Annotated in this window: 51 protein-coding genes and 1 pseudogene; 43 read left to right on the forward strand and 9 right to left on the reverse strand. The window is 71.5% G+C overall.

What is annotated here, in order from left to right:
• The 7 genes and pseudogenes from Q8A52_RS39465 to nusB form a co-directional block, all read left to right on the forward strand.
• Positions 1 to 164: pseudogene (locus Q8A52_RS39465) on the forward strand (chorismate synthase); the annotation flags it as partial.
• A gap of 32 nt (positions 165 to 196) precedes the next feature.
• The gene (locus Q8A52_RS39470; RefSeq protein WP_316761245.1) at positions 197 to 679 is read left to right on the forward strand and encodes a shikimate kinase; all 483 of its coding nucleotides are present in this window, start codon (positions 197 to 199) and stop codon (positions 677 to 679) included.
• Entirely contained in the window at positions 676 to 1767 is a 1092-nt protein-coding gene (gene aroB, locus Q8A52_RS39475; protein ID WP_316760914.1) for a 3-dehydroquinate synthase, read from the forward strand. The genes Q8A52_RS39470 and aroB overlap by 4 nt, the downstream gene beginning before the upstream one ends.
• A 189-nt stretch (positions 1768 to 1956) precedes the next feature.
• Positions 1957 to 2847, forward strand: coding sequence for a Pro-rich N-terminal domain-containing protein (locus Q8A52_RS39480; protein WP_316760916.1), 891 nt, complete (start codon positions 1957 to 1959; stop codon positions 2845 to 2847).
• 115 nt (positions 2848 to 2962) lie between these two features.
• A complete protein-coding gene (locus tag Q8A52_RS39485) occupies positions 2963 to 4069 on the forward strand; it encodes an aminopeptidase P family protein (RefSeq protein ID WP_316760918.1) in 1107 nt (368 codons plus the stop codon).
• A 50-nt stretch (positions 4070 to 4119) separates the two neighbouring features.
• Positions 4120 to 4686 carry an elongation factor P gene (efp, locus tag Q8A52_RS39490; RefSeq protein ID WP_263206605.1) on the forward strand — a complete coding sequence of 189 codons (567 nt, stop codon included), beginning with the start codon at positions 4120 to 4122 and terminating at the stop codon, positions 4684 to 4686.
• A 2-nt stretch (positions 4687 to 4688) separates the two neighbouring features.
• A complete protein-coding gene (gene nusB, locus Q8A52_RS39495; RefSeq protein ID WP_316760922.1) occupies positions 4689 to 5123 on the forward strand; it encodes a transcription antitermination factor NusB in 435 nt (144 codons plus the stop codon).
• A 179-nt stretch (positions 5124 to 5302) separates the two neighbouring features.
• Here nusB and bldD read toward each other — a convergent pair whose 3' ends face one another.
• On the reverse strand, positions 5303 to 5806 hold the full coding sequence (gene bldD / locus Q8A52_RS39500; RefSeq protein WP_086170636.1) for a transcriptional regulator BldD: 504 nt from the start codon (positions 5804 to 5806) through the stop codon (positions 5303 to 5305).
• 254 nt (positions 5807 to 6060) lie between these two features.
• On the opposite strand from bldD, the gene pyrR reads away from it, so the two are divergent.
• The 14 genes from pyrR to Q8A52_RS39570 all read left to right on the forward strand — a co-directional run bounded on the left by pyrR (position 6061) and on the right by Q8A52_RS39570 (position 22994).
• A complete protein-coding gene (gene pyrR / locus Q8A52_RS39505; RefSeq protein ID WP_316760931.1) occupies positions 6061 to 6645 on the forward strand; it encodes a bifunctional pyr operon transcriptional regulator/uracil phosphoribosyltransferase PyrR in 585 nt (194 codons plus the stop codon).
• Positions 6646 to 6739: 94 nt separating this feature from the next.
• Positions 6740 to 7720 (forward strand): aspartate carbamoyltransferase catalytic subunit, encoded by a 981-nt coding sequence (locus Q8A52_RS39510; protein ID WP_316760934.1) that lies wholly within the window; start codon positions 6740 to 6742, stop codon positions 7718 to 7720.
• A 5-nt stretch (positions 7721 to 7725) separates the two neighbouring features.
• Complete coding sequence (locus tag Q8A52_RS39515; protein WP_316760936.1) at positions 7726 to 9039, forward strand: dihydroorotase; 1314 nt, start codon at positions 7726 to 7728, stop codon at positions 9037 to 9039.
• Positions 9036 to 9617, forward strand: a complete 582-nt coding sequence (locus Q8A52_RS39520) for a PH-like domain-containing protein (protein WP_316760939.1) — start codon at positions 9036 to 9038, stop codon at positions 9615 to 9617. The genes Q8A52_RS39515 and Q8A52_RS39520 overlap by 4 nt, the downstream gene beginning before the upstream one ends.
• Positions 9614 to 10771 carry a glutamine-hydrolyzing carbamoyl-phosphate synthase small subunit gene (gene carA, locus Q8A52_RS39525; protein WP_316760941.1) on the forward strand — a complete coding sequence of 386 codons (1158 nt, stop codon included), beginning with the start codon at positions 9614 to 9616 and terminating at the stop codon, positions 10769 to 10771. The genes Q8A52_RS39520 and carA overlap by 4 nt, the downstream gene beginning before the upstream one ends.
• Positions 10764 to 14072 carry a carbamoyl-phosphate synthase large subunit gene (gene carB / locus Q8A52_RS39530; RefSeq protein WP_316760944.1) on the forward strand — a complete coding sequence of 1103 codons (3309 nt, stop codon included), beginning with the start codon at positions 10764 to 10766 and terminating at the stop codon, positions 14070 to 14072. The genes carA and carB overlap by 8 nt, the downstream gene beginning before the upstream one ends.
• Positions 14073 to 14129: 57 nt before the next feature.
• A complete protein-coding gene (locus tag Q8A52_RS39535; protein ID WP_316760946.1) occupies positions 14130 to 15245 on the forward strand; it encodes a quinone-dependent dihydroorotate dehydrogenase in 1116 nt (371 codons plus the stop codon).
• Positions 15242 to 16087 (forward strand): orotidine-5'-phosphate decarboxylase, encoded by an 846-nt coding sequence (pyrF, locus tag Q8A52_RS39540; RefSeq protein ID WP_316760948.1) that lies wholly within the window; start codon positions 15242 to 15244, stop codon positions 16085 to 16087. Before Q8A52_RS39535 ends, pyrF begins: the two co-directional genes overlap by 4 nt.
• A gap of 300 nt (positions 16088 to 16387) precedes the next feature.
• Entirely contained in the window at positions 16388 to 16711 is a 324-nt protein-coding gene (locus Q8A52_RS39545) for an integration host factor (protein WP_003977346.1), read from the forward strand.
• Positions 16712 to 16748: 37 nt separating this feature from the next.
• A complete protein-coding gene (gene gmk, locus Q8A52_RS39550) occupies positions 16749 to 17306 on the forward strand; it encodes a guanylate kinase (protein WP_316760949.1) in 558 nt (185 codons plus the stop codon).
• Between the two features lie 38 nt (positions 17307 to 17344).
• Positions 17345 to 17617, forward strand: coding sequence for a DNA-directed RNA polymerase subunit omega (rpoZ, locus tag Q8A52_RS39555; RefSeq protein WP_005319902.1), 273 nt, complete (start codon positions 17345 to 17347; stop codon positions 17615 to 17617).
• 137 nt (positions 17618 to 17754) lie between these two features.
• Positions 17755 to 18957, forward strand: coding sequence for a bifunctional phosphopantothenoylcysteine decarboxylase/phosphopantothenate--cysteine ligase CoaBC (coaBC, locus tag Q8A52_RS39560; protein ID WP_316761010.1), 1203 nt, complete (start codon positions 17755 to 17757; stop codon positions 18955 to 18957).
• Between the two features lie 239 nt (positions 18958 to 19196).
• Entirely contained in the window at positions 19197 to 20420 is a 1224-nt protein-coding gene (gene metK, locus Q8A52_RS39565) for a methionine adenosyltransferase (protein ID WP_316761013.1), read from the forward strand.
• Positions 20421 to 20846: 426 nt separating this feature from the next.
• Entirely contained in the window at positions 20847 to 22994 is a 2148-nt protein-coding gene (locus tag Q8A52_RS39570; protein ID WP_316761015.1) for a primosomal protein N', read from the forward strand.
• A 76-nt stretch (positions 22995 to 23070) separates the two neighbouring features.
• On the opposite strand, the gene Q8A52_RS39575 is transcribed toward Q8A52_RS39570, so the two are convergent.
• Positions 23071 to 23613 (reverse strand): hypothetical protein, encoded by a 543-nt coding sequence (locus Q8A52_RS39575; protein WP_316761017.1) that lies wholly within the window; start codon positions 23611 to 23613, stop codon positions 23071 to 23073.
• 298 nt (positions 23614 to 23911) lie between these two features.
• On the opposite strand from Q8A52_RS39575, the gene fmt reads away from it, so the two are divergent.
• Together fmt and Q8A52_RS39585 are read left to right on the forward strand one after the other, a co-directional pair.
• On the forward strand, positions 23912 to 24844 hold the full coding sequence (fmt, locus tag Q8A52_RS39580; protein WP_316761020.1) for a methionyl-tRNA formyltransferase: 933 nt from the start codon (positions 23912 to 23914) through the stop codon (positions 24842 to 24844).
• A gap of 117 nt (positions 24845 to 24961) precedes the next feature.
• Entirely contained in the window at positions 24962 to 26392 is a 1431-nt protein-coding gene (locus Q8A52_RS39585; protein ID WP_316761022.1) for an RsmB/NOP family class I SAM-dependent RNA methyltransferase, read from the forward strand.
• Here Q8A52_RS39585 and Q8A52_RS39590 read toward each other — a convergent pair.
• Positions 26373 to 28544, reverse strand: coding sequence for an MMPL family transporter (locus Q8A52_RS39590; RefSeq protein ID WP_316761025.1), 2172 nt, complete (start codon positions 28542 to 28544; stop codon positions 26373 to 26375). The genes Q8A52_RS39585 and Q8A52_RS39590 overlap by 20 nt on opposite strands.
• Positions 28545 to 28697: 153 nt before the next feature.
• Between Q8A52_RS39590 and rpe the strand changes: the two genes are divergently transcribed.
• The 6 genes from rpe to Q8A52_RS39620 all read left to right on the forward strand — a co-directional run bounded on the left by rpe (position 28698) and on the right by Q8A52_RS39620 (position 34796).
• Complete coding sequence (gene rpe, locus Q8A52_RS39595) at positions 28698 to 29384, forward strand: ribulose-phosphate 3-epimerase (RefSeq protein ID WP_316761028.1); 687 nt, start codon at positions 28698 to 28700, stop codon at positions 29382 to 29384.
• Positions 29385 to 29474: 90 nt separating this feature from the next.
• Positions 29475 to 30518 carry a sugar-binding transcriptional regulator gene (locus Q8A52_RS39600; RefSeq protein WP_316761030.1) on the forward strand — a complete coding sequence of 348 codons (1044 nt, stop codon included), beginning with the start codon at positions 29475 to 29477 and terminating at the stop codon, positions 30516 to 30518.
• A gap of 118 nt (positions 30519 to 30636) precedes the next feature.
• A complete protein-coding gene (locus tag Q8A52_RS39605; protein WP_316761033.1) occupies positions 30637 to 30945 on the forward strand; it encodes a barstar family protein in 309 nt (102 codons plus the stop codon).
• Positions 30946 to 31103: 158 nt separating this feature from the next.
• Positions 31104 to 32546 carry a GuaB1 family IMP dehydrogenase-related protein gene (locus Q8A52_RS39610; RefSeq protein WP_316761036.1) on the forward strand — a complete coding sequence of 481 codons (1443 nt, stop codon included), beginning with the start codon at positions 31104 to 31106 and terminating at the stop codon, positions 32544 to 32546.
• A gap of 317 nt (positions 32547 to 32863) precedes the next feature.
• On the forward strand, positions 32864 to 34333 hold the full coding sequence (locus tag Q8A52_RS39615) for an amino acid permease (protein ID WP_316761038.1): 1470 nt from the start codon (positions 32864 to 32866) through the stop codon (positions 34331 to 34333).
• Between the two features lie 10 nt (positions 34334 to 34343).
• A complete protein-coding gene (locus Q8A52_RS39620; protein WP_205385847.1) occupies positions 34344 to 34796 on the forward strand; it encodes an Lrp/AsnC family transcriptional regulator in 453 nt (150 codons plus the stop codon).
• A gap of 206 nt (positions 34797 to 35002) precedes the next feature.
• On the opposite strand, the gene Q8A52_RS39625 is transcribed toward Q8A52_RS39620, so the two are convergent.
• Both Q8A52_RS39625 and Q8A52_RS39630 read right to left on the reverse strand, forming a co-directional pair.
• Positions 35003 to 35464, reverse strand: coding sequence for a hypothetical protein (locus tag Q8A52_RS39625; RefSeq protein ID WP_316761045.1), 462 nt, complete (start codon positions 35462 to 35464; stop codon positions 35003 to 35005).
• Positions 35465 to 35475: 11 nt separating this feature from the next.
• Entirely contained in the window at positions 35476 to 36216 is a 741-nt protein-coding gene (locus tag Q8A52_RS39630) for a GntR family transcriptional regulator (protein WP_316761048.1), read from the reverse strand.
• A 215-nt stretch (positions 36217 to 36431) separates the two neighbouring features.
• On the opposite strand from Q8A52_RS39630, the gene Q8A52_RS39635 reads away from it, so the two are divergent.
• The 10 genes from Q8A52_RS39635 to Q8A52_RS39680 all read left to right on the forward strand — a co-directional run bounded on the left by Q8A52_RS39635 (position 36432) and on the right by Q8A52_RS39680 (position 48108).
• Complete coding sequence (locus Q8A52_RS39635; protein ID WP_316761051.1) at positions 36432 to 37589, forward strand: ABC transporter substrate-binding protein; 1158 nt, start codon at positions 36432 to 36434, stop codon at positions 37587 to 37589.
• Entirely contained in the window at positions 37586 to 38485 is a 900-nt protein-coding gene (locus Q8A52_RS39640; protein WP_316761053.1) for an ABC transporter permease, read from the forward strand. Before Q8A52_RS39635 ends, Q8A52_RS39640 begins: the two co-directional genes overlap by 4 nt.
• On the forward strand, positions 38470 to 39288 hold the full coding sequence (locus Q8A52_RS39645; RefSeq protein ID WP_316761054.1) for an ABC transporter permease: 819 nt from the start codon (positions 38470 to 38472) through the stop codon (positions 39286 to 39288). Before Q8A52_RS39640 ends, Q8A52_RS39645 begins: the two co-directional genes overlap by 16 nt.
• 4 nt (positions 39289 to 39292) lie before the next feature.
• Complete coding sequence (locus Q8A52_RS39650) at positions 39293 to 40372, forward strand: ABC transporter ATP-binding protein (protein WP_316761058.1); 1080 nt, start codon at positions 39293 to 39295, stop codon at positions 40370 to 40372.
• 58 nt (positions 40373 to 40430) lie between these two features.
• On the forward strand, positions 40431 to 41894 hold the full coding sequence (locus Q8A52_RS39655) for an HAD-IA family hydrolase (RefSeq protein WP_316761060.1): 1464 nt from the start codon (positions 40431 to 40433) through the stop codon (positions 41892 to 41894).
• Between the two features lie 94 nt (positions 41895 to 41988).
• The gene (locus Q8A52_RS39660) at positions 41989 to 44466 is read left to right on the forward strand and encodes a sensor histidine kinase (RefSeq protein WP_316761063.1); all 2478 of its coding nucleotides are present in this window, start codon (positions 41989 to 41991) and stop codon (positions 44464 to 44466) included.
• Positions 44456 to 44902 (forward strand): roadblock/LC7 domain-containing protein, encoded by a 447-nt coding sequence (locus tag Q8A52_RS39665; protein WP_316761065.1) that lies wholly within the window; start codon positions 44456 to 44458, stop codon positions 44900 to 44902. Before Q8A52_RS39660 ends, Q8A52_RS39665 begins: the two co-directional genes overlap by 11 nt.
• Positions 44903 to 44909: 7 nt before the next feature.
• Positions 44910 to 45290 (forward strand): DUF742 domain-containing protein, encoded by a 381-nt coding sequence (locus Q8A52_RS39670; protein ID WP_316761067.1) that lies wholly within the window; start codon positions 44910 to 44912, stop codon positions 45288 to 45290.
• Positions 45291 to 45535: 245 nt separating this feature from the next.
• The gene (locus tag Q8A52_RS39675; protein WP_316761069.1) at positions 45536 to 46324 is read left to right on the forward strand and encodes a carbon-nitrogen hydrolase family protein; all 789 of its coding nucleotides are present in this window, start codon (positions 45536 to 45538) and stop codon (positions 46322 to 46324) included.
• 71 nt (positions 46325 to 46395) lie between these two features.
• On the forward strand, positions 46396 to 48108 hold the full coding sequence (locus Q8A52_RS39680; RefSeq protein WP_316761072.1) for a flavin monoamine oxidase family protein: 1713 nt from the start codon (positions 46396 to 46398) through the stop codon (positions 48106 to 48108).
• A gap of 8 nt (positions 48109 to 48116) precedes the next feature.
• Here the strand turns inward: Q8A52_RS39680 and Q8A52_RS39685 are convergent, their stop codons facing one another.
• On the reverse strand, positions 48117 to 49046 hold the full coding sequence (locus Q8A52_RS39685; RefSeq protein WP_316761075.1) for an LLM class F420-dependent oxidoreductase: 930 nt from the start codon (positions 49044 to 49046) through the stop codon (positions 48117 to 48119).
• A 97-nt stretch (positions 49047 to 49143) separates the two neighbouring features.
• The gene (locus Q8A52_RS39690; RefSeq protein ID WP_316761078.1) at positions 49144 to 49830 is read right to left on the reverse strand and encodes a DUF5995 family protein; all 687 of its coding nucleotides are present in this window, start codon (positions 49828 to 49830) and stop codon (positions 49144 to 49146) included.
• A gap of 184 nt (positions 49831 to 50014) precedes the next feature.
• On the opposite strand from Q8A52_RS39690, the gene Q8A52_RS39695 reads away from it, so the two are divergent.
• Entirely contained in the window at positions 50015 to 51130 is a 1116-nt protein-coding gene (locus Q8A52_RS39695; protein WP_316761248.1) for a glycoside hydrolase family 6 protein, read from the forward strand.
• 287 nt (positions 51131 to 51417) lie between these two features.
• Here Q8A52_RS39695 and Q8A52_RS39700 read toward each other — a convergent pair whose 3' ends face one another.
• Positions 51418 to 52809, reverse strand: a complete 1392-nt coding sequence (locus Q8A52_RS39700; protein WP_316761081.1) for a uracil-xanthine permease family protein — start codon at positions 52807 to 52809, stop codon at positions 51418 to 51420.
• Positions 52810 to 52931: 122 nt separating this feature from the next.
• Between Q8A52_RS39700 and Q8A52_RS39705 the strand changes: the two genes are divergently transcribed.
• Together Q8A52_RS39705 and Q8A52_RS39710 are read left to right on the forward strand one after the other, a co-directional pair.
• Positions 52932 to 54197, forward strand: a complete 1266-nt coding sequence (locus tag Q8A52_RS39705) for an alginate lyase family protein (RefSeq protein ID WP_316761083.1) — start codon at positions 52932 to 52934, stop codon at positions 54195 to 54197.
• 88 nt (positions 54198 to 54285) lie between these two features.
• Positions 54286 to 54744 (forward strand): acyl-CoA thioesterase, encoded by a 459-nt coding sequence (locus Q8A52_RS39710; protein WP_316761085.1) that lies wholly within the window; start codon positions 54286 to 54288, stop codon positions 54742 to 54744.
• On the opposite strand, the gene Q8A52_RS39715 is transcribed toward Q8A52_RS39710, so the two are convergent.
• Positions 54704 to 55918: an MFS transporter gene (locus tag Q8A52_RS39715; protein ID WP_316761087.1), complete on the reverse strand. Its 1215-nt coding sequence runs from the start codon at positions 55916 to 55918 to the stop codon at positions 54704 to 54706. The two genes, Q8A52_RS39710 and Q8A52_RS39715, sit on opposite strands and share 41 nt — an antisense overlap.
• Positions 55919 to 56041: 123 nt before the next feature.
• Here Q8A52_RS39715 and Q8A52_RS39720 point away from each other — a divergent pair, with 123 nt between their 5' ends.
• Positions 56042 to 57661 carry an ROK family transcriptional regulator gene (locus Q8A52_RS39720; protein WP_316761088.1) on the forward strand — a complete coding sequence of 540 codons (1620 nt, stop codon included), beginning with the start codon at positions 56042 to 56044 and terminating at the stop codon, positions 57659 to 57661.
• Positions 57662 to 57671: the final 10 nt, after the last annotated feature.

The following is a 57671-nucleotide window of genomic DNA, read 5'->3' on the forward strand; positions in this document are numbered from 1 at the left end:
ACCAGCGCTCCGACGTCTCCGCGGTGCCGGCCGCGGGCATTGTCGCCGAGGCGATGGTCGCCCTGGTCCTCGCGGATGCGGTGGCGGAGAAGTTCGGCGGTGACTCGGTGACCGAGACCCGCCGCAATGTCCGCTCGTACCTCGACAACCTGGCGATCCGGTGAGCGCCGTGCCCGCGGTTGTGCTGGTCGGCCCGATGGGTGTGGGCAAGTCCACGGTCGGGCAACTGCTCGCCGATCGGCTGGGCGTCGGCTACCGGGACACCGACGACGACATCGTGGCCGCCGAGGGCCGGGCCATCGCCGACATCTTCGTGTCGGACGGCGAGCCCGTCTTCCGCGCGATCGAGAAGCGGGCGGTGCACACCGCGCTCGCCGAGCACGAGGGCGTCCTCGCGCTCGGTGGCGGCGCCGTCCTCGACGAGGACACCCGCGCGCTGCTCGCCGGGCACCGCGTGCTCTACCTCTCGATGGACGTCGAGGAGGCCGTAAGGCGCACCGGTCTGAACGCGGCCCGGCCGCTGCTCGCGGTCAACCCGCGCAAGCAGTGGCGCGAGCTGATGGAGGCGCGGCGGCATCTGTACGAAGGGGTCGCCACGGCGGTCGTGTCCACCGACGGCCGTACGCCCGAAGAGGTCACCCAAGCAGCGCTGGACGCACTGGAGTTGAAGCAAGCATGAGCGAGACGGTGACGCGGATCCAGGTCGGCGGTACGGCGGGCACCGAGCCGTACGAGGTCCTGGTGGGCCGTCAACTCCTCGGTGAACTGGCCGGGTTGATCGGCGACAGGGTCAAGCGGGTCGCGGTGATCCACCCCGAGGCCCTCGCGGAGACGGGCGACGCCCTGCGGGCCGACCTGGCCGGGCAGGGCTACGAGGCCGTCGCCATCCAGGTGCCCAACGCGGAGGAGGCCAAGACCGCCGAGGTCGCCGCCTACTGCTGGAAGGCGCTCGGCCAGTCCGGGTTCACGCGCAGCGACGTCATCGTCGGCGTCGGCGGCGGCGCGACCACCGACCTCGCCGGATTCGTGGCGGCGACCTGGCTGCGCGGGGTCCGCTGGATCGCGATCCCGACGACCGTGCTGGCCATGGTCGACGCGGCCGTCGGCGGCAAGACCGGCATCAACACGGCCGAGGGCAAGAACCTCGTCGGCGCCTTCCACCCGCCGACGGGCGTGCTGTGCGACCTGGCCGCGCTGGAGTCGCTGCCGGTCAACGACTACGTCTCCGGGCTCGCCGAGATCATCAAGGCCGGTTTCATCGCCGACCCGCTGATCCTGGAGCTCATCGAGTCCGACCCCGAGGCGGCGCGCACCCCGGCGGGCCCGCACACGGCCGAGCTGATCGAGCGCTCGATCCGGGTCAAGGCGGAGGTCGTCTCCTCCGACCTGAAGGAATCGGGCCTGCGCGAGATCCTCAACTACGGTCACACGCTCGCCCACGCGATCGAGAAGAACGAGCGCTACCAGTGGCGGCACGGCGCCGCGGTCGCGGTCGGTATGCACTTCGCCGCCGAACTCGGCCGCCTGGCAGGCCGGTTGGACGACGCGACGGCAGACCGTCACCGTACGGTCCTGGAGGCCGTCGGGCTGCCGCTGCACTACCGCTACGACCAGTGGCCCAAGCTGCTGGAGACGATGAAGGTCGACAAGAAGTCCCGCGGCGACCTGCTGCGCTTCATCGTTCTCGACGGCCTCGCCAAGCCGACCGTCCTCGAGGGTCCCGACCCGGCCGTTCTCCTCGCCGCATACGGAGAAGTGGGCCAGTAAGTCCATCGACGCTCCTTGTGCCCGAATCGCCTTCAGAGGCGGGCACTTTGCACCGCCCCCGGTCGTTTCACCAAACGACGGCCGGGGGCGGTACCGTTCGGTAGCGAGCGGGTCCACACCCGCTGCCAGCACCAATTGCCTGCGGCGAGTGGTGAACCGAGCAAGAAGAACGAGACGGAGTGGCACCGGATGCAGCATGCAGTGGGATCTCCGCTGCCGCCGCCCCCTCAGCCGGGGCAGGGCCCGGCGGCCGGCTGGTCGCCGGCCGCACACCACCCCGGTCCACACCACCCGGGAGCCCACCAGGGTCCCGCACCCGTACCGCCACCGCCACCGGCGCCGGGCTTCACCGGCGCCGGAATCCCGTCCGGACCGATGCCGCCCGCACCCCCGCGGCCCCCGGTCCCACAGCACGCTCCCGCCCCGTCGGCGCCCGACACCACCGGCCATGTGCCACTGCCGCCCGGCGGCCCCGTCGGCATGCCCAGCGCGCCGCCCGCCCCGGTCGTGCCGGACCCGACGGCCACCACGCTGGCCGTGCTGCTGATCGGTCCGGCGGGCGCGGGCAAGACGAGCGTGGCCAAGTACTGGGCGGACCACCGCCGGGTCCCCACCGCCCACATCAGCCTCGACGACGTGCGCGAATGGGTCCGCTCGGGCTTCGCCGACCCCCAGTCCGGGTGGAACGACAACTCCGAGGCGCAGTACCGCCTGGCCCGCCGGACCTGCGGCTTCGCCGCCCGGAACTTCCTCGCCAACGGCATCTCGTGCATCCTCGACGACGCGGTCTTCCCGGACCGCCCGGTCGTCGGCCTCGGTGGCTGGAAGCGCCATGTGGGCCCCGGCCTGCTCCCCGTCGTCCTGCTGCCCGGCCTGGACATCGTCCTGGAGCGCAACGCCGAGCGCACCGGCAACCGCCGCCTCACCGACGAGGAGGTCGCCCGCATCCACGGCCGCATGGCCGGCTGGTACGGCTCGGGCCTCCCGATCATCGACAACTCCCAGCTCGACGTCCCGGGCACGGCGCGGGTCCTGGACGACGTCCTGGCGAGGGCCATAGCAAGCCCCCCGAACTGGTAGCCGACGGTATCCGGTCCCACCGGCCGCACCCGGCGCTCGGCAGCCGAACCCGCCCCGTCCCCCGACCGCACCCTCCCAACCGGCACAATCCGCCCACCGCTCCTACGCTCGTGTCATGTCAGAGGTGTACGCGGCCCGCCGAGCCAGGCTCAAAGAACGCTGCAACGCCGGCGGCAGCCCCGCCGCGCTGGTGTCATGCCCCGCCAATGTGCGGTACCTCGCGGGCGCGGCCCCGCAGGGCGCCGTTCTGCTGCTCGGCAAACGCGAGGATTTGCTGGTGTGTGCCGAGCCGCCCGACGACCGCCCCTACGAAGGGCGGCCGGACGAGAACCTGAGGGTGCACATCCTGTCCGGCAGGGGAGGCGACCCGGCGGTCGCGGCCGCCGGGCTCGCCACGGCCCAGGACGCCGACTCCATGGCCGTAGAGGAACACCACCTCACGGTCAGCCGCCACAGAGCGCTCGCCTCGACCGCCCCCGAGCTTCGCCTCGCCGACCTCGGCGGAGCCGTCGAGCAGCTCAGGGTCGTCAAGGACGAGGAGGAGATCTCCTGCCTGCGGATCGGCGCGGAGATCGCCGACCAGGCGCTGGGCGAGCTCCTGGAGTCCATCCTGGTCGGCCGTACCGAGCGGCACCTCGCCCTGGAGCTGGAGCGGCGGCTCGTCGATCACGGCGCCGACGGCCCCGGCTTCCCCACCTCCGTGGCCACCGGGCCGAACTCCGGCCGCCGCGGCCACCGCCCCACCGACCGGCGCGTCGAGGAGGGCGACTTCCTCTCCGTCTGCCTGGGCGCCACCTATCGCGGCTATCGCTGCGAGATCGGCCGTACCTTCGTCATCGGTACGTCGCCGGCCGACTGGCAGATCGAGCTGTACGACCTGGTCTTCGCCGCTCAGCGCGCCGGACGGGAGGCCCTGGCACCGGGTGCGGCCTACCGCGACGTGGACCGGGCCGCACGTCAGATACTGGACTCGGCAGGGTACGGAGAACGCCTGCAGCCGCTCACGGGACATGGGGTAGGACTCGAAATCGACGAGGACCCGCAGTTGGCTCCCGCAGCCATGGGTAAACTGGACGCTTGCGTGCCGGTCACCGTCGAACCGGGGGTCCACCTCCCGGGCCGGGGCGGTGTCCGGATCGATGACACGCTCGTCGTGCGCCCCGAGGCGGACGGCGGACCCGAGCTACTCACCATCACGACCAAGGAGCTGCTCGCGCTGTAGGAAGTGCGTGCCCCGGGGTCGTCCACGTCAGTCCAGGAGATTCCGCAACCGTGGCTTCCACGAACGACCTCAAGAACGGCCTGGTGCTCAAGCTCGAAGGCGGCCAGCTCTGGTCCGTCGTCGAGTTCCAGCACGTCAAGCCCGGCAAGGGCCCCGCTTTCGTGCGCACCAAGCTCAAGAACGTGCTGTCCGGCAAGGTGGTCGACAAGACCTTCAACGCCGGCGTCAAGGTCGAGACGGCCACTGTCGACAAGCGCGACATGCAGTTCTCGTACATGGACGGCGAGTACTTCGTCTTCATGGACATGGACACGTACGACCAGCTGCACATCGACCGGAAGACCGTCGGCGACGCCGCGAACTTCCTGATCGAGGGCTTCACGGCCGTCGTCGCCCAGCACGAGGGCGAGGTGCTCTTCGTCGAGCTCCCGGCGGCCGTCGAGCTGACCATCCAGGAGACCGAGCCGGGCGTCCAGGGCGACCGCTCCACCGGTGGCACCAAGCCCGCCATCCTGGAGACCGGTCACCAGATCCAGGTCCCGCTCTTCATCACCACCGGTGAGAAGATCAAGGTCGACACCCGTACGAGCGACTACCTCGGCCGGGTGAACAGCTAACCGTGGCTGCCCGTAACACGGCCCGCAAGCGTGCCTTCCAGATCCTCTTCGAGGGCGATCAGCGCGGGGCCGATGTCCTGACGGTCCTCGCGGACTGGATCCGGCTCTCCCGGACCGACGACCGGCAGCCGCCGGTGAGCGAGTACACGATGCAGCTCGTCGAGGGCTACGCGGAGCACGTGCGGCGCATCGACGAGCTGATCGCCCAGTACGCGGTCGGCTGGACGCTCGACCGAATGCCGGTCGTCGACCGCAACATCCTGCGGCTGGGTGCGTACGAGCTGATCTGGGTCGACGAGACCCCGGACGCCGTCGTCCTCGACGAGATGGTGCAGCTGGCGAAGGAGTTCTCCACGGACGAGTCGCCCTCGTTCGTCAACGGCCTGCTCGGGCGGCTGAAGGAGCTCAAGCCCTCGCTGCGCCGGCACGAGGCATAAGAGGTACCGAAGGCCTCAGCGGTACAGACGCCACAGGGCCCGCAGCGCGACTGCTGCGGGCCCTCTGGCGTCCTTGTACGTGTGAGCCCTGTGAGGCCCGCAGAACGCCGCCGGGGTGGCCGGAACCGTGAAGTTACGGCCCCCCGGGCGGCACGTTTCTGCTCAAGTGCGGAGCGGACTCAGCTCTCCTCGTGGGTGGCCACGGCGCGGCGCGCGTCCGCGTCCAGGACACCCCAGCTGATCAGCTGCTCGGTCAGGACCGAGGGCGACTGGTCGTAGATGACGGCGAGTGTGCGCAGGTCGTCCTGGCGGATCGACAGCACCTTGCCGTTGTAGTCACCGCGCTGGGACTGGATCGTGGCCGCGTACCGCTGCAGGGGGCCGGCCTTCTCGGCCGGGACCGTGGCGAGCCGCTCCAGGTCCAGGACCAGCTTCGGCGGCGGCTCGGCCGCGCCACCCGGGGTGGTGCCCGGAAGCAGCTCCTGCACCGGAACACCATAGAAATCGGCCAGCTCCGCAAGGCGCTGCACGGTTACGGCGCGGTCGCCGCGCTCGTACGAACCGACCACGACCGCCTTCCAGCGTCCCTGGGACTTCTCCTCGACACCGTGGAGGGAAAGGCCCTGCTGGGTGCGGATGGCCCGGAGCTTGGCCCCGAGCTGTTTGGCGTATTCGCTGGACATATGGCTCCCCGGACACTGTGTCGACGCGGCCGGCTGTGGTTCCGAACCGCGCGGCTGGTAACTCACTGTGAGGTTACGCAGCGTGACTCCCACGCGTCAAGCCGAATGGTCCACACCGACTCTTCCGTGGTCGCGGTGGCCGATTGCGCCATAGGGGTGATCAGGGGCGTCGCCGCGACCTGATACGGTGGATGGCGCAAATCCGACGTCCTTTAAGGTCCGTCCCGTGAGGCGGAGAAGGAGGTCCGTTTCGTATGGACAAGCAGGACACACAAGCGTCGTCCGATGCGCGGCCCGTTCTCGAAGGGCCCGACATCGCACGGGTGTTGACCCGTATCGCCCACGAGATCGTCGAGCGCGCCAAGGGCGCCGACGACGTGGTGCTCCTCGGCATTCCGACCCGGGGCGTCTTCCTCGCCCAGCGGCTCGCCGCCAAGCTCGAGGACATCACCGACCGCAAGATCCCGGTCGGCTCCCTCGACATCACCATGTACCGCGACGACCTGCGCATGCACCCGCCGCGTGCGCTGGCCCGCACCGACATCCCCGGTGACGGCATCGACGGCCGACTGGTCGTCCTCGTCGACGACGTGCTCTTCTCCGGCCGCACGATCCGCGCCGCCCTCGACGCCCTGAACGACATCGGGCGCCCCCGGGCGGTCCAGCTCGCGGTCCTCGTCGACCGCGGCCACCGCGAACTGCCCATCCGCGCCGATTATGTCGGCAAGAACCTCCCCACGTCGCTGCGGGAGACGGTCAAGGTCCAGCTCGCCGAGGAGGACGGTCGCGACACCGTGCTGCTCGGTGCGAAGCCGGCCGCCCCGGGCGAGCAGCAGTAGCGCAGGCGTACGGCCCCGGCCGTACGGCCCCGTACCCGCGCCTCCGCCTGCCCGGAATCTCCCAAAACCTGAACTGCCTTACGGAGCCTGACAGATGCAGCGTCATCTCATCTCGGCCGCCGATCTCACCCGCGACGACGCCGTCCTGATCCTCGACACCGCCGAGGAGATGGCCCGGGTCGCCGACCGGCCGATCAAAAAGCTGCCGACCCTGCGCGGCCGCACGATCGTCAACCTCTTCTTCGAGGACTCCACGCGGACCCGGATCTCCTTCGAGGCCGCGGAGAAGCGCCTCTCCGCGGACGTCATCAACTTCTCCGCCAAGGGGTCGAGCGTCTCCAAGGGCGAGTCCCTGAAGGACACCGCCCAGACCCTGGAGGCGATGGGCGTCGACGCCGTCGTCATCCGGCACGGCGCCTCCGGAGCCCCCTACCGGCTGGCCAACTCCGGGTGGATCGACGCGGCGGTCATCAACGCAGGCGACGGCACCCACCAGCACCCCACCCAGGCCCTGCTCGACGCCTTCACCATGCGCCGCCGGCTGATCGGCCGGGACACCGGGCTCGGCCAGGACCTCGCCGGCAAGCGCATCACCATCGTCGGGGACGTGCTGCACAGCCGCGTCGCCCGCTCCAACGTCGACCTGCTGCACACCCTCGGCGCCGAGGTCACCCTGGTCGCCCCGCCCACCCTGGTGCCGGTCGGCATCGGGAACTGGCCCTGCGAGGTGTCGTACGACCTCGACAGCACCCTGCCGAAGTCCGACGCCGTGATGATGCTCCGCGTGCAGCGCGAGCGCATGAACGCCGCCTTCTTCCCGACCGAGCGCGAGTACTCACGGCGCTACGGCCTCGACGGCGACCGCATGGCCAAGATGCCCGAGCACGCCATCGTGATGCACCCCGGCCCCATGGTCCGCGGCATGGAGATCACCGCCGAGGTCGCCGACTCCGACCGCTGCACCGTCGTCGAGCAGGTGGCCAACGGAGTCTCCATCCGGATGGCCGTTCTGTATCTGCTGCTGGGCGGCAACGAACCCGCCGTCACCCACGCCCGCACCCTCGAGGAGAAGTAAGACCCATGAGCAAGATCCTGATCCGTGGTGCGAAGGTGCTCGGCGGCGAACCGCAGGACGTACTGATCGACGGCGAGACGATTGCCGAGGTCGGCGTCGGACTGAGCGCCGACGGCGCCGGTCGTGCCGGAGGCGCGCAGGATGTGACCGTTGTCGAGGCCGCCGGCAAGGTACTGCTGCCGGGCCTGGTCGACCTGCACACCCATCTGCGCGAGCCGGGCCGCGAGGACTCCGAGACCGTGCTGACCGGCACGCGCGCCGCCGCCGGCGGCGGTTACACGGCCGTGTTCGCCATGGCCAACACCTTCCCGGTCGCCGACACCGCCGGCGTCGTCGAGCAGGTCTACCGGCTCGGCCAGGAGCACGGCTACTGCGATGTGCAGCCCATCGGCGCCGTCACCGTCGGCCTGGAGGGCAAGAAGCTCGCCGAGCTGGGCGCGATGCACGAGTCGGCGGCGGGCGTGACCGTCTTCTCCGACGACGGCAAGTGCGTCGACGACGCCGTGATCATGCGCCGCGCACTGGAGTACGTGAAGGCCTTCGGCGGTGTCGTCGCCCAGCACGCGCAGGAGCCGCGGCTGACCGAGGGCGCCCAGATGAACGAGGGCATCGTCTCCGCCGAGCTCGGCCTCGGCGGCTGGCCGGCCGTCGCCGAGGAGTCGGTCATCGCCCGCGACGTCCTGCTCGCCGAGCACGTCGGCTCCCGCGTCCACATCTGCCACCTGTCGACCGCCGGGTCCGTGGAGATCGTCCGCTGGGCCAAGTCCCGCGGTATCGACGTCACCGCCGAGGTGACCCCGCACCACCTGCTTCTGACGGACGAGATGGTGCGCACCTACAACCCGGTCTACAAGGTCAACCCGCCGCTGCGCACCGAGCGCGACGTGCTGGCCCTGCGCGAGGCGCTGGCCGACGGCACGATCGACATCGTCGCCACCGACCACGCCCCGCACCCGCACGAGGACAAGGACTGCGAGTGGGCCGCGGCCGCCATGGGCATGGTGGGCCTGGAGACCGCGCTGTCGGTGGTCCAGGAGACCATGGTCGAGACAGGCCTGCTGGACTGGGCCGGCGTCGCCGACCGCATGTCCTTCAAGCCCGCGCGGATCGGACGGGCCGAGGGCCACGGCCGTCCCGTCTCGGCAGGCGAGCCCGCCAACCTCACGCTGGTCGACACCGCATACCGTGGCCGGGTGGACCCCGCGGGCTTCGCCTCGCGCAGCCGCAACACCCCGTACGAGGGACGTGAGCTGCCGGGCCGAGTCACCCACACGTGGCTGCGGGGCAAGGCGACGCTCGTCGACGGGAAGCTCACGTGACACCTGTAATCCTGCTGGCCGCCGACCTGGCCGCCGAGAAGAAATCGGCCGAGGTCACCGACTGGGCCGCCCGCGCCGGCTGGCTCGTCGGACTCGCCCTGTTCGTCGCGCTCGTCTACTGGCTGATGCGCGAGGGCTGGAAGTGGCGCGGCACTCTTCAGGGCGACATCCCGGAGCTGCCCAGCGCGCCGGACGACCTGGGCCCGGCCAGACTGAGCATGAGCGGCCGCTACCACGGCTCCACCACCGCCGGGCAGTGGCTGGACCGCATCGTGGCCCACGGCCTGGGCACCCGCAGCCGGGCCGAGCTCACGCTGACGGACGCGGGCCTCGACGTCGTACGCCCCGGAGCGGCCGACTTCTTCGTCCCCGTCGCCGCGCTGCGCGAGGCCCGGCTCGACAAGGGCATCGCGGGCAAGGTCCTCACCGAGGGCGGCCTGCTCGTGGTCACCTGGGCCCACGGGGACCGGCTGATCGACTCCGGCTTCCGCTCCGACCGCGCGGCCGAGCACAACGAGTGGGCCGACGCCATCAACTCCATGATCAAGACACCCAGCACGGAAGGCGCCGAACGATGACGACCTCCATCCAGGGAGCCGCCTCGCAGAGGCACAAGGCAGCTCCCGCCGTACTCGTCCTGGAGGACGGCCGGATCTTCCGCGGCCGCGCCTACGGGGCCGTGGGGGTGACCTTCGGCGAAGCCGTGTTCTCCACCGGCATGACCGGCTACCAGGAGACCCTCACCGACCCGTCGTACCACCGCCAGGTCGTCGTCATGACCGCCCCGCACGTCGGCAACACCGGCGTCAACGACGAGGACCCCGAGTCCAAGCGCATCTGGGTCGCGGGTTACGTCGTGCGCGACCCCGCGCGCGTGCCCTCCAACTGGCGCGCCAAGCGCTCCCTGGACGAGGAACTGCGCCACCAGGGCGTCGTCGGCATCAGCGGCATCGACACCCGCGCCCTGACCCGCCACCTGCGCGAGCGCGGCGCCATGCGCGTCGGCATCTTCTCCGGCAACGCGCTGCCCGACGAGGGCACCATGCTCGCCGAGGTGCGCCAGGCCCCGGAGATGGAGGGCGCCGACCTCTCCGCCGAGGTCGCCACCAAGGAGACGTACGTCGTCCCCGCGATCGGTGAGAAGAAGTACACCGTCGCCGCCGTCGACCTCGGCATCAAGGGCATGACCCCGCACCGGATGGCCGAGCGCGGCATCGAGGTGCACGTGCTGCCCGCCACGGCGACCGCCGAGGACGTGTACGCCGTCAACCCCGACGGTGTGTTCTTCTCCAACGGCCCCGGCGACCCGGCCACCGCCGACCACCCGGTCTCCGTCATGCAGGCGGTGCTGGAGCGCGGCACCCCGCTCTTCGGCATCTGCTTCGGCAACCAGATCCTGGGCCGCGCGCTCGGCTTCGGCACCTACAAGCTGAAGTACGGCCACCGGGGCATCAACCAGCCGGTGCAGGACCGTACGACCGGCAAGGTCGAGGTCACCGCGCACAACCACGGCTTCGCCGTGGACGCTCCGCTCGACCACATCTCCGACACTTCCTACGGCCGCGTCGAGGTCTCCCACGTCTGCCTCAACGACAACGTGGTGGAGGGCCTCCAGCTCCTCGACAAGCCGGCCTTCAGCGTCCAGTACCACCCCGAAGCAGCCGCGGGTCCGCACGACGCCGCCTACCTGTTCGACCGCTTCGTTTCCCTGATGGAGGGCCAGCGTGCCTAAGCGCACCGATATCCAGTCCGTCCTGGTCATCGGCTCCGGCCCGATCGTCATCGGCCAGGCCGCCGAGTTCGACTACTCCGGCACCCAGGCGTGCCGCGTCCTGCGCGCCGAGGGCCTGCGCGTCGTCCTCGTGAACTCCAACCCGGCGACGATCATGACCGACCCGGAGATCGCCGACGCCACCTACGTCGAGCCGATCACCCCCGACTTCGTCGAGAAGATCATCGCCAAGGAGCGGCCGGACGCGCTGCTGCCCACCCTGGGCGGTCAGACGGCCCTCAACACCGCCATCTCGCTGCACGAGAACGGCGTCCTGGACAAGTACGGCGTCGAACTGATCGGCGCCAACGTCGAGGCCATCCACAAGGGCGAGGACCGCGACCAGTTCAAGCTGGTCGTCGAGGCGGTGCGGGAGAAGATCGGCCACGGCGAGTCCGCCCGCTCGGTCATCTGCCACTCCATGGAGGACGTCCTCGCGGGCGTCGAGCAGCTCGGCGGCTACCCGGTCGTCGTCCGCCCGTCCTTCACGATGGGCGGAGCCGGCTCCGGCTTCGCCCACGACGAGGACGAGCTGCGCCGCATCGCCGGCCAGGGCCTGACCCTCTCGCCGACCACCGAGGTGCTCCTGGAGGAGTCCATCCTCGGCTGGAAGGAGTACGAGCTGGAGCTGATGCGCGACAAGCACGACAACGTCGTGGTCGTCTGCTCCATCGAGAACTTCGACCCGATGGGCGTGCACACCGGTGACTCGATCACCGTCGCCCCGGCGATGACCCTCACCGACCGCGAGTACCAGATCCTGCGCGACATCGGCATCGCGGTCATCCGCGAGGTCGGCGTCGACACCGGCGGCTGCAACATCCAGTTCGCGGTGAACCCCGAGGACGGCCGGGTCATCGTCATCGAGATGAACCCGCGCGTGTCGCGCTCCTCGGCCCTCGCGTCCAAGGCGACCGGCTTCCCGATCGCCAAGATCGCGGCCAAGCTCGCCGTCGGCTACACCCTCGACGAGATCCCGAACGACATCACGCAGGAGACCCCGGCCTCCTTCGAGCCGACCCTCGACTACGTCGTCGTGAAGGCCCCGAGGTTCGCCTTCGAGAAGTTCCCGCAGGCCGACTCCACCCTCACCACCACCATGAAGTCGGTCGGCGAGGCCATGGCCATCGGCCGCAACTTCACCGAGGCCTTCCAGAAGGCGCTGCGCTCGCTGGAGAAGAAGGGCAGCCAGTTCACCTTCGTCGGCGCGGCAGGTGACAAGGACGAGCTGCTGCGCGAGGCCGTACGGCCCACCGACGGCCGGATCAACACGGTCATGCAGGCCATCCGCGCGGGCGCCACGCAGGAGGAGGTCTTCGAGTACACGAAGATCGACCCCTGGTTCGTGGACCAGCTCTTCCTCATCAAGGAGATCGCGGACGAGCTGGCCGAGGCCGCCGAGCTCACCCCGGACCTGCTCGCCGAGGCCAAGCGGCACGGCTTCTCCGACCAGCAGATCGGCGAGATCCGCGGGCTGCGCGAGGACGTCGTGCGCGAGGTCCGCCACGCGCTCGGGATCCGGCCGGTCTACAAGACGGTCGACACCTGCGCCGCCGAGTTCGCGGCACGGACGCCGTACTTCTACTCCTCCTACGACGAGGAGACCGAGGTCGCGCCGCGCGAGAAGCCCGCGGTCATCATCCTCGGCTCCGGTCCGAACCGGATCGGGCAGGGCATCGAGTTCGACTACTCGTGCGTCCACGCCTCCTTCGCGCTCAGCGACGCGGGGTTCGAGACCGTGATGGTCAACTGCAACCCGGAGACCGTCTCCACGGACTACGACACCTCCGACCGCCTGTACTTCGAGCCGCTGACCCTCGAGGACGTGCTGGAGATCGTCCACGCGGAGCAGCAGGCCGGTCCGGTCGCCGGTGTGGTGGTCCAGCTGGGCGGCCAGACGCCGCTGGGCCTGTCGCAGGCGCTCAAGGACAACGGCGTGCCGATCGTGGGCACGTCCCCCGAGGCCATCCACGCGGCCGAGGACCGGGGAGCCTTCGGGCGGGTGCTGGCCGAGGCGGGCCTCCCGGCCCCCAAGCACGGCACCGCCACGACTTTCGCCGAGGCCAAGGCCATCGCCGACGAGATCGGCTACCCGGTGCTCGTCCGCCCCTCGTACGTCCTCGGCGGACGCGGCATGGAGATCGTGTACGACGAGACCCGGCTGTCCTCCTACATCGCGGAGTCGACGGAGATCAGCCCGTCGCGCCCGGTGCTGGTCGACCGGTTCCTCGACGACGCGATCGAGATCGACGTGGACGCCCTCTACGACGGCCACGAGCTCTACCTCGGCGGCGTCATGGAGCACATCGAGGAGGCCGGCATCCACTCCGGCGACTCGGCCTGTGCGCTGCCCCCGATCACGCTGGGCGGCTTCGACATCAAGCGCCTGCGCGCCTCGACCGAGGCCATCGCCAAGGGCGTGGGCGTGCGGGGCCTGATCAACATCCAGTTCGCGATGGCGGGCGACATCCTCTACGTCCTGGAGGCCAACCCGCGCGCGTCCCGCACCGTCCCCTTCACCTCGAAGGCGACCGCGGTCCCGCTGGCCAAGGCCGCCGCCCGGATCTCCCTGGGCGCGACCATCGCCGAGCTGCGCGCCGAGGGTCTGCTGCCGGCCGACGGCGACGGCGGCGAGCTGCCGTTCGACGCGCCGATCTCCGTCAAGGAGGCGGTCATGCCGTGGTCGCGGTTCCGTGACATCCACGGCCGTGGCGTGGACACCGTGCTCGGCCCGGAGATGCGCTCCACCGGCGAGGTCATGGGCATCGACTCCGTCTTCGGTACGGCCTACGCCAAGTCCCAGGCGGGTGCCTACGGCCCGCTGCCGACGAAGGGCCGGGCGTTCATCTCGGTCGCCAACCGGGACAAGCGCTCGATGATCTTCCCGGCGCGTGAACTGGTCGCGCACGGCTTCGAACTGCTGGCCACGTCCGGCACGGCCGAGGTCCTCAAGCGCAACGGCATTCACGCCACCATCGTGCGCAAGCAGTCGGAGGGCGTCGGGCCGAACGGCGAGCGGACGATCGTCCAGCTCATCCACGACGGCGAGGTCGACCTGATCGTCAACACCCCGTACGGCACCGGCGGCCGCCTCGACGGCTACGAGATCCGTACAGCGGCTGTGGCGCGGTCCGTGCCCTGCCTGACGACGGTGCAGGCGCTCGCCGCCGCGGTCCAGGGCATCGACGCCCTCAACCACGGAGACGTGGGTGTGCGTTCGCTCCAGGAACACGCGGAACACCTGACCGCGGCCCGCGACTAGCAGCCCTGAGGGGGACACCGGAAACGGTGTCCCCCTCATTCACGAGGACTCGGAGACATGTACAAGCTCTTCTTCCGTCTGGTTTTCAAACGGATGGACCCCGAGCAGGCCCACCACCTGGCCTTCCGCTGGATCTGCCTCGCCGTCCGCATCCCGGTCCTGCGCACCTTCCTCGCGGCCGCCCTCGCGCCCCGCTACAAGGATCTGCGCACGGAGGCGTTCGGGCTGCGGATGCACGGCCCCTTCGGCCTCGCCGCCGGCTTCGACAAGAACGCCGTCGCCATCGACGGGATGTCGATGCTGGGCTTCGACCACGTCGAGATCGGCACCGTGACGGGCGAGCGGCAGCCCGGAAACCCCGGGAAGCGGCTGTTCCGGCTCGTCCCGGACCGTGCGTTGATCAACCGCATGGGCTTCAACAACGACGGCTCCCTCGCCGTCGCCGCCCGTCTCGCGACCCGTGAGCCGGTCTTCCGGACCGTCGTGGGCGTGAACATCGGCAAGACCAAGGTCGTCCCGGAGGCGGAGGCCGTGGGCGACTACGTGAAGTCGACCGAGCGGCTCGCGCCGTACGCCGACTACCTGGTGGTCAACGTCTCCTCGCCGAACACGCCGGGACTGCGCAACCTGCAGGCGACCGAGGCGCTGCGCCCGCTCCTGAGCGCGGTGCGCGAGGCCGCCGACCGCACGGTGTCCCACCGCCGGGTCCCGCTGCTGGTGAAGATCGCTCCGGACCTTGCCGACGAGGACGTCGACGCCGTCGCCGACCTGGCCGTCGAGCTCGGCCTGGACGGGATCATCGCCACGAACACCACCATCGCGCGCGAGGGGCTCGGTCTGCAGTCGGGCCCCTCCCTCGTCAAGGAGACCGGCGGACTGTCCGGCGCCCCGCTGAAGGCGCGCTCCCTGGAGGTCCTGCGCCGGCTGTACGCGCGCGTGGGCGACCGGATCACCCTGGTGGGCGTGGGCGGCATCGAGAACGCCGAGGACGCCTGGCAGCGGATCCTGGCGGGCGCGACGCTGATCCAGGGCTACAGCGCCTTCATCTACGAGGGGCCCTTCTGGGGCCGGGCGATCCACAAGGGGCTCGCCGCCCGCCTCCGTACGAGCCCGTACGCGACCCTCGCCGACGCCGTCGGCGCCGATGTCAGGAAGGCAGGAAAGACGGTATGACCGCCCTGGAACCCTTCGGCGCGCGCCTTCGCCGCGCCATGGACGAGCGCGGCCCGCTGTGCGTCGGCATCGACCCGCACGCGTCGCTGCTCTCGGAGTGGGGACTGAACGACGACGTCGCCGGCCTGGAGCGGTTCAGCCGCACGGTCGTCGAGGCGATGGCCGACCGGGTGGCCGTGCTCAAGCCGCAGAGCGCGTTCTTCGAGCGCTTCGGCTCACGGGGCCTCGCCGTCCTGGAGAAGACCGTCGAGGAGGCACGCGCGGCCGGTGCCCTGATCGTCATGGACGCCAAGCGCGGCGACATCGGCTCGACCATGGCTGCCTACGCCGAGGCCTTCCTGCACAAGGACGCCCCGCTGTTCTCGGACGCCCTGACCGTCTCGCCGTACCTCGGCTACGGCTCGCTGAGCCCGGCGATCGCGCTGGCCCGGGAGAGCGGCGCGGGACTATTCGTCCTGGCGCTGACCTCCAACCCGGAGGGCGGCGAGGTGCAGCACGCGGTGCGGGCCGGCGGACGGAACATCGGGGCGACGATGCTGGCCCATCTGGCGGCCGAGAACGCGGGGGAGGAGCCCCTGGGCTCCTTCGGAGCGGTCGTGGGCGCCACGCTCGGCGACCTGTCGTCGTACGACCTCGACATCAACGGTCCGCTCCTCGCCCCCGGCATCGGCGCCCAGGGGGCGACTCCGGCCGACCTTCCCGGGGTCTTCGGGGCGGCGGTGCGCAATGTCGTGCCGAACGTCAGCCGAGGTGTTCTGCGTCACGGTCCCGAGGTCGGAGCGCTGCGCTCGGCCGCGGATCGCTTCGCGGAGGAGATCAGGGCGGCCGTGACGGCTGTTTGAGTCCTCCGATGAGTCTCCGTCGGGGCTCGGATATGTGTCCGAAGGGTGTTCCGGTGAGGGGCGCCTGGACGTCTTGAGTCTGAATACATCCTCAAATCCGGGGCAGTATGTCTGAAATGTCCGGCCTGACGGAGGCTGACCAGGACTTTTCCGCTGTTCTCGCTGACTCTGGCGGTCTCGACCGCTAGTCTCCGAGCAGAGTGAACGGGCAAGCGTGTTGCTCGTAGCTCCCCAGGTGTGGGGCGACTAGGTTCCTCACCGGTCCGTATCCGACAGTTCGACATCCGAGGTGACGTAGGCGTGGCTCTTCCGCCCCTTACCCCTGAACAGCGCGCAGCCGCGCTCGAAAAGGCCGCCGCGGCTCGCCGGGAGCGGGCCGAGGTCAAGAATCGACTCAAGCACTCCGGCGCCTCTCTTCACGAGGTCATCAAGCAGGGCCAGGAGAACGACGTCATCGGCAAGATGAAGGTCTCCGCCCTGCTCGAGTCCCTGCCGGGCGTGGGCAAGGTCCGCGCCAAGCAGATCATGGAGCGACTCGGTATCTCCGAGAGCCGCCGCGTGCGCGGCCTCGGTTCCAACCAGATCGCCTCCCTGGAGCGCGAGTTCGGCAGCACCGGCTCCTGAGTCCCGGACATCCCGGGATTGCTGGAATAATCGCTGCATGAGTGAACGTCCGCGGCTGACCGTGCTCTCCGGCCCCTCCGGGGTCGGCAAGAGCACGGTCGTCGCCCATATGCGCAAGGAACACCCCGAGGTCTGGCTCTCGGTGTCGGCGACCACGCGTCAGCCCCGCCCCGGCGAGAAGCACGGTGTCCACTACTTCTTCGTCACCGACGAGGAGATGGACAAGCTGATCGCCAACAGCGAGCTGCTGGAGTGGGCCGAATTCGCCGGCAACCGCTACGGCACGCCGCGTGCGGCCGTGCTGGAGCACCTGGAGGCCGGTGTGCCGGTCCTCCTGGAGATCGACCTCCAGGGCGCCCGGCAGATCCGTGAGTCCATGCCGGAGGCCCAGCTGGTGTTCCTGGCTCCTCCCTCCTGGGAGGAGCTCGTGCGCAGGCTCACGGGCCGGGGCACCGAGCCGCCCGAGGTGATCGAGCGCCGCCTGGAGGCGGCCAAGATCGAGCTGGCGGCCGAGCCGGAGTTCGACGTGACCTTGGTCAACACCTCCGTCGAGGACGTGGCGCGCGAGCTGCTAGCCTTGATGGACGTTGTGTGATCGTGTCTGATCTTTTCCCATCTTTCGGAAGGTAGAGCGTGTCCTCTTCCATCACTGCGCCCGAGGGCATCATCAACCCGCCGATCGACGAGCTCCTCGAAGCCACCGACTCGAAGTACAGCCTCGTGATCTATGCGGCCAAGCGGGCCCGTCAGATCAACGCGTACTACTCGCAGCTCGGCGAGGGCCTCCTCGAGTACGTCGGTCCGCTCGTCGACACCCACGTCCACGAGAAGCCGCTCTCCATCGCCCTGCGCGAGATCAACGCCGGTCTGCTGACCTCCGAGGCCATCGAGGGCCCGGCGCAGTAGTACCTTCAGATTGCGGTTGGCTTATCCACAGGCCCGGCAGCGCGACTGCCGGGCCTGTGGTGTGCTCGGGGGTGCGGGGGTCGCTCCCCGCCGTGATGCAGCATTGAGTCGTACGTTGTCGAGTTCGGGGAGACACGGTGGACAAGCCAAGGGTCGTTCTGGGTGTCAGCGGTGGCATCGCCGCGTACAAGGCCTGTGAGCTGCTGCGGAGGCTGACGGAGTCCGGTCACGACGTCCGCGTGGTCCCGACCGCCTCCGCGCTGCACTTCGTCGGCGCCGCCACCTGGTCCGCCCTGTCCGGCAACCCCGTCTCCACCGAGGTCTGGGACGGCGTCCACGAGGTCCCGCACGTCCGCATCGGCCAGCACGCCGACCTGGTGGTGGTGGCCCCGGCCACGGCCGACATGCTCGCCAAGGCCGCCCATGGCCTCGCCGACGACCTCCTCACCAACACGCTCCTCACCGCCCGCTGTCCGGTCGTCTTCGCCCCGGCCATGCACACCGAGATGTGGGAGCATCCGGCCACCCAGGAGAACGTGGCGACGCTGCGCCGCCGCGGCGCCGTCGTGATCGAGCCGGCGGTCGGCCGCCTCACCGGCGTCGACACCGGCAAGGGCCGCCTGCCCGACCCCGCCGAGATATTCGAGGTCTGCCGCCGGGTACTGGCCCGGGGCGTCCACGAGCCGGACCTGAAGGGCCGGCATGTCGTCGTCACCGCCGGCGGCACCCGTGAGCCCCTCGACCCGGTCCGCTTCCTCGGCAACCGCTCCTCCGGCAAGCAGGGCTATGCCCTCGCCCGTACGGCCGCCGCGCGGGGCGCCCGGGTGACGCTGATCGCGGCGAACACCGGCATGCCCGACCCGGCCGGCGTGGACGTCGTCCAGGTCGGCACGGCCGTGCAACTGCGCGAGGCGGTGCTGAAGGCGGCCGCGGACGCCGACGCGGTCGTGATGGCCGCCGCCGTCGCGGACTTCCGGCCCGCGAACTACGCCTCGGGGAAGATCAAGAAGAAGGACGGCCAGGACCCGGAGCCGGTCGTCCTGGTGCGGAATCCGGACATCCTCGCGGAGATCTCAGCCGACCGGGCGCGCCCCGGACAGGTGATTGTCGGTTTCGCCGCCGAGACCGAGGACGTCCTCGCCCATGGCCGGGCGAAGCTGGCGCGCAAGGGATGCGATCTCCTCGTGGTGAACGAGGTGGGGGAGCGCAAGACCTTCGGTGCCGAGGAGAACGAGGCCGTTGTGCTGGGCGCGGACGGCAGCGAGACGCCCGTACCGCACGGCCCGAAGGAGGCGCTGGCCGACATCGTCTGGGACCTGGTGGGGCCCCGTCTGACCTGAATTGTTTCGGCCACGCGATGGCGCTTTCGCTCGTGACATTGTCGCGTGGCGGCACTGGCCAATGCCGCTCGGTATTGGGCAGAATGCGCGTGCCGCAGGTCACAGCGCTCCCGAGAGGCGAGACGGGTGGGCCGGCGGCCGAGCACGACCGATAAACTGTTCTCGGACGACGCCGGGCGCAGCCCCCCGTGTGGTCCGCCAATGATCAGCCAGCAGCCGCTGCAACCCCAGGGAGCGTTGTGTCCCGTCGCCTGTTCACCTCGGAGTCCGTGACCGAGGGTCACCCCGACAAGATCGCTGACCAGATCAGCGACACCATTCTCGACGCGCTTCTGCGCGAGGACCCGACCTCCCGGGTCGCCGTGGAGACACTGATCACCACGGGCCTGGTGCACGTGGCCGGCGAGGTCACGACCAAGACGTACGCGGACATCGCGACGCTGGTCCGCAACACGATCCTGGAGATCGGCTACGACTCCTCCAAGAAGGGCTTCGACGGCGCTTCCTGCGGTGTGTCGGTGTCGATCGGCGCGCAGTCCCCGGACATCGCCCAGGGTGTGGACACCGCGTACGAGTCCCGGGTCGAGGGGGCCGCCCGAAGGGGAGAAGGGGACGAGCTCGACAAGCAGGGCGCGGGCGACCAGGGCCTGATGTTCGGCTATGCGTCGGACGAGACGCCGACGCTGATGCCGCTCCCGATCTTCCTGGCGCACCGTCTGTCCAAGCGCCTCTCGGACGTCCGCAAGAACGGCACGATCCCTTACCTGCGCCCGGACGGCAAGACGCAGGTCACCATCGAGTACGACGGCGACAAGGCCGTCCGCCTCGACACCGTGGTCGTCTCCTCGCAGCACGCGAGCGACATCGACCTGGAGTCGCTGCTCGCCCCCGACATCCGTGAGTTCGTCGTCGAGCCGGAGCTCAAGGCGCTGCTCGACGAGGGCATCAAGCTGGACACCGAGGGCTACCGCCTGCTGGTCAACCCGACCGGCCGCTTCGAGATCGGCGGCCCGATGGGTGACGCGGGTCTGACCGGCCGCAAGATCATCATCGACACCTACGGCGGCATGGCCCGCCACGGCGGCGGCGCCTTCTCCGGCAAGGACCCGTCCAAGGTGGACCGCTCGGCCGCGTACGCCATGCGGTGGGTCGCCAAGAACGTCGTCGCCGCGGGTCTGGCCTCCCGCTGCGAGGTCCAGGTCGCCTACGCGATCGGCAAGGCCGAGCCGGTCGGTCTCTTCATCGAGACCTTCGGCACCCACAAGGTCGAGCCCGAGAAGATCGAGAAGGCGATCGACGAGGTCTTCGACCTCCGTCCGGCCGCCATCATCCGCGACCTCGACCTGCTCCGCCCGATCTACGCCCAGACCGCGGCGTACGGCCACTTCGGCCGCGAGCTTCCCGACTTCACCTGGGAGCGCACGGACCGCGTGGACGCGCTGCGCAAGGCTGCGGGGCTGTAAGTCCCGAGTGCAGGTTTCCCGCCGCGGCCCGGCTTCCCCTCGGGGGCCGGGCCGCGGCGTTTCACAACCCGGGTGATTCACCGGCCGGGAAAATGGCTCGCGGGCCCTTCGGCCACGCCCTTACGGTGGTGATCTCCCGGTGCGATGACCGCGGTTACTTCGGTGGAGTGCGCTTCGTGCGTGCGGTGAAACTGGCTTTGCACAGACCGCTGTCGACTGGATCTCGGGAGAACGACGCCGCCCGGTGCGAGGGTCACGGGTACTTCAACTTCCGGAATGATTTCCACGCAGGTTCGAATCCTGCTGCCGGTCCTGGACCGGTATGGCCGAGTGGCCCAAGGCAGAAGTCAGCGCCTGACGGCGGCCGTGGCCGGGTTGATCTCGGGCGTGCGTCGCTTGTCAGTGGCTTTTGGTAAGAATGCAAGCGTGAGCAGCGAGAACGGGCAGGGGGACGGCGGGGCCGAAGGGGCGCCGCCGGAGCAGCTCGCGCTCATCCGGGAGAGCGTGCGGGATGCCAAGGTGCCGCGGGCCAAGCCCCGGACCTGGCGGGGGGCCGCGCTGGCCAAGGAGCTGCCCGTCGCACGGGTGCTGGTCGACAAGGGCGTGCTCCACCTCGACCGGTACTTCGACTACGCCGTGCCCGAGGAACTGGACGCCGAGGCCCAGCCCGGGGTGCGGGTGCGGGTGCGGTTCGGCGCCGGCCGGTCCCGCGTGCGGGAGGGGCGCCGTGAGGGCGGGGGGCTCATCGACGGCTTCCTCGTGGAGCGGCGGGCCGAGTCCGACTATTCCGGGCCGCTGGCCGCGCTGGCCCAGGTGGTGTCCCCGGAACCCGTGCTGAGCGCGGAGCTGCTCGGCCTGGCCAGGGCCGTCGCCGACCGGTACGCGGGAAGCCTCGCCGACGTGCTGCAACTGGCCGTGCCACCGCGCAGCGCGCGGGCCGAGCAGCGCCCCTCGCCCCCGCCGCTGCCACCCCCGGCGGCGCCCGACGCGGGGTCGTGGTCCCGGTACGAGCACGGGCCGGCCTTCATCGAGTCGCTCGGCTCCGGAGGTGCGCCCCGTGCCGTGTGGAGCGCGCTGCCCGGACCGGAGTGGAGCGAGGAGCTCGCGCGAGCCGTCACGGCGACGCTCGCCTCGGGACGCGGCGCGCTCGTCGTCGTACCGGACGGACGGGCCGCCGCCCGGGTCGACGCGGCGCTGACCGCGCTGCTCGGCGAGGGACGGCACGCGCTGCTCACCGCCGAGGCCGGGCCCGAGAAGCGATACGCACAGTGGCTCGCCCTGCGGCGGGGCTCCGTACGGGCGGTCGTCGGGACGCGGGCCGCCATGTTCGCGCCCGTGCAGGACCTCGGCCTGGTCGTCATCTGGGACGACGGGGACGACAGCCACAGCGAGCAGCACGCGCCGCAGCCGCACGCCCGGGATGTGCTCCTGCTGCGCGCGGCCCTGGACCGGTGCGGCTTCCTGCTGGGCGGCTGGAGCTGCACCGTGGAGGCCGCGCAGCTCGTGGAGAGCGGCTGGGCGCGCCCCCTGGCCGCGGGCCGGGAGCAGGTGCGACGGGCGGCGCCCCTCGTGCGGACGGTGGGGGACGCCGACCTCGCCCGGGACGAGGCCGCCCGTGCCGCGCGGCTGCCGACGCTCGCCTGGCAGACGGTCCGGGAGGGGCTCAAGCACGGGCCGGTCCTCGTGCAGGTGCCCCGGCGGGGGTACGTGCCGCGCATGGCCTGTGCCCAGTGCCGGGCGCCCGCGCGGTGCCGGCACTGCTCCGGGCCGTTGGAGGCGCAGGACGCGGGGGCGTTGCGGTGCGGGTGGTGCGGGCGCGAGGAGGGCGCCTGGCACTGTCCGGAGTGCGGCGGCTTCCGGCTGCGGGCCCAGGTCGTGGGGGCGCGACGGACCGCCGAGGAACTGGGGCGGGCCTTTCCCGCCGTACCGGTGCGCACCTCGGGGCGGGAGCACGTGCTGGACACGGTGCCGGGGACTCCGGCGCTGGTCGTGAGCACACCCGGGGCCGAACCCGTTGCCGAGGGCGGCTATGCGGCGGCTCTGCTGCTCGACGGCTGGGCCATGCTGGGCCGTCCCGACCTGCGGGCCGGCGAGGACGCGCTGCGCCGTTGGATCGGTGCCTCCGGGCTCGTACGGCCGCAGGGGGACCGGGGCACCGTGGTGGTCGTCGCCGAGCCGACCCTGCGGCCGGTGCAGGCACTGGTGCGCTGGGATCCTGTCGGACACGCGGTGCGGGAGCTGGCCGAGCGGGCCGAGCTGGGGTTTCCGCCGGTGTCGCGGATGGCCGCGGTGTCGGGCCCGGCGGAGGCCGTCGCGGAGTTCCTGCGCACGGTCGAACTGCCCTCGGATGCCGAGGTGTTGGGGCCCGTGCCGATGCCGGTCACCCTTCCGGGGCGGCCGCGGCGGACCGGGGCGCCGCCGCCCGGGGAGCAGTGGGAGCGGGCGCTTGTGCGGGTGCCGCCGGGGAGTGGGGCGGCGCTGGCGTCCGCGCTGAAGTCGGCGCAGGCCGCGCGGATGGCGCGGGGGAGCGGGGAGGCCGTACGGGTGCGGATCGATCCGCCGGACATCGGGTGAGGCCCTTGGCGGCCGGGGAGGCCCGGCATGCGGCTGCCCTCCCGGATGCCTGCCGGGAGGGCGGCGTGAGGGTGCGTCAGCCGTTGCGCGGGCCGGGGAAGGCCGTCGGCCGGGCCTCGTTGCGGAGCGTGGGGCTGCCCGCGGTGGGCTGGGTCGGCATGGAGCGGGCCGCGGGGACCGTGGGCACCGCGGGGAGGCCGGTGTTCACATTGAGCGTGCGGGTCCCCGACGGCTCCGTGGTGCGCTCGGCCTCGGCGGCCGCCTGGGCCGCGGCGCGCCGGGCGCCGTAACGGCGGTGCACCGCCTGCTTGGTGACGCCGAGCGCGGAGCCCACCGCGTCCCACGAGAAGCCGAGCGAGCGGTCGAAATCCACGGCGGCCGTGACCAGGGTCTCGACGCTGTCCCGGAGTTCCTGCGCGAGACGCACCGTCGGAGCGGGGGCGCGTCCGTAGACGACGAAGCCCGTGGAGGGGCCGGAGCGGCGCGGGCGGTAGACGTTGCCCAACTGGGCGGTGAGCGTGCGCAGTGCGTCCACCTGGCGGCGGACCCGCTCGATGTCCCGCACCAGCAAGTGCAGGCTGGCCCGGGCCTGGGCGTCGTGGGTTGCGTGGTCGGCCATGAACAAGCCTCTCGAACCGGCGTTGAAAGGAATTGGGCCGCCGAATGCGGCCCTTTGTGGTCAACTCTTTCTTGACCAACGCGTTTGCGCTCCGCTGGTCACGGTGTGGGGGCGTACGGGCATATGCGTACGCCGGTTTGCCCACCCGTGCACCACCTGTCTCCGCCACCTGTCTCCCGTTCGCCGAACAACCGGCGTATGCCGTGGAGGTTGCTCGCCGTCGGCGGATTTGCGTGCGTGGTCATAGACTTGGAGGCTGCCCGCCAGTCGCCACCGCCCGAGAGGCCCGAACCTTTCCATGAAGCTCGTCTTCGCCGGTACCCCCGAGGTCGCCGTTCCCGCTCTGGACGCTCTCATCGCCTCCGGGCGGCACGAGGTGGCCGCCGTCGTCACGCGGCCTGACGCGCCGGCCGGGCGCGGGCGCAGGCTGGTCGCGTCACCCGTGGCCGAGCGGGCGGAGGAGGCCGGGATCGAGGTGCTGAAGCCGCTCAAGCCGCGGGACCCGGAGTTCCTCGAGCGGCTCGCGCAGATCGCCCCGGACTGCTGCCCCGTGGTCGCCTACGGCGCCCTGCTGCCACGCGTCGCCCTCGACGTTCCCGCCCATGGCTGGGTCAATCTGCACTTCTCGTTGCTGCCCGCCTGGCGCGGGGCGGCGCCGGTGCAGCACTCCATCATGGCGGGGGACGAGATCACGGGGGCCTCCACCTTCCTCATCGAGGAAGGGCTGGACTCGGGGCCGGTGTACGGGACCGTCACCGAGGAGATCCGGCCCACCGACACCAGCGGCGACCTGCTCACCCGGCTCGCCTTCGCCGGCGCCGGGCTGCTCGCCGCAACCATGGACGGCATCGAGGACGGCTCGCTCAAGGCCGTGCCGCAGCCGGCCGACGGCATCACCCTGGCGCCGAAGATCACCGTCGATGACGCCCGGATCGACTGGGCCGTCCCGGCCCTGCGCGTCGACCGGGTGGTGCGCGGCTGCACCCCGGCGCCCGGCGCCTGGACCAGCTTCCGCGGCGAACGCCTCAAGCTCATCCAGGCCACGCCCGTACCGGAGCGGACCGATCTGCTGCCGGGGCAGCTGGCCGTCGGCAAGAACAGCGTGCACGTGGGCACCGGGTCCTACGCCGTCGAGCTGCTGTGGGTGCAGGCCCAGGGCAAGAAGCCGATGCGGGCGGCGGACTGGGCGCGAGGGGTGCGGATCGCCGTGGGCGAGACGCTGGGCGGCTGAGCCCGCCCGGTCCGGCCCCTCCCGTCGGCGGATTCCCGGCGTACACGGCGGCACCGCCCGGGCGCCCGGGACGTAGGCTGGGATCTGTATCCATCCCATATCCGGAGCACCTTTTTCGTGAGTGAGCAGTCCTCTCGGCGGCCCCGCAAGCCCGCCAAACCCTACCGCCGTCCCCAGAAGGACCCGGTCCGCATCCTCGCGTTCGAGGCCCTGCGCGCCGTGGACGAGCGGGACGCGTATGCCAACCTCGTCCTGCCCCCGCTGCTGCGCAAGGCGCGGGAGAAGGAGGGCCCCGACCAGTTCGACGGCCGGGACGCCGCCCTCGCCACCGAGCTGGTGTACGGGACGCTGCGGCGGCAGGGCACGTACGACGCGGTGATCGCCGCCTGTGTCGACCGGCCGCTGCGGGAGGTCGACCCGCCGGTGCTCGACGTGCTCAGCCTCGGGACGCACCAGCTGCTCGGCACCCGTATCCCGACGCACGCCGCCGTGTCCTCCTCCGTCGAGCTCGCGCGCGTCGTCCTCGGCGACGGGCGGGCCAAGTTCGTCAACGCCGTGCTGCGCAAGGTCGCGCAGCACGACCTCGACGGGTGGCTGGAGCGGGTCGCGCCGCCCTACGACGAGGATCCCGAGGACCATCTCGCCGTCGTGCATTCGCACCCCCGCTGGGTCGTCTCCGCGCTGTGGGACTCGCTCGGCGGCGGGCGGGCCGGCATCGAGGACCTGCTGGAGGCCGACAACGAGCGGCCCGAGGTGACCCTCGTAGCCAGGCCAGGGCGGGCCACGGCCGAGGAGCTGCTCCGCGAGGAGGCCGCCGTGCCGGGGCGCTGGTCGCCGTATGCCGTGCGGCTCGCCGAGGGCGGGGAGCCGGGCGCCGTCGAGGCCGTCCGGGAGGGCCGGGCCGGGGTGCAGGACGAGGGCAGCCAGCTGGTCGCCCTCGCGCTCGCCAACGCGCCGCTGGAGGGGCCGGACGAGAAGTGGCTGGACGGGTGCGCGGGGCCCGGCGGCAAGGCCGCGCTGCTGGCCGCGCTCGCCGCCGAACGCGGGGCCGCGCTGCTCGCCTCCGAGAAGCAGCCGCACCGCGCCGGTCTGGTGGCGAAGGCCCTGGCCGGCAACCCGGGGCCGTACCAGGTCATCGCCGCCGACGGGACCCGGCCGCCGTGGCGGCCCGGCACCTTCGACCGTGTGCTGATGGACGTGCCGTGCACCGGCCTCGGCGCGCTGCGCAGGCGGCCCGAGGCCAGATGGCGGCGGCGCCCCGAGGACCTGGACAACTTCGCGCCGCTGCAGCGCGCCCTGCTGCGCACCGCGCTCGACTCGGTACGGGTCGGCGGGGTCGTCGGCTACGCCACCTGCTCGCCCCACCTCGCCGAGACCCGTGCCGTGGTCCAGGACGTGCTCAAGCAGCACCCGGAGACCGAACTCGTCGACGCCCGCCCGCTGCTGCCCGGCGTACCGGCCCTCGGCGAGGGTCCCGACGTACAGCTGTGGCCGCATGTGCACGGCACCGACGCCATGTATCTGGCGCTCATCCGCCGGACCGGCTGACCTCGGACTCGCGCACGACCGGGACCGCACCGTCCTCGTGCGCGAGCCGGTGCGGCCACCACACCTTCCGGCCGGCGTCCAGGAACAGCGCAGTGACCAGCACCGACCGCACGACGAAGGTGTCCAGGAGGACGCCGAGGGCGACGGCGAAGCCGATCTCCGCGAAGGCCACCATGGGCAGGGTGCCGAGCGCGGCGAACGTTCCGGCCAGGACCAGGCCCGCGGACGTGATGACCGCACCGGTCGCCGCCAGGCCCGTCACCACGCCGGGGCGGGTGCCGTGGCGGGCGGTCTCCTCGCGGATGCGAGTGGTCAGGAAGATGTTGTAGTCGATGCCCAGGGCCACCAGGAACACGAAGACGAACAGCGGGAAGTCCGTCTGCTCGCCCGCGTAGTCGAAGACGTGCCGGAAGGCGAGGGCGCTGGCCCCGAGGGCCGCCGCGAAGGACAGCACGACCGTGCCGATCAGCAGCAGCGGGGCCACCAGGGACCGCAGCAGCGCGCCCAGGATCAGCAGTACGACCAGCAGGACCGCCGGGATGATCAGCACGTTGTCGTGCGTGGTCGCCCGCTCCATGTCCAGCAGGGCCGCGGTGCCGCCGCCCACCTGCGCGTCGGCGCCCGGCAGCGCGTGGACGGCGTCGCGCACGCGCTCGACGGTGTGCTTGGCCGCCTCGCTGTCGGCCGGGTCGGTCATGGTCGCCTCGAACAGGACCTTGCCGTCGTACGAGGGTTTTGTGCCGGGCGGGACGGTGACGCTGTCCGGCGCGACTCCGCGCGTACCGGCGACCGCCCGCCGCACTCGGTCGACCTGCGCCTGGCCGGCCACGACCACCAGCGGGTCGCCGCTGCCCGCCGGGAAGTACCGCTGCGACACCTTCTGCCCGGTGATCGAGTCGGGGGTGCCGGTGAAGGCGTCCGCGTTGCCGATGCCCTCGGCGCGGAGCTGGAGGAGACCCAGCGAGAGGACGGCCAGGGCCAGGGCGGTGGCGCCCCAGACGACCCGCGGCCGGCGGCTGATGCTGCGGCCCATCCGCGCCCAGACGCCCCGCTCGGTCGGGTCGGACGAGCCGAAGTGCGGGACCGCCGGCCAGAAGATCCAGCGGCCGAAGACCAGGAGCAGGGCCGGAAAGAGGGTGAGCATGGCCAGCAGCGCGACCGCCACGCCGATCGCGGCGACCGGGCCCAGACCGCGGGTGGAGTTCATCTCGGCGGCCAGCAGCACCAGCATGCTCAGCACCACGGTGGCGCCCGAGGCGAGCACGGCGGGGCCCGCGCGGTGCAGGGCCAGCGCCATGGCCTCGTGCCGGTCCTCGTGGCGGCGCAGCTCCTCCCGGTAGCGGGCGACGAGGAGCAGCGCGTAGTCGGTCCCGGCGCCGAAGACGAGCACCGTGAGGATGCCCGCGCTCTGGCCGTTGACGGTCAGGCCCCCGTGCCGGGCCAGGAGATAGATCAGCGCCTGCGCGGTGAACAGGGCGACGACCACCGCGAGGAGGGGGACGAAGAGGAGGACCGGGCTGCGGTAGGTCAGCAGCAGCATCACGATCACGACGCCCATCGCCGAGAGCAGCAGCGTGGAGTCGATGCCCTCGAAGGCCTTGGAGAAGTCGGCGGAGGTGCCACCCGGCCCGGTGATGTGGACGGCGAGCCCGCCGCCGCTCCGGCCCACCTGGTCGCGCAGCGTGTCCACGGCGGGGGCGAACTCGGCCCAGCCCTTGGCGTCCATCGTGATGGGCACGTAGATCTGGGCGGCCTTGGGCGCGGAAGGACTGTCGTAGAGGGGTCCGCGCGCCTCGGTGCCGCGGATGCCGTGCGCGGTCAGCCCCCTGATCTCCTGGACGTCCTGCGCGATCTGCTGCTTGTCCCGCGCCGTGAGTCCGCCGTCGCGGGCGTACACGACGACCGCCGGTATCTGCTCGGGCCGGAAGTGGTGGGAGGTGTCGAGCACCTGGGTGGACTCCGCCGATCCGGGCAGCCAGGAGGCGGCGTCGTTGTCCTGGGCGTCGGTGAGCTTCTGGACGAGCGGTCCCGCGAGCACGAGCGCCAGCAGCCAGAGGGCCACTATCAGCCACTTGCTGCGTCGTCCGGTCAGGAATCTGATGAGCCCCTGGCGCACATGGCGCCCATGGTCGTCCGATCGCGCGTCCTTCATGGCGCCCCCCATAGCCGCACGTGGAGCCGGTGGGCCGCCCAGCATGGCACGGTCCCGTCCGCAGGGCACCTGAATTCCCGGATGGTATATACCGTCGTGATCCAGCCGGGGACCGAGGCGAACATCCGTGCCCGGACATGGCAGGCTTGGGTCATGGCCGTGCAGATCAACCCCAGCATCCTGTCCGCCGATTTCGCCCGCCTCGCGGAGGAGGCGAAGGCGGTGGAGGGAGCCGACTGGCTCCACGTCGACGTGATGGACAACCACTTCGTCCCCAACCTCACGCTCGGCGTGCCGGTCGTAGAGTCCCTGGCGCGTGCGGCGGACACGCCGCTGGACTGCCATCTGATGATCGAGGACGCCGATCGGTGGGCCCCCCAGTACGTCGAAGCGGGTGCCTCGTCCGTCACCTTCCACGTCGAGGCGGCCGCCGCCCCGGTGCGGCTGGCCCGCGAGATCCGCGCCAAGGGCGCGCGTGCCTCCATGGCGCTCAAGCCCGCGACGCCCATCGAGCCGTACGAGGACCTGCTCCCCGAGCTCGACATGCTGCTGATCATGACGGTCGAGCCGGGCTTCGGCGGTCAGGCGTTCCTGGACATCATGCTTCCGAAGATCCGCCGCACGCGTCAGCTGATCGAGAAGCACGGTCTCGAGCTGTGGCTGCAGGTCGACGGAGGCGTTTCCGCGTCCACGATCGAGCGGTGTGCGGACGCGGGTGCCGATGTCTTTGTCGCCGGTTCGGCGGTGTACGGGGCGAAGGACCCGGCAGAAGCGGTACGTGCACTGCGCACCCAGGCGGAGACGGCCACCGCCAAGGCGTCCTGGGCATGCGACCACTGAGCCACAACGACGTGAACAGCTAAGGGAACGGCGCCCATCAGGGCGGATCAGTTGCGCCGGATCTGCAAGGATGAACGGCGAATCCAGAGTGTGAACAGCAGTGAGGAGATCGCCGTGTCGGGTATGTCGGCGGGCCGGTCAGCCATGCGGATGGGACCCGCTGAGCTGGTGCAGGCGGCGGCCATGGCCCGCCGCTTCTACCTCGAGGGCAAGTCCAAGATCCAGATCGCGGAGGAGTTCGGCGTCAGCCGCTTCAAAGTGGCCCGGGTTCTGGAAACTGCCCTCGAACGGGATCTCGTACGCATCGAGATCCGCGTGCCGGCCGAGCTGGACGCCGAGCGCTCCGACGCGCTCCGCGCCCGCTACGGCCTGAGGCACGCCGTCGTGGTCGAATCCCCGGCCGAGGCCGAGGAGACCCCCGACCCCGAGAACCTCGGCGAGGTGGCGGCCGACCTGCTCGGCGAGCTCGTCAACGAGGGGGACGTCCTCGGACTGGCCTGGGGTCGGTCCACCATCCACATGGCGGCGGCGCTCGACCGGCTGCCGCCCTGCACGGTGGTGCAGCTGACGGGCGTGTACGACGCCGGGACCGCCGAGCGCGGCTCCGTCGAGGCCGTCCGCCGCGCCGCCCAGGTGTCCGGCGGCGACGCGCACCCCATCTATGCGCCGATGCTGCTGCCGGACGCGGCCACCGCGGCCGCGCTGCGCAACCAGACCGGGATCGCCCGGGCCTTCGAGTACTTCGACAAGGTCACGGTCGCCTGTGTCTCCATCGGCTCCTGGGAGCCGGGCATCTCGACGGTGCACGACATGCTCAGCGACGAGGAGCGGGCCCACTACGCCTCGCTCGGTGTCGCCGCCGAGATGTCGGCGCATCTCTTCGACACCGAGGGCCGACGCGTCGGCCGGGACCTGGGGGAGCGTTGCATCACGGTCAAGGCCGACCAGCTCCGCCGTATCCCCGAGGTCGTGGCGATCGCGGGCGGGCAGCGCAAGGCGTCCGCGATCGACGCGGTGCTGCGGTCGGGTCTGGTCACCAGCCTGGTGACGGACACGTCGGCCGCGGACTATCTGATGACCGCGGGCCCCACGCCGAAGCCCGCCCTGAACCGGGCGGACCCGGACGGCCCCTGAGGGCGGCCTGCAGCAGCTCATGAGGGGACGGCCGTGACAGCACCGACAGCGTGCTGCTGCGGTTCGTCCCCCGCGTGCTTTTTGATGATCATTACGACATGTTCAGGACGGTACTGAGATGACGAGCCGGCGGGTGGTGACGCTGGACCTCGGCGGGGTCGCCGACAAGACCGCGTTCATGGACCGCTTCGCGCAGACCCTCGCCCTGCCCGACTGGTTCGGCCGCAACTGGGACGCTCTCGCCGACAGCCTCGGCGACCCCTCGTTCTGGCCGCCGGAAGCGGCCGAGAACGGGCTGCTGCTCGTCGTCGGCGGCTGGCTGGAGTACGCGGCGGCCCGTCCCGACGAGTGGGCGGTGGCGCTGGAGGTGTTCACCGAGGCGTCCGGCCGCGGACCCCTCCTCACGGTGGCGCTCGCGCTGGGCTGACCGGGGCCGGTTCGGCAGATCCTCCGAACGCCCTCCGACCTGCCTGGATGATTCGACCGGGCATCGCATTCCGGCCGTCATGGGACAATGAGGTACGTGCTTTTCCCCCGGGCTGACCTGTCCGGGGGTCACCTCTGATCGACTGGGATGTGCGGCACGTGCGTTTCCTCAATGACATCCAGCCCGCGTACGACCTGACGTACGACGACGTGTTCATGGTGCCGAGCCGCTCCGCGGTCGGCTCGCGTCAGGGCGTGGACCTCAGCTCCCCGGACGGCACGGGCACCACGATCCCGCTGGTCGTCGCCAACATGACCGCGATCGCGGGCCGCCGGATGGCGGAGACCGTGGCCCGGCGCGGCGGCCTGGTGGTGATCCCGCAGGACATCCCGATCGACGTCGTCACCGACGTCGTCTCCTGGGTGAAGAGCCGCCATCTGGTCCTCGACACGCCGATCGTGCTGGCCCCGCACCAGACCGTCGCCGACGCGCTGGGCCTGCTGTCCAAGCGGGCGCACAACGCCGGTGTGGTCGTCGACGAGGACGGCCGCCCGATCGGTGTCGTCACCGACCGGGACCTGACCGGCGTCGACCGCTTCACGCAGCTCACCGAGATCATGTCGACGGACCTGCTGCTGCTCGACGCCGACATCGCACCGCGCGAGGCCTTCAACACCCTCGACGGGCACAACCGCCGCTATGCCCCGGCCGTGGACAAGGACGGCAGGCTCGCCGGCATCCTCACCCGCAAGGGCGCCCTGCGCGCCACGCTCTACACCCCGGCCACCGACGCCAACGGCAAGCTGCGCATCGCCGCCGCCGTCGGCATCAACGGCGATGTGGCGGCCAAGGCCAAGCAGCTGCTCGACGCGGGCGTCGACACGCTCGTCATCGACACCGCGCACGGCCACCAGGAGTCGATGATCAGCGCCGTCAAGCTGGTGCGCGACCTCGACCCGCAGGTGCCGATCGTGGCGGGCAACATCGTCTCCGCCGAGGGCGTCAAGGACCTGATCGACGCCGGCGCGGACATCATCAAGGTCGGTGTCGGTCCCGGCGCCATGTGCACCACCCGGATGATGACGGGTGTGGGCCGGCCGCAGTTCTCCGCGGTTCTGGAGTGCGCCGCCGAGGCGAAGAAGTACGGCAAGCACGTCTGGGCCGACGGCGGTGTCCGGCACCCGCGCGACGTGGCGATGGCGCTCGCGGCCGGTGCGTCCAACGTGATGGTGGGCTCGTGGTTCGCGGGCACCTACGAGTCGCCGGGCGACCTGCAGCAGGACGCCGAAGGCCGGCTGTACAAGGAGTCGTTCGGCATGGCGTCCGCGCGCGCGGTGCGCAACCGCACGTCGGAGGAGTCGGCCTACGACCGCGCCCGCAAGGCGCTGTTCGAGGAGGGCATCTCCACCTCCCGCATGTTCCTCGACCCGGTCCGTCCGGGCGTCGAGGACCTGATCGACTCGATCATCGCGGGCGTCCGCTCCTCCTGCACCTACGCCGGCGCGGCCTCGCTGGAGGAGTTCGCCGAGAAGGCCATCGTCGGCATCCAGAGCGCGGCGGGCTACGCCGAGGGCAAGCCGCTGCACGCCAGCTGGAACTGAGCCGGCACCCTTTCCACGCGGCCCCCGTCCTCCCGGCACCCGGACAGGCGGGGGCCGTCGGCGTCCGCGTGAACGGGGCTTTTGAGGCCTCTGCGCAACGCTCGAAAGCCGTCGCGCAACAAATGGACACACTCCCGGGATGAACGCAATGATCTTGCGGGTATGCGCAAGGTTGCTGCATTACGCCCGTAAAGGCCTGGCTCATAGGGTGCTGCGCTGTACGTGGTGTGGCGGGGACCCCGCTCGGTGGGTTCCTGCCCTCGCAGGGAGGCATCGGGTCCCCGCCGCCCTCAGTGGCAGCGATAAGGAGCCAGCGCGTGCTCGACCAAGGCGCACCCTCGCACAACCGCACAGAGACCGGCCCGGCATCCCCGGGCGTTGCCGCGGGCCTCATGCGTCGCAAGCCCGTGGAAAGCCTGGTCGCGGAGGGCGGCCAGGGCGAGGGAGGCACGCTCCGGCGCTCCCTCGGCCTGTGGCAGCTGACGATGATCAGCATCGGTGCCACCCTCGGCACCGGCATCTTCGTCGTGCTCGGCGACGCCGTTCCGGAGGCCGGTCCCGCCGTCACCCTGGCCTTTGTGATCGCCGGTCTCACGGCCCTCTTCTCGGCGCTGTCGTACGCCGAGCTGGCGGGCAGCATCCCGGTCGCCGGCTCCTCCTACTCGTATGCGTACGCAACGATGGGCGAGCTGGTCGCCTGGGTCTGCGGCTGGTGCCTCGTGCTCGAGTACGGCGTGTCGGTGGCCGCCGTCGCCGTCGGCTGGGGCGAGTACCTGAACGAGTTGCTCGACGGCACCATCGGCGTCACCATCCCGGCCGCCCTGTCCTCGGCCCCGGGCGAGGGACACGGCATCATCAACCTGCCCGCCCTGATCGTCGTCCTCCTGGCGATGGTGTTCCTGCTCGGCGGCGCACGTGAGTCCGCCCGGGCCAACACGATCATGGTGTGCGTGAAGATCGCCGCCCTGGTGCTGTTCTGCGCGATCGGTTTCATGGGCTTCAAGTCCGGCAACTACGCCGACTTCATGCCGCTCGGGATGGCCGGGGTCAGTGCCGCCGGTGCCACGCTGTTCTTCTCGTACATCGGCTTCGACGCCGCCTCCACCGCCGGCGAGGAGGCGAAGAACCCCAAGCGGGACCTGCCACGGGCGATCATGCTGTCGCTGATCATCGTGACCGCGCTGTACGTGCTCGTCGCCGCCGTCGCCGTCGGCGCCTGGAACTGGAAGAAGTTCGACGGCTCGGAGGCCACCCTCGCCGCGATCATGAACGATGTCAGCGGCCAGACCTTCTGGGGCACGCTGCTCGCCCTGGGCGCGGTCATCTCCATCGCGAGCGTGGTGCTCACCGTGCTCTACGGCCAGACCCGCATCCTCTTCGCGATGGCCCGCGACGGCCTGGTGCCCAAGGCGCTCGGCAAGGTCCACCCGAAGACCGGCGCTCCCCGCCTCAACACGGTGATCGTGTCGCTGTTCTGCGGTGTGCTCGCCGCGCTCATCCCGCTGGGCAAGCTCGTCGACGCCACCAGCATCGGCACGCTGTTCGCCTTTGGCCTGGTCAACATCGCGGTCGTCATCCTGCGGTACCGGCGGCCGGAGCTGGAGCGCACGTTCAAGGTGCCGTTCGGGCCGGTTCTGCCGGTGCTGGGCTTCCTGTTCTGCGCGTACAACATGTTCAGCCTCGACACCGTCACGTGGGTCGTCTTCGGGTGCTGGATGGCCGCCGGACTCGTGTTCTACTTCCTCTACGGCTACCGCCGTTCCCGACTCGCAACACCTGAGAGCTGATCAACCCACTGTGCTGAACGATCTCGACGAACGCATCGTGCACGCCCTCGCCGAGGACGCCCGCCGCTCCTACGCGGACATCGGGCAGCTGGTCGGCCTGTCCGCGCCCGCGGTGAAGCGGCGCGTGGACCGGCTGCGGGCCACCGGAGCCATCACCGGTTTCACCGTACGGGTCGACCCGGCGGCGCTCGGCTGGGAGACCGAGGGATTCGTCGAGATCTACTGCCGGCGCAACACCTCGCCGGAGACCATCCAGCGGGGCCTGGAGCGGTACCAGGAGGTCGTGGCCGCCTCCACCGTCACCGGTGAGGCGGACGCGGTCGCCCAGGTCTTCGCCTCCGACATGCGCCACTTCGAGCGCGTGCTGGAGCGGATCGCGGGGGAGCCGTTCGTGGAACGGACCAAGTCCGTACTGGTGCTCTCGCCGCTGCTGCGACGGTTCTCCTCGGGTTCGCCCACCTGATCGGGCCACGCGTGGCGGCTGTCGGCCCGGGGGCGGCCGCGTCCGGTGGAAGACCAGGGCGTAGGTCGCGAAGCGGTGGCGTCCGGCGAGGACCAGCTCCCGTCCCGGTTGCGCGGAGACCATCCGGAACCCGGCAGGCACCGAGCCTTCGTCCGGTGCTTTCGCCGTTGCGGCGGTTCTCCTCGGGTTCGGCGACCTGACGCGTGCTACGTGTATCGGCGGCCGACCGAGGCGAGCAGGCGGCGTACGGCGAGGGCGTGGCCGCCGGTGTCGATGACGGCGAAGCGGTAGAGCGCGCCGAGGGGGCCGGGGAACCGGGCCCGGGTCTCGGCCCGCAGCAGGGTGTGCCCGGGGCCGGCCGCGTCCAGGTGGAAGACCAGGGCGTACGTCGAGAAGCGGTGGCGTCCGGCGAGGACCAGCTCCCGTCCCGGTTGCGCGGAGACCACCCGGAACCCGGCGAACACCGAGCCCTCGGCCGGCGGCCGGCGCGGGCCGGACACCGAGTGGTCGGCGGCGCCGACCAGGCGTGCGTAGCCGGTCGCGCGCGGGCGCGCGAACGAGCGGTCCAGGATGTCGCCGAGACCGCGCCAGACGGCGTCGGGCCGCGCCGCGACGAGGGTCGTGTGCTCGTCGACGAACGGCAGTGCGGCGATCGCGGCGGGCTTCATACGGGCTCCCCTCAGTCGGCCGTCTTGCGCGCCAGCGCGTTGCTCCCTATCGAATTGTGCACACTGAAGCTCACGGCGTCCGAGCGGTAGCGGTCGTCCGACCACTCCACCGGGCGCCCTTCACGGGTCGTCGTCACCCTGCGGACCCGCAGCAGCGGGCTGGTGCGGCGGATGCCGAGCAGTTCGGCGTCCTGGGCGCCCGCCGCCACCGCGTCTATGACGTGCTCGCCGTAGGCGAAGACCAGGCCAGTGTCCTCGAAGAGCCGCTGCGTGACGGACGGGCAGTCCGGCTCGATGGCCTCGACGGCCGGGGCGATCCAGTCGGCGTACACGGTCCGCTCCAGCAGGACCGGCTCGCCGTCCAGACCGCGCACCCTGAGGACGTGCAGCACGGGCGTCCCGGCGCGCAGTTGGAGGCGCACGGCGTCCTCCTTGGCCGCCGGGCGGTGCTCCTGCGCCACGACGTGACCCGTCGCCTCCCGGCCCATCGCCCGCGCCCACTGCGCGAAGCTGCGCAGTTCCTCGAAGCTCTGGCTGCGGCGGCTGGCCAGCACCACCCTGCGGGCGCCCTGGCGGGAACCGATGAGTCCCTCGGTGGTGAGGGTCGCGACGGCCTGGCGCAGCGTGCCGCGTGAGACGCCGTACTGCGCGGCGAGTTCGGTCTCCGAGGGCAGCCGACTGCCGACTGTGTACTCCTCTCGGTCGATCGCCCGCCGCAGTTCGTCAGCGATCTCCTCGTGTCGCGCAGTCATGCTTCCCCTCTGAGTAGGTCGCTGTGCACAGCGTGACCAGCCTAATCGAGACCTGAGCGTGATCTGAAACGGTCTGGATTGTGCACACAACAAGCGTTCAAAGTTTCTCCGTGGTTTACAGACAGGACACCCGGACCGGGCGTACTGTGACCCAACTTGTTCAGACAAGTTGTCGTCGTCTCATCTCCCTGCTCGTGTGCACCCCTGGAGTGACAGTGACAGTGTTCCTGCCGCGAACCGCCGTTCTCACCGGTGGCCTCGCCGTAGCCGCCGCACTCGCCCTCAGCGCCTGCGGCGCCGCCCCCGACAACGCGTCGACCACCGCCGACGGCAAGAACGCCGCAACCGCCACCTCCGCCGCCGACCTCGGCGGCATGGACGCGCTGGTCAAGGCCGCCAAGAAGGAAGGCACCCTCCACGCCATCGCCCTGCCCCGCGACTGGGCCAACTACGGCGCCCTGATCGACGGTTTCCAGAAGAAGTACGGCATCAAGATCGAGGTCGAGAGCCCCGACGGCTCCAGCCAGGACGAGATCAACGCCGTGACCTCCCGCAAGGGCCAGGACCGGGCCCCCGACGTGCTCGACCTCGGCAGCTCCTTCGCGCTCAGCGCCGCCACGCAGGGCCTGCTCGCGCCGTACAAGGTGGCCTCCTACGGTGACATCCCGGCCGCGCAGAAGGACGCGCAGGCCCGCTGGTACAACGACTACGGCGGTTACATCTCCATCGGCTGCGACGCCAAGCGCGTCAAGAACTGCCCGACCACCTTCAAGGACCTGCTCAAGCCGGAGTACAAGGGCAAGGTCGCCCTCAACGGCAACCCCACCAAGTCCGGTTCGGCCTTCGGCGGCGTCTACGCGGCCGCCCTCGCGAGCGGCGGCTCGTTCGACGACATCCAGCCCGGCCTCGACTTCTTCGCCAAGCTGAAGAAGAACGGCAACTACACGCCCGTCGAGTCGACCCCGGCCACCGTCGAAAAGGGCGAGACGCCGATCAGCATCGACTGGGACTACCTGAACGCCGGTTACGCCGACGAGTTCAAGTCCAAGGGCGTGGACTGGAAGGTCGCGGTGCCCACCGACGGCCAGTTCTCCCAGTACTACTCCCAGGCCATCAACAAGGACGCCCCGCACCCGGCGGCCGCCCGCCTGTGGCAGGAGTACCTCTACAGCGCCGAGGGCCAGAACCTGTGGCTCAAGGGCTACGCCCGCCCGGCCCTGATGACCTCCCTGGAGAAGGCCGGCACCCTCGACAAGACGGCCGCCGCCAAGCTCCCGAAGGTCTCCGGTACGCCGTCCTTCCCGACCGAGGCCCAGCAGAGCAAGGCCAAGACGGTCATCGCGCAGGGCTGGTCGAAGGCCGTCGCCGGATGACCACCGCTCTCACGAGGGTGGACACGGCGCCGCTCGCTTCGCAGAAGCGGCGGCGCCGTGCCCCTGGCTGGCTCGCCGTCGTCCCGCTGCTCGTGTTCACCGCGATCGCCTTCGGGATCCCCGCCCTCGCCATGCTGAACGGCGCCTTCACCGTCAAGGACCAGGCGACGGGCGCCACTTCGTACACCGCCGCGAACCTGACCACCTCGCTGCAGGGGCCGTACCTCACCGCCCTGGTCGGCAGCGTCAAGCTGTCCGCGGTCTCCGCCGCCCTCGGCACGCTGCTCGGGCTGCCGCTCGCGCAGGCCGTCGTGACCTCGCGGTCGCGCGCGCTGCGCGAGGCCGTGCTCACCGCCTCCGGCGTCCTCGCCAACTTCGGCGGTGTCCCGCTGGCCTTCGCCTTCGTCGCCACGCTCGGCAACGCCGGTGTGCTGACCGTGCACCTGGGCCTCGCGGACAAGGGCTGGGACCTCTACAGCTTCTGGGGTCTGGTGCTGGTCTACCTCTACTTCCTGATCCCGCTGATGGTCCTCACCATCACCCCGGCCCTGGACGGCCTGCGCTCCCAGTGGCGCGAGGCCGCCCGGAACAACGGCGCCACCGCCGTCCAGTACTGGCGGCACGTGGCCCTGCCGGTGCTCGCGCCCTCCCTGCTCGGCGGACTCGTCCTGCTCTTCGGCAGCGCCTTCGCCGCCTACGCCACCGCCGCCGCGATGGTGGGCAGCGCGGTCCCGCTGGTCACCCTGCAGATCGCCGACGCCATCTCCGGCAACGTGCTGGTCGGGCAGGAGAACGTGGCCCTCGCGCTCAGCCTCGACATGGTCCTGGTCGCGGGTGTGGTGATGGCCGTGTACCTGCCCCTGCAACGACGGAGCGCCCGATGGCTCGACGCCTGACCCCCTGGCGGTGGGCCGTCCTCGGCCTGGCCGCGCTCTACTTCCTGGTCCCGCTCGCCGCCTCCGTGATCTTCACGGTGGACGTGCCCGGGCAGGGTGTCACCTTCGACGCCTACACGCAGATCGTCTCCGCCGACGGGTTCGTCTCCAGCCTGCTGCTCTCGCTGGAGCTGGCCGCGGCCACCATCGCCGTCGTGCTGCTGCTGATGGTGCCCGCCGTGGTCGCGCTGCGGCTCGGCGCGCCCCGGCTGCGGCCGGTCGTCGAGGTGGTGTGCTCGCTGCCGCTGGTGGTGCCGCCGATCGCGTTCGTCGCCGGTATCGCGACCGTCCTGAAGTGGGGTCCCGACCACCTGTCCCGGACCCCGCTGTTCCAGACGTTCGTGGCGATCCAGAACCCGAGCTTCCCGGTCGTGCTGGTCCTCGCGTACGTCGTGATGGCGCTGCCCTTCGTGTACCGGGCGCTGGACTCCGGGCTGCGCGCGATCGATGTGCGCACCCTCGTCGAGGCCGCGCGCAGCTGCGGCGCCTCCTGGCCGCAGGCCCTGGTCCGGGCCGTGCTGCCCAATCTGCGCGGGGCGCTGCTGAACGCGGCCTTCCTCACGCTGGCGCTGGTGCTCGGCGAGTTCACCGTGGCCCGGCTGCTGGGTTTCCAGCCCTTCGCCGTGTGGATCTACAACGTCGGCGGCTCGCAGGCCCAGATGTCCGTCGCCGTGTCCGTGCTGAGCCTGCTCCTCACATGGGCCCTGCTCCTCGTGCTCGCCGGTGCCGGCGGGCGTACCCGAACCGCTTCGTCCCGGGGATGAACCAATGACCGCCACCACGCTCGACACGACCGTCACGGAGAAGGCCGCCACGGTCGAATTCCGCGGCCTTCGCCGGGAGTTCGGGGCCACCGTGGCCCTCGACGGACTCGACCTCGCCGTGCGGCCGGGCGAGTTCCTCGCGCTGCTCGGCCCCTCCGGCTGCGGCAAGACCACCGCGCTGCGCATGCTCGCCGGGTTCGAACACCCGGACTCCGGCGCCGTGCTGGTGGACGGCGAGGATGTCACCCACGTCCCGGCCCACCGCCGTGACGCCGGGATGGTCTTCCAGTCGTACAGCCTCTTCCCCCATCTCAACGCGGTCGACAACGTGGCCTTCGGGCTGCGCATGCGCAAGGTGCGTACGGCCGAACGGCGGGCGCGTGCCGCCGAGTTGCTGGAGCTGGTCGGCCTGGGCGACAAGGGGGAGCGGTTCCCGCACCAGCTCTCCGGCGGCCAGCAGCAGCGCATCGCGCTGGCCCGCGCGCTCGCCCTGCGCCCGCGCGTGCTGCTGCTCGACGAACCGCTGTCGGCGCTCGACGCCAAGGTCCGGCTGACCCTGCGCGAGGAGATCCGCAGGCTCCAGCAGGAACTCGGCATCACCACCCTCTTCGTGACGCACGACCAGGAGGAGGCGCTGTCCGTCGCCGACCGGGTCGCCGTCATGCGCGCCGGACGGCTCGAGCAGTGCGCCGCCCCCGCCGAGCTGTACGGGCGGCCGGCCACCGCCTTCGTCGCCGAGTTCGTCGGCACGATGAGCCGGATCCCGGGAGTCCTGAAGGACGGCTCGGTCGAGGTGCTCGGGCAGCGGCTGCCGGTCGACGGCGAGGCGCCCGCCACGACCGAGGTCGACGTGCTGGTGCGGCCCGAGGCCGTCCGGGTGGCCGCGGACGACGAGGGCACCGCACGCGTCGTCGCCACGTCCTTCCTGGGCGCGGTCGTCCGGTTGACCGTCAAGCTCGCCGACGGCACCGAGGCCAAGGCCGACCTGCCCGCGTACGAGGCGGCCGGGCTCGGCGCCGGAGCCGCGGTGAGCGTGTCACTGCCGGAGCGCCCGGTGCTCGTGGCCGAGCGCAGCGACCGGTAGCGGACGCACCGACCGGTAAGCGCATTTGTCAGTTCTGCCAGTGAAGAAAGAGAGAAACGTGACCCCCCACCCCCGACTCCCGCTCCAGGCCGTTCTGTTCGACATGGACGGCACGCTCGTCGACACCGAGCGTCTGTGGTGGGAGGCGGTGGAACAGGTCGCCGGGCGCCCGCTGACCGAGGCGGACCAGCCGGAGGTGCTCGGCCGTGCCGTCGAGGACACCGCCGAGTGGCTCGGCGCCGCCACGGGCCGGCCGGCCGACGGCATCGCGCGGGAGCTGCACCGGGAATTCGTCGCCCGGGTCCGCACCGGCATCGTGCCGCGCCCCGGCGCGCTGGACCTGCTGGACGCCCTCGCCCGCGAGGGCATACCCACCGCCCTGGTGACCGCGTCCCCACGCGCGGTCGCCGACACCGTGCTCGAAGCCCTCGGCCCCGGCCGCTTCGCGGCCTCCGTCACCGCCGACGACACCGGCCGCACCAAGCCCGCCCCGGATCCGTACCTCGCCGCCTGCCGCGCCCTCGGTGTCGACCCGGCGGCCTGCGTGGCGGTCGAGGACACCGGTACCGGGGTCAGTTCGGCGGAGGCGGCCGGGTGCGCGGTCCTCGCCGTGCCGTCCCTCGCGCCGATCGAGGCGGCGCCCGGCCGGACCGTACGCGACAGCCTCGTCGCAGTCACCCCGGAGGATCTGCGAGACATGGTCGGATACGAACTGCGCGTCATGACCTGGAACCTGTGGCTCGGCGGCAGCCCGGTCGACGACCACCGCGCCAAGCAGCTCAAGGCGATCCTGGAGAGCGGCGCCGACGTGGTGGGCCTCCAGGAGACCGGCGGCACCGCGGCCCAGGAGCTCGCCGACGCGCTGGGCTGGCACCACCACCGGGCCGGGGAGAACCTGGGCGTCATCAGCCGCTACCCCGTCACCGCCCGCTTCGGCGACCCGGGCGTCGGCTTCTACGGAGCCGCCGGGGTCCGGATCGAGATCACCCCGGGCCGCGAGGTCGACGTCTGGACCGCCCACCTCCACTACACGCCGTACGGGCCCTACGAGTCCGCCTTCGACGGGCTCCCGTCGGACGTGCTCGTCGCCCACGAGGAGGTCCGGCTCGCGCAGCTGCGGGACGCCCTGGACCGGATCGCCGAGTCGAACGGCGACGGCGTGCCCGTCGTCCTCGTCGGCGACTTCAACTGCCCCTCCCATCTGGACTGGCCCGCGGTCGAGTGGCCGGTCACGAAGGCGGCGGAGCGGGCGGGGCTGCGCGACTCCTACCGGGAGGCCCACCCGGACCCGGAAACGGCCCCCGGCCACACCTGGTCCCCGATCCATCCGGTGCACGAGGACGGCAGCGGCCGGCCCGAGCCGCAGGACCGGATCGACTACGTCCTGCACCGGGGTCTGACGGTGCTCGACTCCCGGACGGTGGTCAGCGGCATCCCGCGCCCCTGGCCCGACGTCGCGGGCAACGACTGGCCCTCGGACCACGCCGCGGTGCTCACCACGTTCTCGGTGCCCGGGAACTGATCCGGGGTTACCCGGGGCAACCATTGCGGTGCAGATGACGATCCCGTAGGTTGTGCCGGACTTTCTACTGACTGGTAACACCGGCAGGTATTTCATGCGCTGGCCCGTCGGCCGTCCCACCACTGTCCGCACCCGGATCGTGGCGCTCGCACTCGCTCCGGTCGTCGCCCTGATGGCACTGTGGAGCTTCGCCATGGTGTCGGTCACCGGCGAACTGCGAGCGCTGATCCGGCTCCAGGGGGTGTACGAGGACTTCGGCACCCCCGTGGACACGGCCATCGGCCAGATCCAGATCGAACGGCGGCTCTCCGCCACCTACCTGGGCGCGGGCCACGACACGGCCGCCGCCGGGAATCTGCTGGCCCAGCAGCGCCGTACCGACCGCGCCGTGAGCGCCATGCGCGACGCGATCAGGGACGGCGACCGCAGCCGGCTCAGCGACCGGCAGCGGGCGGCGCTCGACGCGATGCTCCACGCGACCGACGGGCTGGACGAGCTGCGCGACCGGGTCCTGTCCCGGCGGATCTCCTGGGACCGGGCCGTCACCGACTACGGCGCACTCGTCGAGCCCGGCTTCGACGTCCAGTCCACGCTCACCGCCCTGCAGGCCGGGCAGCTCGCCCGGGAGGCGCAGGTCGTCATCGAGCTGGTGCGAGTGCGGGAGTTCGTCTCCCGCGAGGACGCCCTGGTCGCCGGGGCGCGGGCCGCGGGGACGCTGTCCGACCGGCAGTACGACACCCTGACCGCGACGATCGAGGACCGGCGGGTCTTCGAGCGGACGTATGTGCCGGACCTGCCGTCCGACTCGCGCGCGCTGTTCGAGGAGTTCCAGCGCGGCGACCTCCACCGCTCGCTGGTGCGGGGCGAGGACGCGCTGCTGCGGGCCGGCCCGGCACACGCGGGGGAGGCCGTCGCGGCCGGCACCTGGCGTACGACCAGTGACCGGGCCGTCAAGCGCTATATGCAGCTGTGCACCCGCTCCGCCGAGAACTCGGCCGCGCGCGGGCGGGCGTTCGCCTACCGCGAGCTGACCAAGGCGTCCGTGGTCGCGGTGGCCGGGCTGGCCGCCGTGGGAGTGTCGTTGTGGCTCGCGGTGCGCGGGGCCCGGCGGATCTCCCGCCGCCTCGAGACGCTGCGGGACGCCGCCGACGTGCTGAGCACCCGGCAGCTGCCCGATGTGATGCGGCGGTTGAGCGCCGGCGAGGACGTGGACGCGGCCGCGGAGGCGCCGCCGCTGGCCGCCGACGAGGTACGGGCCGACGAGATCGGCCAGGTCGGCCGGTCCTTCAACGCCGCGCGGCTGGCCGCCGTCGAGGCGGCCGTCAAGCAGGCCACCCTGCGGCGCGGGCTGTTCGCGGTGCTCCTCAACATCGCCCGGCGCAACCAGGCGCTCGTCCATCGCCAGCTGAAGCTGGTCGACACGCTGGAGCGGCGCACCGAGGATCCGGACATCCTGCGCCAGCTGTTCCGTATCGACCACCTGACCACGCGTATGCGCCGGCACGCGGAGAGCCTGATCATCCTCTCCGGCGCGGTGCCCGGCCGCAGATGGCGTCGGCCGGTGCCGGTCGCGGACGTGGTGTCGGCCGCGGTGGGTGAGATCGAGGACTACACGCGCGTCGTGGTCCCGCCGATGGCCGAGGTCGGCGTCGCGGCGGACGCCGTGGCCGACGTGGTGCATCTGATCGCCGAGCTCCTGGAGAACGCAACGGTGTTCTCGCCGCCGCACACGCAGGTCACCCTGCGCACCGGCCGGGCGTCCGGCGGCTTCGTCCTGGAGCTGGACGACCGGGGCCTCGGCCTCGACCCCGACCAGCTCGCCGACGCCCATCGCACCCTCACCGACCCGGACGCCTTCGACCCGACCCGGCACGACCGGCTCGGCCTGTACGTCGTGGGCCGCCTCGCCGCCCGCCACGGCATCCAGGTCACCCTGCGGGACTCGCCGTACGGCGGTACGACCGCGGTGGTACTGCTGCCGTCGACGGTCCTGGCGGAGCCGGAGCCGGAAGCCGGTGACGCGAGCCCGGACCCGGACACGTCGGTACCCAGCCTGCCGTCACGGCGCGGGCCGGGTGCCCCCGGCAGTGAGGAGCGGCCACGGGCACAGACCCCGGCGCCCCAGCACGGTCGAGCCGACGGCCACTCGGCGGCCGCCGACCGGGCGGACGCCGACCGGGCGGAGGGCCGTCGGACGGAGGCTTCGGCCGCTGAGCACGGCCGGGTGCAGGACATGACGGCCGAGTCCGGTCGGATGATGCGCCTGGTGACGGAAGGCGGCCGGGTGAGGGGGCCGGTGGAGGGCGGCCGGGTGAGCGAGCCCACGGAGGGCGGCGGCCCCGCTCCCGACGCGGACGCTCCCGCTCTGCCCACCCGCGTCCGGCAGGCCTCGCTGGCCGCACCTTTGCGCGACGACCCGCCGCCCCGGGATGCCGCTCCGGAGCGCGAGGTCGACGCCGAGGAGATGCGGGCGGTCTTCGGTGCTTTCCAGCGCGGCCTCGAACGGGGCCGCAAGGGCCTGCCCACGACCACTGACGCCGACGAAGGGACGGACTCCGAGGATGCACGGTGACGAGACGACACACGGTGACGAACAGACTCATGAGCAGCTCGCCGGAGCACCCGACGCAGGCCTCGGCTGGCTGCTCGACGACCTCGTGGCCAGGACCGACCACGTCCGCCAGGCCGTGCTGCTCACCGCGGACGGCCTCCCGCTGAGCGCCTCGGAGGGTATGCGCAGACGGGACATCGAGCACCTCGCCGCCGTCTGCTCCGGCTTCCACAGCCTGGCCCGCTCGGCGGGGGAGCGGTTCGAGGCCGGAGAGGTACGGCAGACGATGGTGATGCTCGACGACGCCTACCTCTTCATCACCCCGGCCGGCGACGGCAGCCGCCTGGCCGTGCTCAGCGAGGTACAGACCGACGTCGGACAGTTGGCCCACGAGATGGCGCTGCTCGTCCGCCGCCTCGGCCGTCACCTGGACGCCGCCGCACGCTCGGCCACCTGATCCGGCCGTGAGCGACGACCACTGGTACGAGGACGAGACCGGGTCGATGGTGCGCCCCTACACCGTCACCCGGGGCCGCACCCGGCCCTCGGAGCGGCACACCATCGACCTGATGTCCCGGGTCACCGCCCTGGAGACGGACACGGCGCAGCCCGGCGTCGACCACGCCCGCACCGCCCTGCTCGACCTGGTGCGCCGCGGCCCGCGCCCGGTCGTCGAGCTCGCCGCGGACGCCGACCTGCCCCTGACCGTCGTACGTGTGCTGCTCGGCGACCTGGCCGAGGCCGGGCTGGTGCGCATCGACGAGCCGCGCCGCCTGCCGGTCTCCGGCCCCGCGGCCGACCCGGAACTGCTCCAAGAGATCGTCGAGCGACTGCGCGAGCTCTGACAGCGGCGGCGATCGTACGGAGCCCGCTTGGGGGCGTTTTCGCAGGTCAGGTCGGTGGGCTGGAATTCGCGGTCGAGGATCGACCGGATCCGTGGCCCGAGGGCACGCAACGAATCGCCGCTCGGTGGCGGGTGCACGCAACGAACCGCTCACCGGCGCGCAACGGCTCCTCCTTGTCCGGCCGAGGCCGCCGAACGTACCTTCTAACTGGCCCCCAAACCCCTCCGTACCGGTGAGGAACACGCATGCGCACCGCCCTGCTCCAGAGCTCCGGCCGCCCCGGCTCCACCGTCGAGAACCTCAAGGTCCTCGACGAGGCCGCGGGCCGTGCCGCCGCAGCGGGCGCCGCACTGCTCTGCGCGCCGGAGATGTTCCTCACCGGGTACGCGATCGGCGACGACATCGGCCGCCTGGCCGAGCCCGCCGACGGCGACTCGGCCGACGCGATCGCCGAGCTCGCCACCCGGCACGGCCTGGCCATCGCCTACGGCTACCCGGAGCGCGACGGCGACGCGGTCTACAACTCCGTCCAGCTGATCTCCGCGGACGGCACCCGCCTCGCGAACTACCGAAAGACCCACCTCTTCGGCTGCTTCGAGCGCGACCACTTCGCCCCGGGCGACCAGCCGGTCGTCCAGGCCGAGCTGAACGGCCTGACCGTCGGCCTGATGATCTGCTACGACGTCGAGTTCCCGGAGAACGTCCGCGCCCACGCCCTGGCCGGCACCGACCTCCTCGTCGTCCCGACGGCCCAGATGCATCCGTTCCAGTTCGTCGCCGAGTCCCTCGTCCCGGTGCGGGCCTGGGAGAACCAGATGTACGTGGCGTACGTCAACCGGGTCGGTCCGGAGGGCGAGTTCGAGTTCGTCGGACTGTCCGTCCTCGCCGGTCCCGACGGAGTCGCCCGCACCCGGGCCGGCCGCGGTGAGGAGCTCGTCCTCGCCGACGTCGACCCCGCCTTCCTGGCCGCCTCCCGCGAGGCGAACCCGTATCTGCAGGACCGCCGCCCCGGCCTCTACGGGTCGCTCGTCTGAACCTCCAGCTCTCCCCGAACGTCTCCCCAGAACCTCCCCCGAGTTCTTCCCGCGCAAGGAGTCCGTACCCCATGACGTCCACGGTGCCCAACGCCGTCCAGCACGCCGACGAGCAGCAGCCGCCGATCACCATGTTCGGCCCGGACTTCCCGTACGCGTACGACGACTTCCTCGCCCACCCGGCGGGCCTCGGCCAGATCCCCGCGACCGAGCACGGCACCGAGATCGCGGTCATCGGCGGCGGTCTGTCCGGCATCGTGGCCGCCTACGAGCTGATGAAGATGGGCCTCAAGCCCGTCGTCTACGAGGCCGACCAGCTCGGTGGCCGGCTGCGCACCGTCGGCTTCGAGGGCTGCGACGAGTCGCTCAACTGCGAGCTGGGCGCGATGCGCTTCCCGCCGTCCTCCACCGCCCTCCAGCACTACATCGACCTGGTCGGCCTGGAGACCAGGCCCTTCCCGAACCCGCTGGCCGAGGCCACCCCCTCGACCGTCGTGGACCTGAAGGGCGAGTCGCACTACGCCGAGACCATCGACGACCTGCCCCAGGTCTACCGTGACGTCGCCGAGGCCTGGAACAAGTGCCTCGACGAGGGCGCCGACTTCTCCGACATGAACCGCGCCATGCGCGAGCGGGACGTGCCGCGCATCCGCGAGATCTGGGCGAAGCTGGTCGAGAAGCTCGACAACCAGACCTTCTACGGCTTCCTCTGCGAGTCCGAGGCCTTCAAGTCCTTCCGGCACCGCGAGATCTTCGGCCAGGTCGGCTTCGGCACCGGCGGCTGGGACACCGACTTCCCGAACTCCATCCTGGAGATCCTGCGCGTCGTCTACACCGAGGCCGACGACCACCACCGCGGCATCGTCGGCGGCTCCCAGCAGCTGCCGGTGCGGCTGTGGGAGCGCGAGCCGGAGAAGATCGTCCACTGGCCGTACGGCACCTCGCTGAAGTCCCTGCACGAGAACGGCGAGCCGCGCCCGGCCGTGACCCGGCTGCACCGCACCGCGGGCAACCAGATCACCGTGACGGACGCGAACGGCGACATCCGCACCTTCAAGGCGGCCATCTTCACCGCCCAGTCCTGGATGCTGCTGTCCAAGATCGCCTGCGACGACTCGCTCTTCCCGATCGACCACTGGACGGCCATCGAGCGGACCCACTACATGGAGTCCAGCAAGCTCTTCGTTCCGGTCGACCGGCCGTTCTGGCTGGACAAGGCCGTCGACGACGAGGGAAATCCGACCGGCCGGGACGTGATGTCGATGACACTCACCGACCGCATGACGCGCGGCACCTACCTGCTGGACGACGGTCCGGACAAGCCCGCCGTCATCTGCCTCTCCTACACCTGGTGCGACGACAGCCTGAAGTGGCTGCCGCTGTCCGCGAACGAGCGGATGGAGGTCATGCTGAAGTCGCTCGGCGAGATCTACCCCAACGTCGACATCAGGAAGCACATCATCGGCAACCCGGTGACCGTCTCCTGGGAGAACGAGCCCTACTTCATGGGCGCGTTCAAGGCCAACCTGCCCGGCCACTACCGCTACCAGCGCCGCCTTTACACCCACTTCATGCAGGACCGGCTGCCCGAGGACAAGCGGGGCATCTTCCTGGCCGGCGACGACATCTCGTGGACTGCCGGCTGGGCCGAGGGTGCCGTCCAGACCGCGCTGAACGCGGTCTGGGGCGTCATGCACCACTTCGGCGGCACGACCGACGCGGCCAACCCGGGCCCGGGTGACGTCTACGACGAGATCGCGCCGGTCGAGCTCCCCGAGGACTAGGCCCTGTCCTAGACCCCGGCCGCGCGGGCCTTCTCGTAGACCTCCGAGGCGACCTCCTTGAGCTCCTGAGCGTCCCGCGCGGAGCCCTGGAGGTCGACGAGGATCTCTTCCAGGCCGATCGCCGCGTGCGCGGCCAGGTCCTCCACGATCTGGTCCGCGTTGCCCTGGAACGGGCGGCGGTCGGGGCCGTCGTAGGGCTTGGCCGAGTGGGCGGCGTTGACCCGCAGGACCGTCTGGATCGGCTCCTTGCGCCCGCGCTCGGCCGCCAGGTCCTGCAGCTCGGCCCACTGGGCGGCGATCTGCTCTACGCCCATCCCCACCGGCAGCCAGCCGTCGGCGTGGTCGACGAGCCGGGTCAGCGCCCGCTTGTTGCTCGCGGCCAGCAGGATGGGGATCGGCCGGGCGGGCTTGGGCCCGACCACGGCCGACTCGATCTTGGTGAGTCGGCCGTCGTAGCGCACCGGGTCGGGACCCCACACCGCGCGGCAGACCTCGATGATCTCGTCGAGCACCTTGCCACGCTCCGCGATGGGCCGGATGCCGGCGGCCGCGTACTCGTCCAGCGACCAGCCCGTGCCGAATCCGGCGATCACCCGTCCGCCGCTCGCCGCGTCCAGCGTGGCGAGGGACTTGGCCAGCTGGAAGGGCTGGTGCAGAGGCGCGACGAGCACGCTCGAGCCCAGCCGGACCCGCTCGGTCGCCCCGGCCGCGAGCGTCAGCGTGATCAGCGGCTCGGCCACGCCGCGGTAGGAGTCCGGCCAGGGCATGCCCTCGATGCCGTACAGGCCCTGGGTCGCGGGCTCCGGGAACAGGGCCCGCTCGTACACCCAGAGGCTGTCGTATCCGATCTGCTCGGCGGTGCGTGCCACGTCGGGCACGTCCTTGCCGAGGGCGTACTGCCGATTCTGCGGAAGGCTGAGTCCGAGCCTGGTCGCCATGTGCCGAGTGCTCCTTCGAGATCGGTTGCGGCCTCAACCTACAGTGATCACAGCGGAGTTCCGGTGAGGCATGGCGGGGATGGCCGGATCGGGTCCCTCAGTCGGCGAGCGGGGTCAGCAGCATGCGCCCCGCGAAGCCCACGGCCGCGTCCAGGCGCTCGGTGAACTCCTCGGCGACGTCCTCGAACCGGCGCAGCGCCCACAGCGCCCGCGCCGTCGACCAGGTTGCCTCCCGGGCGCGCTCCAGGCTCCATGAGCCGAGCAGATGGGTGAGCGGGTCGGCGATCTGGAGCAGATCGGGCCCGGGCATCAGATCCTCGCGGATGCGCTCCTCCAGCGACACGAGGAGGTCGCCCACACGGTCGAACTCGTCCTCCAGATCGGCCGGTTCGCAGCCGAGCGTACGACAGGTGTCCACGACGGCGAGCGCCAGATCGTGGCCGATGTGCGCGTTGATGCCCGCGAGCGCGAACTGCAGGGGTCGTACACCGGGATGGCGGCGGAGCTGGAACAGCGGCCGCCAGCAGGCCGGCGGACGGCGGTCGTCCGCGACCGCGTCCACCGCGGCCAGATACCGCTCCGCGAACCGCACGTCCAGCGCGGTCGCCGCCCGCGGGTCCGCGAACTGCCCGGCGTCCAGACGCCGTTCGACCTCCTCGGTGACGGCCAGGTAGACGCGGTTGAACACCGCGACCCCGTCCCGCTCGGGCAGGGCCGAGTCCAGGAGGCGCATCCGGGCGACGACGGTGTCGACGGGAGTGCTGAAGTGTTCCAACTGCGGCATGGGGGAAGGGTCCCAGCCCTAGGCTGACCGGCGTGCCGACGGGCCCGGCGCTTCCTCACAACGGGGGAACGCCCCGTCGCGCGAGTGCAAGGTGGGGGAGGGGAGCGGCACCGTGTCAGGCTTACGTGCCCGCCGCCTGGCCGCCCGCAGGGCCGAACGCAGACGCGCCGTCCGGCGCGGCGCGATGGTGGCGGTGGCCTCGGTCGTGACCGCCGTCGGCACCGCGACCGGGGTGCTCTCGGCGCTCGACGCCGGGCGCGGCTCCGACCGGGCCCGGCCCGAGATCACGCACACGACGAGCCGGGCGCCGTTGCCCGCGGTGCCGTCGGCATCCGCCCCGACCGCTCCGGCCGCTTCCCCCTCCGTCAAGAAGGAGACGACGACGCCCGCGCCGTCCCCCACCCGCAGCGCACGCAAGGAGCGGACCACCGTCGTGTCCCACCGCCTCTACCGGCACCCGGATTCCCAAGTCCTCGACTGGGTCCGGTCCCACCCCGACGACCCCCGCACCGCGCTCATCGAAGCCCGCATCGCCGCCCAGCCGGCCGCGGTGTGGTTCACCGACCACACCCCGGCGACCATCGCCTCGCGGGTGCGCGCGGTAACCTCGGCGGCCGCCGCGCAGGGCCGGGTGCCGGTGCTCGTGCCGTATGCGATCCCGGACCGCGACTGCGGCGGCGCCTCCCAGGGCGGCGCGCCCGATCTCGCCGCGTACGACGCCTGGATCGACGCCTTCGCCCAGGGGCTGGGCTCCGGCGAGGTCGTCATCGTCCTGGAGCCGGACTCGATCGCCCAGTCCGACTGCCTCCCGGCCGCGGACCGCGCCGACCGGTTCGCCTCGCTGGCCCGCGCGGGCCGGGTCCTGAAGTCCGCCGACCCCAGGGCGCGGGTCTACTACGACGCCGGCCACTCGGGCTGGAACCCGGCCGGTCGGCAGGCGGCCCTGCTCAGGCAGGCGGGCGCCGCGTCGCCCGACTCCTCCGACGGCATCTTCAGCAATGTCTCCAACTTCCACACCACCGCCGACGAGATCGCCTACGACCGCCGGATCCTCGACGCCCTCGACGGTCCCGCCGGCCTCGGCGCGGTGATCGACACCAGCCGCAACGGCAACGGCGCCCCGGCGGACGGCGAGTGGTGCGACCCGGCCGGCCGCCGGATCGGCCGCACCCCCACCCTGAACACCGGTGAGCCGCGCGTCGACGCCTATCTATGGGTGAAGCCGCCGGGGGAGTCGGACGGCTGCAGGGGAGCGGCCGGGACGTTCACCCCGTCGTACGCCTACGAACTGGCCCAGTGAGCGCGGGCCCGTTCGCGGGCATGGACGCACCAGGGAGACCGGCCCGGCAGGCGAAGAATCCGGCCACCAGGAGGCCCGCCGCCGGGCTGCCCGGAGTGGTGTGGGGGCGGCACGCGGCCGGTTCGGCGAACGTGTCGAGTACGGCCCGGACCCGGTCCGGGGTCCAGGGCGGCGGCCAGGCACGCCGCGAGAGATCCTCCAGGACGAGCAGCGGAAACGCTCCGTCGGCCCAGCCCAGCAGCCGGGGCTTGAACGGATCCGCCGAGGTCCCCCATGACGGCGTCGGCTCATGAACCGGCGCGGTCGCTCTCCTCGTCGTACGACGACGTGCCCTCGTCCAGCAGCGGCTCCTCGACCTTGAGGTGGGCGGGTGCCAGGAGACGCAGCGAGTGGTAGCCGGTGATGACCACCAGCGTGCCCAACGCGATGCCGCTGAGGGAGAAGTTGGCGCTGAACTTCATCGTGACGTTGCCGACGCCGATGATGATGCCCGCGGCGGCCGGCACGAGGTTCAGCGGATTGCGCAGATCGACCCGGGCGTTGGTCCAGATCTGCGCGCCGAGCAGGCCGATCATGCCGTACAGGATGACGGTGATGCCGCCGAGGACACCGCCCGGGACGGCGGCGACGACCGCGCCGAACTTGGGGCACAGGCCGAAGAGCAGCGCGAAGCAGGCGGCGGCCCAGTACGCGGCGGTCGAGTAGACGCGGGTCGCGGCCATCACGCCGATGTTCTCGGAGTACGTGGTGTTGGGCGGGCCACCCACCGCGGTGGACAGCATCGACCCCACGCCGTCGGCCGAGATCGCGGTGCCGAGCTTGTCGTCAAGGCGCTCGCCGGTCATCTCGCCGACCGCCTTGACGTGTCCGGCGTTCTCGGCGACCAGGGCGATGACGACCGGGAGCGCGACCAGGACCGCCGACCACTGGAAGGACGGGCCGTGGAAGGACGGCAGCCCGACCCAGTCGGCCTTGCCGACGCCGGAGAGGTCGAGCCGCCAGTGGTCGGTGAGCCGGCCGCTCGCGTCCACCGAGTGGATCTTCCCGAAGACCTGGTCGAAGGCCCAGGAGATGCCGTACCCGAAGATCAGGCCCAGGAAGATCGCGATGCGGGACCAGAAACCACGCAGACAGACGACCGCCAGACCGGTGAACAGCATCACCAGCAGCGCCGTCCACTGGTCCTGCGGCCAGTACGTGGACGCGGTCACCGGAGCGAGGTTGAAGCCGATCAGCATCACGACCGCGCCGGTGACGATCGGCGGCATCGTGGCATGGATGATCCGCGCTCCGAAGCGCTGCACGGCAAGCCCGGCCAGGAACAGCGCGACGCCGACGACGAAGACCGCACCGGTCACGGTCGCGCTCGTGCCGCCCTGCGCGCGGATCACCGCGGCCACGCCCACGAAGGAGAGCGAGCAGCCCAGGTAGCTGGGGATCCGGCCGCGAGTGGCGAGCAGGAAGACCACGGTCGCGACGCCGGACATCATGATCGCGAGGTTGGGGTCCAGTCCCATCAGGACGGGGGCCACGAAGGACGCGCCGAACATGGCCACCACGTGCTGGGCGCCGAGTCCCACCGTGCGCGGCCAGGAGAGCCGTTCGTCGGGGCGCACCACCGCTCCGGGCTCGGGCGTACGCCCGTCGCCGTGCAGCTTCCAGCGGACGCCGAGGTTCATGGTGGGACTTCGCTTTCTCTGTACGTGAAGACGGTCCGGACCATTGTCAGGGGTACCTGGTGGTTCTACGCTCGCACGGTCCTACTCATGAACTACGTTCACACTTATGATCGGAGCGTTTGATGAGTGGAAGACCCCGTGTGGCCCTGATCATGGCCGCCGTGGCGGCTTTCGCGGCCATGGCCGTCCCCTCCGCCTCCGCACGCGCGGTCCCGAAGGCCCCGGACACCGCCGTCCTCGACGGCACCCGGCTCCAGGAGGCCCGGACCCGTCTGGACCACGGCGACCCGCGGCTGCGCGCCGCGCTGGAGAAGCTGACCGCCCGCGCCGACGCCTGGCTCGGCCAGGGCCCCTGGACGGTGGTCGACAAACCCAGGCCCGCCCCCGGCGGCGACGTCCACGACTATCTGAGCCAGGCCCCCTACTGGTGGCCCACCCGCACTCCGACGGCCGACAACCCGTGGGGCTGCCCGTACGTCCAGCGCGACGGACAGCGCAACCCCGAGGTCGACAGCGGTACCGACCGCCAGGACGTCGAGAAGGTCTTCGACTCGACGTACGACCTCTCGCTCGCCTGGTACTACACGGGCAGGCAGGAGTACGCCGAGAAGGCCGGGCAGGTCCTGCGCACCTGGTTCCTCGACCCGGCGACGCGGATGAACCCCGACCTGAACCATGCGCAGTTCATCCCGTGCAAGTACGACGGCAGGGCCATCGGCATCATCGACTTCTCGCAGTCGTACACCGGCGTCGTCGACGCGCTCGCCGTACTCGCCACCGGCGCCCCCGGCTGGACGGCCGCCGACCGCACCGGCATGGCGCGATGGAACTCCGACTTCCTCGGCTGGCTGAAGAACAGCGACTTCGGCAGACAGGAGGACGCGGCCGGCAACAACCACGGCACCTTCTACGACATGCAGCTCGCCGCCCTCGCGTACGCGACCGGCGACAAGGCCCTCGCCCGGCGTACCGTGCTCGACGCTCGGGCCGGGCGGATCGATCCTCAGATCGCGGCCGACGGCAGCCAACCACAGGAGCTGGCGCGCACCAGGAGCTGGCACTACTCCACCTTCGACCTGGTCGCGTACACCCGGCTCGCGGCCATCGGGCGGCACGTGGGCGTGAACCTCTGGGCCTACCGGGGGCCGGACGGCCAGAGCCTGTTCAAGGCCCTGGACTATCTGCTGCCCGCCGCCACCGGGGTCACCGCCTGGCCGCACCCCGAGCTGGAGTTCCACCGGTACGCGGCGAGCGACGTCGTCCACGCGGCCGCCGACGCGGGCGACGCGGCGGCGAAGAAGGCGGTCCCGAAGCTGGAGACACCGCCCGGCGGTGACCTCTGGCCGCTGCGGCCCGCCGCCGAGCAGCTGGACTCGATAGCGGGCTGACCAGGGACCTTCCCGACCGGGACTCCTGAGCGCTCGCTTAGGATGGGGTGTCCTCACCGCCCCACCCGCATGCTCAGGAGTCCCTCCCGTGACCGCCGAAGCCCCGATCGCCCCGGCCCTGTCGTACGGCCGGCTGATACCCGTCACCGTCCACTTCGACGATCTCGACGCGCTCGGGCTGCTCCACAACGCCCGCTATCCGCTGATGGTCGAGCGCGCCTGGACCGAGCTGTGGAACGAGTACGGCATCCGCTTCGACGGCGACTGGGAGGCCGCCGGCGACGCCTGCAACGCGGTCAAGGAGCTGCGGATCGGCTACGAGGCACCGGTGACCAGGCCGGGCGGCTACGCCGTCCACCTGTGGCTGGAGCGGCTCGGCAACACCGGCCTGACCTACGGCTTCCGCTTCTGCTCGACCGACGGAGCGGTGATCTACGCCCACGGCACCCGGGTCCTGGTGCGGCTGGACGCGGCGACGCTGCGCCCGGCGCCGTGGAGCGAGGGCTTCAGGGCCGCGGGTCGGGAACTGCTGCGGCCCGTGGACTGACCTCGGTCCGGGCGCCGCGCTCACCGACCCGCAGCACACCCGCGAAGACCACGAGTCCGCAGGCCAGCGCGGTGACCAGCCCGAACGACACCACCAGGCTCGTCGCCTGCGCCACCCCACCGATCAGGCCGGGCGCGATCAGGCCCGAGGTGTAGGTGATGGTCGCCACGCCCGCGATGGCCTGACTGGGGTTCGGGCCGCTGTGTCCGGCCGCCGCGAAGCACAGCGGTACGACGACCGCGATCCCGAGGCCCAGCAGGGCGAACCCGGCCATCGCCACCGCGGGATGGCCCGCGACGACGATCAGCAGCCCGCCCAGGGCGGTGAGCACGCCTCCCGCACGGACGGTGCAGACCGCGCCGAAACGGTTCACCACCGTGTCCCCGGCGATCCGGGCCACCGCCATGGTCAGCATGAATCCGGTCGTCGCCACCGCCGCCAGGCCGGCCGAACTGTCCAGCCGGTCGCGCAGGAACACCGCCGACCAGTCCAGGCTGGCCCCCTCGGCGAACACCGCGCAGAAGCCGACCGCGCCGATCAGCAGCGCCGACCTGGGCGGCAGCGCGAACCTCGGCGGCGGCTCCTCGTCCTCGGCGGGCTGGAGGTCCAGGACCCGCCCCGCGGCCAGGATGCCGAGCGCCGTGAGCGTGGCCGCCGCGAGGGCGAAGTGCAGGCGCGCGTCGGAGCCCAGATGGGCGGCGAGGGTGCCGGCCGCGGAGCCGATCAGCGCGCCCGCGCTCCACATGCCGTGCAGCCCGGACATGATCGACCTGTCGAGCAGCCGCTCCACCTCGACGCCCAGCGCGTTCATGGCCACGTCGGCCATGCCCGCGCTCGCTCCGTAGAGGAACATCGCGAGGCACAGCGTGTACAGGTTCGGCGCCAGCGACGGAAGGACGAGGGCCAGCGTCCACAGGGCGATCAGCGCGCGCAGGGCCGTCCGGCTGCCGAAGCGGTGGCTGATCCGGCCCGCCAGCGGCATCGAGCACGAGGCGCCGAACGCCGTGAAGGCCAGCGCGAACCCGAGCTGTCCCGCCCCGAGCGAGGCATGGTCCTGGATCCACGGCACGCGGGTCGCGAACGAGCCGGTGACGGCGCCGTGCACGGCGAACACGGCCGCCACGGCGTACCGGGCGCGCCTCACCTCACGCTGGTCGAAGACCACGTCACTCATGTTGCAGCCCCTCCCCGGATGGGTGTCACCCCGCTGGTACCGCCGTAAACTATCAGGGTCCCTTCCTGATAGATAGGCGCTATGCGGCCGGGCGCGGAGCGCCGGTCTGGGAGGATTCCCGTCATGCCTGCATCACCGAGCACCGCCCGGGCCATCAACGACCGCCTCGCCCTGCGGCTGTTGCAGCAGGAAGGCCCGCTGACGGCAGGCCAGTTGAAGCAGCTGACCGGACTGTCCCGGCCGACGGTCGCCGACCTCGTCGAACGCCTCGCCGCGTCCGGTCTGATCACGGTGGTCGGGGAGGCGGGTGAGCAGCGCCGCGGCCCGAACGCCCGGCTGTACGGCATCGTCGCCGACCGGGCCCATCTGGCCGCGCTCGACGTCCGCACCGCGAGCGTCTCCGTGCTGGTGTCCGACCTGCTCGGCCGGGTGCTCGCCGAGGCCGCCGGGCCGATCGGCGGGGACACCGGGACCGGGCCCGCCCTGGAGCAGGCGACGGCACTGGTGGAGCGGGCGGTCAAGGAGGCCGGGGCCGAACCGTTGCACACCGTCGGGATCGGCGCGCCGGGGCTCATCGACCCCGCCACGGGCGAGCTCCGCGACTCGGCGGGCCTGCCCGCCTGGCACCGCCGCCTGGTCGCCGCGCTTCAGGAACGCTTCCCCGAGGCCCGGGTCAACGTCGAGAACGAGACCAACCTCGCCGCCCTGGCCGAGCAGGAGGAGGGCGTGGCCCGGGACCGGGACACCTTCGTCCTGCTCTGGCTGGGCCACAGCCCGGGCGCCGCCGTCGTCCTCGACGGCAGCCTCCGCCGCGGGGCCTCCGGCGGCACGGGCGAGATCGGCTTCCTGCCGGTCCCGGGCGCCCCCGCGCTCCCCTCCGCCACGGACTGCGAGGGCGGCTACCACTCACTGGTCGGATCCACGGCAATCGCCCAACTGGCGGCCGAGCACGGGCTGTGGGACACCACCGCGGACGTGTCCGAGCCGGGTGCGGTGGCGGGGCTGGTGCGGGAGGCGGCGGAGGCGGTGGGGGCGGTGGGGGAGGACGGGGCGCTGGACGATGCCTCCGGCAGCGGCTCCGGCGGTAGGGGCGCGAGTGGTGGTGCGGACCGCGCGACCTCCGGCCGCGGGGACGGGGGCACGGAGCGCTTGGTCTCCGCCCGCTCTGCGGGTGATGGCGCGGGCTGCGCAGACTCTGACCGCGGCACGGATCTCGGCTTCCCGGCCTGTGGCGAGGGTGGTGAGGCCGGTGGTGCGGGCCGCGTGGCCTCCGGCGCCGGGGGTGGGCACGGTGATGCGGACGGTGTGACCTCGGGCCGTGCATACGGCGGTGCGGGCCTCCTGGCGTCCGGCGTTGGTGACGGGGGCGGCGGAGCGGACCACACGGCCGTCGGTGATGGCGACGGCGGTGAGGTCGGCGACCGGGGCTTCGGTGTCCCCTCCGTGCGTGTGGACCGCGTGGCCGCCGGTCGCTTTCTCGATGTCCTCGCCGACCGGATTGCCCTCGGTGTGGCCTCCGTCGTCGCCATCCTGGACCCGGGGTGCGTGGTTCTCGGTGGGGAGGTCGGGAAGGCCGGGGCAGACGTGCTCGCCAGGCGGGTGGAGGAGCGGATCCGTCGTATGTCGCCGCTGGTCACCGAGGTGCGGGCGAGTGGGCTCGGCGGCTCGGCCGTACTGCGCGGTGCCCTGCTGACAGCGCGCGAGCGGGCTCAGGACGAGCTCTTCGCGCCGCCGGAGCGGTAGCCCCGAGCCC

Origin of the sequence: Streptomyces herbicida, from assembly GCF_032656585.1 — a bacterium.
In the GTDB taxonomy this organism is placed as follows: domain Bacteria; phylum Actinomycetota; class Actinomycetes; order Streptomycetales; family Streptomycetaceae; genus Streptomyces; species Streptomyces herbicida.

Coding starts and splice junctions, on each gene's coding strand:
- Q8A52_RS39470 (WP_316761245.1), top strand. CDS start 197: ATGGGTGTGGGCAAGTCCACGGTCGGGCAACTGCTCGCCGATCGGCTG.
- aroB (WP_316760914.1), top strand. CDS start 676: ATGAGCGAGACGGTGACGCGGATCCAGGTCGGCGGTACGGCGGGCACC.
- Q8A52_RS39480 (WP_316760916.1), top strand. CDS start 1,957: ATGCAGCATGCAGTGGGATCTCCGCTGCCGCCGCCCCCTCAGCCGGGG.
- Q8A52_RS39485 (WP_316760918.1), top strand. CDS start 2,963: ATGTCAGAGGTGTACGCGGCCCGCCGAGCCAGGCTCAAAGAACGCTGC.
- bldD (WP_086170636.1), bottom strand. CDS start 5,806: ATGTCCAGCGAATACGCCAAACAGCTCGGGGCCAAGCTCCGGGCCATC.
- pyrR (WP_316760931.1), top strand. CDS start 6,061: ATGGACAAGCAGGACACACAAGCGTCGTCCGATGCGCGGCCCGTTCTC.
- Q8A52_RS39510 (WP_316760934.1), top strand. CDS start 6,740: ATGCAGCGTCATCTCATCTCGGCCGCCGATCTCACCCGCGACGACGCC.
- Q8A52_RS39515 (WP_316760936.1), top strand. CDS start 7,726: ATGAGCAAGATCCTGATCCGTGGTGCGAAGGTGCTCGGCGGCGAACCG.
- carA (WP_316760941.1), top strand. CDS start 9,614: ATGACGACCTCCATCCAGGGAGCCGCCTCGCAGAGGCACAAGGCAGCT.
- Q8A52_RS39535 (WP_316760946.1), top strand. CDS start 14,130: ATGTACAAGCTCTTCTTCCGTCTGGTTTTCAAACGGATGGACCCCGAG.
- pyrF (WP_316760948.1), top strand. CDS start 15,242: ATGACCGCCCTGGAACCCTTCGGCGCGCGCCTTCGCCGCGCCATGGAC.
- gmk (WP_316760949.1), top strand. CDS start 16,749: ATGAGTGAACGTCCGCGGCTGACCGTGCTCTCCGGCCCCTCCGGGGTC.
- Q8A52_RS39575 (WP_316761017.1), bottom strand. CDS start 23,613: ATGGCCGACCACGCAACCCACGACGCCCAGGCCCGGGCCAGCCTGCAC.
- fmt (WP_316761020.1), top strand. CDS start 23,912: ATGAAGCTCGTCTTCGCCGGTACCCCCGAGGTCGCCGTTCCCGCTCTG.
- Q8A52_RS39590 (WP_316761025.1), bottom strand. CDS start 28,544: ATGAAGGACGCGCGATCGGACGACCATGGGCGCCATGTGCGCCAGGGG.
- rpe (WP_316761028.1), top strand. CDS start 28,698: ATGGCCGTGCAGATCAACCCCAGCATCCTGTCCGCCGATTTCGCCCGC.
- Q8A52_RS39605 (WP_316761033.1), top strand. CDS start 30,637: ATGACGAGCCGGCGGGTGGTGACGCTGGACCTCGGCGGGGTCGCCGAC.
- Q8A52_RS39625 (WP_316761045.1), bottom strand. CDS start 35,464: ATGAAGCCCGCCGCGATCGCCGCACTGCCGTTCGTCGACGAGCACACG.
- Q8A52_RS39630 (WP_316761048.1), bottom strand. CDS start 36,216: ATGACTGCGCGACACGAGGAGATCGCTGACGAACTGCGGCGGGCGATC.
- Q8A52_RS39640 (WP_316761053.1), top strand. CDS start 37,586: ATGACCACCGCTCTCACGAGGGTGGACACGGCGCCGCTCGCTTCGCAG.
- Q8A52_RS39645 (WP_316761054.1), top strand. CDS start 38,470: ATGGCTCGACGCCTGACCCCCTGGCGGTGGGCCGTCCTCGGCCTGGCC.
- Q8A52_RS39650 (WP_316761058.1), top strand. CDS start 39,293: ATGACCGCCACCACGCTCGACACGACCGTCACGGAGAAGGCCGCCACG.
- Q8A52_RS39660 (WP_316761063.1), top strand. CDS start 41,989: ATGCGCTGGCCCGTCGGCCGTCCCACCACTGTCCGCACCCGGATCGTG.
- Q8A52_RS39665 (WP_316761065.1), top strand. CDS start 44,456: ATGCACGGTGACGAGACGACACACGGTGACGAACAGACTCATGAGCAG.
- Q8A52_RS39675 (WP_316761069.1), top strand. CDS start 45,536: ATGCGCACCGCCCTGCTCCAGAGCTCCGGCCGCCCCGGCTCCACCGTC.
- Q8A52_RS39680 (WP_316761072.1), top strand. CDS start 46,396: ATGACGTCCACGGTGCCCAACGCCGTCCAGCACGCCGACGAGCAGCAG.
- Q8A52_RS39685 (WP_316761075.1), bottom strand. CDS start 49,046: ATGGCGACCAGGCTCGGACTCAGCCTTCCGCAGAATCGGCAGTACGCC.
- Q8A52_RS39690 (WP_316761078.1), bottom strand. CDS start 49,830: ATGCCGCAGTTGGAACACTTCAGCACTCCCGTCGACACCGTCGTCGCC.
- Q8A52_RS39695 (WP_316761248.1), top strand. CDS start 50,015: ATGGTGGCGGTGGCCTCGGTCGTGACCGCCGTCGGCACCGCGACCGGG.
- Q8A52_RS39700 (WP_316761081.1), bottom strand. CDS start 52,809: ATGAACCTCGGCGTCCGCTGGAAGCTGCACGGCGACGGGCGTACGCCC.
- Q8A52_RS39705 (WP_316761083.1), top strand. CDS start 52,932: ATGAGTGGAAGACCCCGTGTGGCCCTGATCATGGCCGCCGTGGCGGCT.
- Q8A52_RS39715 (WP_316761087.1), bottom strand. CDS start 55,918: ATGAGTGACGTGGTCTTCGACCAGCGTGAGGTGAGGCGCGCCCGGTAC.
- Q8A52_RS39720 (WP_316761088.1), top strand. CDS start 56,042: ATGCCTGCATCACCGAGCACCGCCCGGGCCATCAACGACCGCCTCGCC.